The sequence below is a fragment of the Streptomyces sp. NPDC053076 genome (assembly GCF_044546845.1).
Classification (GTDB): domain Bacteria; phylum Actinomycetota; class Actinomycetes; order Streptomycetales; family Streptomycetaceae; genus Streptomyces.
Map to the genome: position 1 here is coordinate 343,331 of NZ_JBITZL010000004.1, position 56,865 is coordinate 400,195.

General features: G+C 71.2%; 53 protein-coding genes (2 of these 53 only partly in view). 27 read left to right on the forward strand and 26 right to left on the reverse strand.

The features are described from left to right. A protein-coding gene (glgB, locus tag ACIGYR_RS18965; RefSeq protein WP_399598655.1) for a 1,4-alpha-glucan branching enzyme crosses the window boundary here: on the forward strand, positions 1-1,403 show its 3' portion. Its footprint begins 823 nt before the window's first position; 1,403 of the gene's 2,226 nt are visible here — the last part of the coding sequence; its start codon lies beyond the left edge, outside the window; its stop codon occupies positions 1,401-1,403. 58 nt (positions 1,404-1,461) lie between these two features. On the opposite strand, the gene ACIGYR_RS18970 is transcribed toward glgB, so the two are convergent. The 5 genes from ACIGYR_RS18970 to ACIGYR_RS18990 all read right to left on the reverse strand — a co-directional run bounded on the left by ACIGYR_RS18970 (position 1,462) and on the right by ACIGYR_RS18990 (position 7,289). After that, positions 1,462-3,696 (reverse strand): HelD family protein, encoded by a 2,235-nt coding sequence (locus tag ACIGYR_RS18970; protein ID WP_399598652.1) that lies wholly within the window; start codon positions 3,694-3,696, stop codon positions 1,462-1,464. A 170-nt stretch (positions 3,697-3,866) separates the two neighbouring features. Then, positions 3,867-4,199: a thioredoxin gene (gene trxA / locus ACIGYR_RS18975; RefSeq protein WP_391840977.1), complete on the reverse strand. Its 333-nt coding sequence runs from the start codon at positions 4,197-4,199 to the stop codon at positions 3,867-3,869. Beyond that, entirely contained in the window at positions 4,196-4,624 is a 429-nt protein-coding gene (locus tag ACIGYR_RS18980) for a MerR family transcriptional regulator (RefSeq protein ID WP_391840976.1), read from the reverse strand. Before ACIGYR_RS18980 ends, trxA begins: the two co-directional genes overlap by 4 nt. A 118-nt stretch (positions 4,625-4,742) precedes the next feature. Further along, positions 4,743-5,507 carry a DUF2127 domain-containing protein gene (locus tag ACIGYR_RS18985; RefSeq protein ID WP_399598067.1) on the reverse strand — a complete coding sequence of 255 codons (765 nt, stop codon included), beginning with the start codon at positions 5,505-5,507 and terminating at the stop codon, positions 4,743-4,745. Between the two features lie 108 nt (positions 5,508-5,615). Next, positions 5,616-7,289 carry an MFS transporter gene (locus ACIGYR_RS18990; protein ID WP_399598064.1) on the reverse strand — a complete coding sequence of 558 codons (1,674 nt, stop codon included), beginning with the start codon at positions 7,287-7,289 and terminating at the stop codon, positions 5,616-5,618. A 129-nt stretch (positions 7,290-7,418) separates the two neighbouring features. On the opposite strand from ACIGYR_RS18990, the gene ACIGYR_RS18995 reads away from it, so the two are divergent. Beyond that, on the forward strand, positions 7,419-8,036 hold the full coding sequence (locus tag ACIGYR_RS18995) for a TetR/AcrR family transcriptional regulator (protein WP_399598061.1): 618 nt from the start codon (positions 7,419-7,421) through the stop codon (positions 8,034-8,036). Between the two features lie 253 nt (positions 8,037-8,289). On the opposite strand, the gene ACIGYR_RS19000 is transcribed toward ACIGYR_RS18995, so the two are convergent. Further along, positions 8,290-9,669, reverse strand: coding sequence for a cation:dicarboxylate symporter family transporter (locus ACIGYR_RS19000; protein ID WP_399598059.1), 1,380 nt, complete (start codon positions 9,667-9,669; stop codon positions 8,290-8,292). A gap of 154 nt (positions 9,670-9,823) precedes the next feature. Here ACIGYR_RS19000 and ACIGYR_RS19005 point away from each other — a divergent pair, with 154 nt between their 5' ends. Both ACIGYR_RS19005 and ACIGYR_RS19010 read left to right on the forward strand, forming a co-directional pair. Beyond that, on the forward strand, positions 9,824-11,614 hold the full coding sequence (locus ACIGYR_RS19005; RefSeq protein ID WP_399598056.1) for an ATP-binding protein: 1,791 nt from the start codon (positions 9,824-9,826) through the stop codon (positions 11,612-11,614). Next, positions 11,611-12,306 carry a response regulator gene (locus tag ACIGYR_RS19010; protein WP_391840964.1) on the forward strand — a complete coding sequence of 232 codons (696 nt, stop codon included), beginning with the start codon at positions 11,611-11,613 and terminating at the stop codon, positions 12,304-12,306. The genes ACIGYR_RS19005 and ACIGYR_RS19010 overlap by 4 nt, the downstream gene beginning before the upstream one ends. On the opposite strand, the gene ACIGYR_RS19015 is transcribed toward ACIGYR_RS19010, so the two are convergent. Together ACIGYR_RS19015 and ACIGYR_RS19020 are read right to left on the reverse strand one after the other, a co-directional pair. Continuing rightward, entirely contained in the window at positions 12,188-14,368 is a 2,181-nt protein-coding gene (locus tag ACIGYR_RS19015) for a tetratricopeptide repeat protein (RefSeq protein ID WP_399598053.1), read from the reverse strand. The genes ACIGYR_RS19010 and ACIGYR_RS19015 overlap by 119 nt on opposite strands. Beyond that, positions 14,365-14,922, reverse strand: coding sequence for a hypothetical protein (locus ACIGYR_RS19020; RefSeq protein ID WP_399598050.1), 558 nt, complete (start codon positions 14,920-14,922; stop codon positions 14,365-14,367). Before ACIGYR_RS19020 ends, ACIGYR_RS19015 begins: the two co-directional genes overlap by 4 nt. Positions 14,923-14,948: 26 nt before the next feature. Between ACIGYR_RS19020 and ACIGYR_RS19025 the strand changes: the two genes are divergently transcribed. From ACIGYR_RS19025 to ACIGYR_RS19050, 6 genes are all read left to right on the forward strand, one after another. After that, positions 14,949-15,791 carry a nucleosidase gene (locus tag ACIGYR_RS19025; RefSeq protein WP_399598048.1) on the forward strand — a complete coding sequence of 281 codons (843 nt, stop codon included), beginning with the start codon at positions 14,949-14,951 and terminating at the stop codon, positions 15,789-15,791. A 338-nt stretch (positions 15,792-16,129) separates the two neighbouring features. Next, positions 16,130-16,321, forward strand: a complete 192-nt coding sequence (locus tag ACIGYR_RS19030) for a hypothetical protein (protein ID WP_399598045.1) — start codon at positions 16,130-16,132, stop codon at positions 16,319-16,321. Between the two features lie 107 nt (positions 16,322-16,428). After that, the gene (locus ACIGYR_RS19035) at positions 16,429-17,802 is read left to right on the forward strand and encodes an extracellular solute-binding protein (protein WP_399598042.1); all 1,374 of its coding nucleotides are present in this window, start codon (positions 16,429-16,431) and stop codon (positions 17,800-17,802) included. Then, positions 17,799-18,662, forward strand: a complete 864-nt coding sequence (locus ACIGYR_RS19040) for a carbohydrate ABC transporter permease (RefSeq protein ID WP_391840946.1) — start codon at positions 17,799-17,801, stop codon at positions 18,660-18,662. The genes ACIGYR_RS19035 and ACIGYR_RS19040 overlap by 4 nt, the downstream gene beginning before the upstream one ends. After that, positions 18,662-19,489, forward strand: coding sequence for a carbohydrate ABC transporter permease (locus tag ACIGYR_RS19045; protein WP_399598038.1), 828 nt, complete (start codon positions 18,662-18,664; stop codon positions 19,487-19,489). Before ACIGYR_RS19040 ends, ACIGYR_RS19045 begins: the two co-directional genes overlap by 1 nt. A gap of 130 nt (positions 19,490-19,619) precedes the next feature. After that, the gene (locus tag ACIGYR_RS19050) at positions 19,620-20,333 is read left to right on the forward strand and encodes an XRE family transcriptional regulator (RefSeq protein ID WP_399598035.1); all 714 of its coding nucleotides are present in this window, start codon (positions 19,620-19,622) and stop codon (positions 20,331-20,333) included. Between the two features lie 34 nt (positions 20,334-20,367). On the opposite strand, the gene ACIGYR_RS19055 is transcribed toward ACIGYR_RS19050, so the two are convergent. Continuing rightward, positions 20,368-21,393 (reverse strand): ATP-dependent 6-phosphofructokinase, encoded by a 1,026-nt coding sequence (locus tag ACIGYR_RS19055; RefSeq protein ID WP_399598032.1) that lies wholly within the window; start codon positions 21,391-21,393, stop codon positions 20,368-20,370. 201 nt (positions 21,394-21,594) lie between these two features. Here ACIGYR_RS19055 and pta point away from each other — a divergent pair, with 201 nt between their 5' ends. The 3 genes from pta (at position 21,595) to pyk (ending at position 26,408) form a co-directional block, all read left to right on the forward strand. After that, a complete protein-coding gene (pta, locus tag ACIGYR_RS19060) occupies positions 21,595-23,685 on the forward strand; it encodes a phosphate acetyltransferase (protein WP_391840938.1) in 2,091 nt (696 codons plus the stop codon). Next, positions 23,682-24,893: an acetate kinase gene (locus ACIGYR_RS19065; protein WP_391840936.1), complete on the forward strand. Its 1,212-nt coding sequence runs from the start codon at positions 23,682-23,684 to the stop codon at positions 24,891-24,893. Before pta ends, ACIGYR_RS19065 begins: the two co-directional genes overlap by 4 nt. A gap of 87 nt (positions 24,894-24,980) precedes the next feature. After that, positions 24,981-26,408, forward strand: coding sequence for a pyruvate kinase (gene pyk / locus ACIGYR_RS19070; protein WP_391840934.1), 1,428 nt, complete (start codon positions 24,981-24,983; stop codon positions 26,406-26,408). Positions 26,409-26,506: 98 nt separating this feature from the next. Here pyk and ACIGYR_RS19075 read toward each other — a convergent pair whose 3' ends face one another. The 4 genes from ACIGYR_RS19075 to ACIGYR_RS19090 form a co-directional block, all read right to left on the reverse strand. Next, entirely contained in the window at positions 26,507-28,018 is a 1,512-nt protein-coding gene (locus tag ACIGYR_RS19075; protein ID WP_399598028.1) for a hypothetical protein, read from the reverse strand. Continuing rightward, positions 28,008-28,598: a DUF6114 domain-containing protein gene (locus ACIGYR_RS19080; protein WP_399598026.1), complete on the reverse strand. Its 591-nt coding sequence runs from the start codon at positions 28,596-28,598 to the stop codon at positions 28,008-28,010. Before ACIGYR_RS19080 ends, ACIGYR_RS19075 begins: the two co-directional genes overlap by 11 nt. Positions 28,599-28,715: 117 nt before the next feature. After that, positions 28,716-29,354: a DUF6230 family protein gene (locus tag ACIGYR_RS19085; RefSeq protein WP_399598023.1), complete on the reverse strand. Its 639-nt coding sequence runs from the start codon at positions 29,352-29,354 to the stop codon at positions 28,716-28,718. 620 nt (positions 29,355-29,974) lie between these two features. Continuing rightward, positions 29,975-30,946 (reverse strand): tetratricopeptide repeat protein, encoded by a 972-nt coding sequence (locus tag ACIGYR_RS19090; RefSeq protein WP_399598021.1) that lies wholly within the window; start codon positions 30,944-30,946, stop codon positions 29,975-29,977. 209 nt (positions 30,947-31,155) lie between these two features. Between ACIGYR_RS19090 and ACIGYR_RS19095 the strand changes: the two genes are divergently transcribed. Then, positions 31,156-31,779, forward strand: a complete 624-nt coding sequence (locus ACIGYR_RS19095) for a TetR/AcrR family transcriptional regulator (RefSeq protein ID WP_391840924.1) — start codon at positions 31,156-31,158, stop codon at positions 31,777-31,779. Positions 31,780-31,998: 219 nt separating this feature from the next. Here ACIGYR_RS19095 and ACIGYR_RS19100 read toward each other — a convergent pair whose 3' ends face one another. From ACIGYR_RS19100 to ACIGYR_RS19140, 9 genes are all read right to left on the reverse strand, one after another. Further along, a complete protein-coding gene (locus ACIGYR_RS19100) occupies positions 31,999-33,699 on the reverse strand; it encodes a methylmalonyl-CoA mutase (RefSeq protein ID WP_391840922.1) in 1,701 nt (566 codons plus the stop codon). Between the two features lie 75 nt (positions 33,700-33,774). Beyond that, on the reverse strand, positions 33,775-34,113 hold the full coding sequence (locus ACIGYR_RS19105; protein ID WP_391840920.1) for a DUF3817 domain-containing protein: 339 nt from the start codon (positions 34,111-34,113) through the stop codon (positions 33,775-33,777). A 43-nt stretch (positions 34,114-34,156) separates the two neighbouring features. Next, complete coding sequence (locus tag ACIGYR_RS19110; RefSeq protein ID WP_391840918.1) at positions 34,157-34,663, reverse strand: MarR family winged helix-turn-helix transcriptional regulator; 507 nt, start codon at positions 34,661-34,663, stop codon at positions 34,157-34,159. Between the two features lie 11 nt (positions 34,664-34,674). Further along, positions 34,675-35,010 carry a hypothetical protein gene (locus ACIGYR_RS19115; RefSeq protein ID WP_399598016.1) on the reverse strand — a complete coding sequence of 112 codons (336 nt, stop codon included), beginning with the start codon at positions 35,008-35,010 and terminating at the stop codon, positions 34,675-34,677. A 134-nt stretch (positions 35,011-35,144) separates the two neighbouring features. Beyond that, positions 35,145-35,807, reverse strand: a complete 663-nt coding sequence (locus ACIGYR_RS19120) for a TetR/AcrR family transcriptional regulator (protein WP_391840914.1) — start codon at positions 35,805-35,807, stop codon at positions 35,145-35,147. Then, the gene (locus ACIGYR_RS19125; RefSeq protein ID WP_399598014.1) at positions 35,804-36,484 is read right to left on the reverse strand and encodes a DUF4166 domain-containing protein; all 681 of its coding nucleotides are present in this window, start codon (positions 36,482-36,484) and stop codon (positions 35,804-35,806) included. Before ACIGYR_RS19125 ends, ACIGYR_RS19120 begins: the two co-directional genes overlap by 4 nt. Beyond that, positions 36,481-37,233, reverse strand: coding sequence for a hypothetical protein (locus ACIGYR_RS19130; RefSeq protein WP_399598011.1), 753 nt, complete (start codon positions 37,231-37,233; stop codon positions 36,481-36,483). Before ACIGYR_RS19130 ends, ACIGYR_RS19125 begins: the two co-directional genes overlap by 4 nt. A gap of 164 nt (positions 37,234-37,397) precedes the next feature. After that, positions 37,398-37,691 carry an MTH1187 family thiamine-binding protein gene (locus ACIGYR_RS19135; RefSeq protein ID WP_391840908.1) on the reverse strand — a complete coding sequence of 98 codons (294 nt, stop codon included), beginning with the start codon at positions 37,689-37,691 and terminating at the stop codon, positions 37,398-37,400. Next, the gene (locus ACIGYR_RS19140; protein ID WP_399598008.1) at positions 37,688-38,038 is read right to left on the reverse strand and encodes a DUF3817 domain-containing protein; all 351 of its coding nucleotides are present in this window, start codon (positions 38,036-38,038) and stop codon (positions 37,688-37,690) included. The genes ACIGYR_RS19135 and ACIGYR_RS19140 overlap by 4 nt, the downstream gene beginning before the upstream one ends. 182 nt (positions 38,039-38,220) lie before the next feature. Between ACIGYR_RS19140 and ACIGYR_RS19145 the strand changes: the two genes are divergently transcribed. From ACIGYR_RS19145 to ACIGYR_RS19160, 4 genes are all read left to right on the forward strand, one after another. Then, the gene (locus tag ACIGYR_RS19145; protein ID WP_391841046.1) at positions 38,221-38,853 is read left to right on the forward strand and encodes an AIM24 family protein; all 633 of its coding nucleotides are present in this window, start codon (positions 38,221-38,223) and stop codon (positions 38,851-38,853) included. A 1-nt stretch (position 38,854) separates the two neighbouring features. After that, positions 38,855-39,505: an AIM24 family protein gene (locus tag ACIGYR_RS19150; protein ID WP_399598007.1), complete on the forward strand. Its 651-nt coding sequence runs from the start codon at positions 38,855-38,857 to the stop codon at positions 39,503-39,505. Continuing rightward, a complete protein-coding gene (locus ACIGYR_RS19155; protein ID WP_399598005.1) occupies positions 39,502-40,311 on the forward strand; it encodes an AIM24 family protein in 810 nt (269 codons plus the stop codon). The genes ACIGYR_RS19150 and ACIGYR_RS19155 overlap by 4 nt, the downstream gene beginning before the upstream one ends. 92 nt (positions 40,312-40,403) lie before the next feature. Further along, complete coding sequence (locus ACIGYR_RS19160; RefSeq protein WP_391840900.1) at positions 40,404-40,880, forward strand: MarR family winged helix-turn-helix transcriptional regulator; 477 nt, start codon at positions 40,404-40,406, stop codon at positions 40,878-40,880. A 50-nt stretch (positions 40,881-40,930) separates the two neighbouring features. Here ACIGYR_RS19160 and ACIGYR_RS19165 read toward each other — a convergent pair whose 3' ends face one another. From ACIGYR_RS19165 to ACIGYR_RS19175, 3 genes are all read right to left on the reverse strand, one after another. After that, entirely contained in the window at positions 40,931-42,196 is a 1,266-nt protein-coding gene (locus ACIGYR_RS19165) for an MFS transporter (RefSeq protein WP_399598003.1), read from the reverse strand. Between the two features lie 146 nt (positions 42,197-42,342). After that, positions 42,343-43,299 carry a methylmalonyl Co-A mutase-associated GTPase MeaB gene (gene meaB / locus ACIGYR_RS19170; protein WP_399598000.1) on the reverse strand — a complete coding sequence of 319 codons (957 nt, stop codon included), beginning with the start codon at positions 43,297-43,299 and terminating at the stop codon, positions 42,343-42,345. Positions 43,300-43,350: 51 nt separating this feature from the next. After that, positions 43,351-44,550 (reverse strand): acetyl-CoA C-acetyltransferase, encoded by a 1,200-nt coding sequence (locus ACIGYR_RS19175; RefSeq protein ID WP_399597996.1) that lies wholly within the window; start codon positions 44,548-44,550, stop codon positions 43,351-43,353. 149 nt (positions 44,551-44,699) lie between these two features. Here ACIGYR_RS19175 and mce point away from each other — a divergent pair, with 149 nt between their 5' ends. The 8 genes from mce (at position 44,700) to ACIGYR_RS19215 (ending at position 55,310) form a co-directional block, all read left to right on the forward strand. Next, entirely contained in the window at positions 44,700-45,140 is a 441-nt protein-coding gene (mce, locus tag ACIGYR_RS19180; RefSeq protein ID WP_391840892.1) for a methylmalonyl-CoA epimerase, read from the forward strand. Positions 45,141-45,346: 206 nt separating this feature from the next. Then, positions 45,347-49,294 (forward strand): polarized growth protein Scy, encoded by a 3,948-nt coding sequence (gene scy, locus ACIGYR_RS19185; RefSeq protein ID WP_399597993.1) that lies wholly within the window; start codon positions 45,347-45,349, stop codon positions 49,292-49,294. Between the two features lie 182 nt (positions 49,295-49,476). Further along, positions 49,477-50,412, forward strand: coding sequence for a cellulose-binding protein (locus ACIGYR_RS19190; RefSeq protein WP_399597992.1), 936 nt, complete (start codon positions 49,477-49,479; stop codon positions 50,410-50,412). A 413-nt stretch (positions 50,413-50,825) separates the two neighbouring features. Then, positions 50,826-51,086 carry a DUF3253 domain-containing protein gene (locus tag ACIGYR_RS19195; RefSeq protein ID WP_391840886.1) on the forward strand — a complete coding sequence of 87 codons (261 nt, stop codon included), beginning with the start codon at positions 50,826-50,828 and terminating at the stop codon, positions 51,084-51,086. 74 nt (positions 51,087-51,160) lie between these two features. Then, positions 51,161-52,114 (forward strand): ABC transporter ATP-binding protein, encoded by a 954-nt coding sequence (locus tag ACIGYR_RS19200; protein WP_399597989.1) that lies wholly within the window; start codon positions 51,161-51,163, stop codon positions 52,112-52,114. A gap of 3 nt (positions 52,115-52,117) precedes the next feature. Continuing rightward, the gene (locus ACIGYR_RS19205; protein WP_391840883.1) at positions 52,118-52,891 is read left to right on the forward strand and encodes an ABC transporter permease subunit; all 774 of its coding nucleotides are present in this window, start codon (positions 52,118-52,120) and stop codon (positions 52,889-52,891) included. A 131-nt stretch (positions 52,892-53,022) separates the two neighbouring features. Continuing rightward, entirely contained in the window at positions 53,023-54,432 is a 1,410-nt protein-coding gene (locus tag ACIGYR_RS19210) for an ABC transporter ATP-binding protein (protein WP_399597987.1), read from the forward strand. Then, the gene (locus ACIGYR_RS19215) at positions 54,429-55,310 is read left to right on the forward strand and encodes an ABC transporter permease (protein ID WP_399597984.1); all 882 of its coding nucleotides are present in this window, start codon (positions 54,429-54,431) and stop codon (positions 55,308-55,310) included. Before ACIGYR_RS19210 ends, ACIGYR_RS19215 begins: the two co-directional genes overlap by 4 nt. 28 nt (positions 55,311-55,338) lie before the next feature. On the opposite strand, the gene ACIGYR_RS19220 is transcribed toward ACIGYR_RS19215, so the two are convergent. After that, positions 55,339-55,671 (reverse strand): ATP/GTP-binding protein, encoded by a 333-nt coding sequence (locus ACIGYR_RS19220; RefSeq protein ID WP_391840877.1) that lies wholly within the window; start codon positions 55,669-55,671, stop codon positions 55,339-55,341. Positions 55,672-55,893: 222 nt separating this feature from the next. On the opposite strand from ACIGYR_RS19220, the gene ACIGYR_RS19225 reads away from it, so the two are divergent. After that, positions 55,894-56,865, forward strand: the 5' portion of a protein-coding gene (locus ACIGYR_RS19225; protein WP_391840875.1) for an LLM class flavin-dependent oxidoreductase. The gene runs 57 nt beyond the window's last position; 972 of the gene's 1,029 nt are visible here — the first part of the coding sequence; it begins with the start codon at positions 55,894-55,896; its stop codon lies off the right edge, out of view.

Here is a 56,865-nt window from a genome sequence, read left to right on the forward strand (position 1 = left end):
AGCAACTCCCCGCGTACGTGAGCGAGATGGGCTTCACGCATGTCGAGTTGATGCCGGTCGCCGAGCATCCCTTCGGCGGCTCGTGGGGCTACCAGGTCACCGGCTTCTACGCCCCGACGGCCCGCCTCGGCACCCCCGACGACTTCAAGTACCTGGTGGACCGGCTGCACCAGGCCGGCATCGGGGTGCTGATGGACTGGGTGCCGGCGCACTTCCCGCGTGACGCGTGGGCGCTCGCGGAGTTCGACGGGCGCCCGCTGTACGAACACCACGACCCGCTGCGGGCCGCGCATCCCGACTGGGGCACGCTGGAGTTCGACTTCGGCCGGCGCGAGGTGCGCAACTTTCTGGTGGCGAACGCGGTGTACTGGTGCGAGGAGTTCCACATCGACGGGCTGCGCGTGGACGCGGTCGCCTCGATGCTCTACCTGGACTACTCGCGCGAGCCGGGCCAGTGGACGCCGAACGAGCACGGCGGCCGGGAGAACCTGGACGCGGTGGCCTTCCTCCAGGAGATGAACGCCACCGTGTACCGGCGCTGCCCGGGGGTGGTGACCATCGCCGAGGAGTCGACGGCCTGGGACGGCGTCACCCGCCCCACCCACCACAAGGGCCCGAGCGGCTTCGGCGGGCTCGGCTTCGGCCTGAAGTGGAACATGGGCTGGATGCACGACTCGCTCCAGTACATGAGCCACGAGCCCGTGCACCGCAAGTACCACCACGGGGAGATGACCTTCTCGATGGTGTACGCCTACAGCGAGAACTACGTCCTGCCCATCTCCCACGACGAGGTGGTCCACGGCAAGCGGTCCCTGGTGTCGAAGATGCCCGGCGACTGGTGGCAGCAGCGCGCGAACCACCGCGCCTACCTGGGCTTCATGTGGGCCCACCCCGGCAAGCAACTCCTGTTCATGGGCCAGGAGTTCGCGCAGGGCGCCGAGTGGTCCGAGGCGCACGGCCCCGACTGGTGGCTGCTGGACCCGGCGTACGGCGCCGAGGCGGACCACCGGGGCGTGCGGGACCTCGTACGGGACCTCAACGTGGTGTACCGCGCCACCCCGTCCCTGTGGCAGCGGGACACCGACCCGGCGGGCTTCCAGTGGATCACCGGCGACGCGGCGGACGACAACGTCTTCGCGTTCCTGCGCCTGGACGCCGACGGCACTCCGCTGCTCGCGGTCTGCCACCTGGCGCCGGTGGTCCGCCACGACTACCGGATCGGGGTACCGGAGGAGGTACCCGCCTGGGTGGAGGCCCTCAACACGGACGCCGCCCGTTACGGCGGCGGTGACGTGGTCCACTCCGAGCCGGTCAAGCCGGAGCCGCAGGGGGCGCACGGCCGTCCGGCGAGCATCCGGCTGACCCTGCCGCCCCTGGCGACGGTGTGGCTGCGACCGGCCTGAACGAGGGGGCTTCGGGCCATGGCCCGAAGCCCCCTTCACCGCCCGCCGAGTGCCCCGGTCACGCGGGGGACACGGCCAGCGCCTTCGGCGGCTGCCCCGTGTACAGGACCCCGAGCCGCTGGGTGGCGCGGGTCAGGGCGACGTACAGGTCGCTCGTGCCGTAGGCGCCCGGCTCGACCACCAGGACGGAGTCGAATTCGAGGCCCTTGGCCTGACGGGGGTCGAGCAGGACGACCGTCCGGGTGAGGTCCGGCTCGCCGCCCGCGGTGACGCCGTCCAGGCGCGCGGCCAGGGAGCGGTGCAGTGCGCGCGGGGCGATCACCGCCAGGCGGCCCTCGGCGGGGGTGAGTTCGGCGACCGCCTTGGCCACCGCGCCGGGCAGGTCGTCGGGCGCCTGGCGCACCCAGGGGCGTACACCGGTGGAGCGGACGGAACTCGGCGGTTCGAAGTCCGGTTTCTCGGCGCGGACCACGGCCGCCGCCAGGTCCATGATCTCGGCCGGGGTGCGGTAGTTGACGCCCAGGCGGGTGTGCTCCCAGCGGTCCTCGACATAGGGGGCGAGGATGTCCGCCCAGGAGCCGACGCCGGCCGCCTCCGCCGTCTGGGCGGGATCGCCGACCAGGGTCATCGAGCGGGTCGGGCTGCGGCGCATCAGCAACCGCCAGGCCATCGGCGACAGCTCCTGCGCCTCGTCCACGATGATGTGCCCGAACGCCCAGGTGCGGTCGGCGGCGGCCCGCTCGGCGGCGCTGCGGTGGTCCGCCTCCTCGTGCCGCTCGGCGAACCGTTCGGCGTCGATGATGTCGTGCGCCGACAGGACCTCGGAGGCGTCCGGGTCGTCGTCCTCCTTGTCCTCGAACTCGTAGGTGCGGGAGGCGTAGGAGACGTCGAGGACGCCTTGCGCGTAGGCGATCTGGGTCTCGCGCTCGCGGTCCGCGCGGGCCCGCGCCAGCCGTTCGTCCTCGCCGAGGAGTTCGGCCGCCTCGTCCAGCAGCGGCACGTCGGCGACGGTCCAGGCGCGGGTCACCGGGCGGCGGATGGCGTCGGCGTCCGCGGCCGGGAGGTATCCGTCCGGCTCGGCGAGGAAGTCGGCGAGCAGCCGCTGCGGGGTGATCCGGGGCCACAGCCGGTCGATGGCGTCCCAGACCTCGGGATTCTCGGCGAGTTCGTCCCTGATCTGGGTGATGTCGGAGGGGTCGAGCAGACTGCTGCCGTCGTAGGGGTCGGTGCCCACGCGCTCGGCGTACAGCTCGGTCAGCGTGTTGAGGATGTGCCCCTCGAAGTACTCGCGCGCGGCGTTGTGCGGCAGCTTGGCGGCGCGGGTGCGTTCCCGGGCGACGCTCACCAGGCCGTCGTCCAGCATCAGCACCTCGCGGTCGTGCCCGATCGCGATGACCGGGTCGGGCAGGGCCTGGCGGTCCCGTACGGCGGCGGCGAGCGCGTCGGCCATGTCCGAGCGGCCCTTCACCGCGGCGGCCTCCGGGGTGTCCGTGGCGGTCGCCTTCACGCCGGGGAACAGCTCGCCGACCGTGGCCAGCAGCACCCCGGTCTCACCGAGGGAGGGCAGCACCTCGCCGATGTAGCCGAGGAAGGCGGGGTTGGGGCCGACGATGAGGACCGCCCGGCGGGCCAGCAGTTCCCGGTACTCGTACAGCAGATAGGCGGCTCGGTGCAGGGCCACCGCGGTCTTGCCGGTGCCGGGGCCGCCCTCGACCACCAGTACGCCGCGGTGGGGCGCCCGGATGATCTCGTCCTGCTCGGCCTGGATGGTCTGCACGATGTCGCTCATCCGGCCGGTGCGCGCCGAGTTCAGCGCGGCCAGCAGGACGGCGTCGGCGTCGTGGTCCTCGTGGCCGGTGCGGGTGGCGTCGCCGAGGTCCAGGATCTCGTCGTGCAGGGAGGTGACGGTCCGGCCCTCGGTGGTGATGTGCCGGCGGCGGCGCAAGCCCATCGGGGTGTGGCCGGTGGCCAGGTAGAAGGGGCGGGCGACGTCGGCCCGCCAGTCGACGAGGACCGGCGTGCGCGCGGCGTCGTCCTCGCGCAGCCCGATCCGGCCGATGTGGTGCTTCGTGCCGTCGGCGAGGTCGATCCGGCCGAAGCACAGCGAGCCGTCCACGGCGTTCAGCGCGGCGAGCAGCCCCGAGCGCTCGGCGACCAGGATGTCCCGCTCCAGCCGGGCCTGCATGGGCTTGTCGCCCTGGGCGAGCGCGTCCGCGACCGAGCCTTCGGCCTCACCGCGCAGCACGTCCACGCGCGCGTACAGTCCGTCGATGAATTCCTGCTCCTGACGCAATTCATCGTCCGGAAATTCGGTGTTTGACAATTCCGCTCCCGCCCGGATATACTCTGCTCAGTGAACTTCTTCGCGGCCTGTCCAATCGAAGTCGCGAACCACTGAATATACGCACAGAAATCCCCCGAGCGCAATTGCTCAGGGGATTTTTTGCGGTCGGGACGGGTGCTCTACAGCAGGTCCGCCAGTTCCTCCAGCAGGCGCCGCTTGGGCCGCGCCCCCACCATCGACCGCACCGGCTCACCGTCCCGGAAGACCATGAGGGTCGGCGTCGACAGCACTCCATAGGCGATCGTTGTCTGTGGATTGTGGTCCACGTCCAGCTGGACGATCTTCAGCCGGTCGCCCTCCTCGAAGGCGATGTCCTTCAGGACCGGCGCCAGCTGCCGGCACGGCCCGCACCAGTCCGCCGTGAACTGCACCAGCACCGGAAGATCGGCGCCGAGCACCTCCGTCCCGAAGTCCGCGTCCGTCACCTCGGCCAGTCCGCTCGCTCTGCTCACCGCGTCAGCCCTCCCAGCTCGCACACGGGTTCCGGACCCCCCGGAACCAGCGCCTCGGCGGCCAGCCCGTCCCGCGCCTGCTCGGCCCGTTCCAGTTGCCCGGCGACTGTCTGCCGCACCGACCGGAGCTGCCCGATGAGCGCGTCCAGCTCGTCCAGCTTGCGGCGGTAGACCAGGAGCGAGGCCGGGCAGGAGTCGCCCTCCGGATGCCCGGCCCGCAGACACTCCACGAACGGCCGCGTCTCCTCCAGGTCGAACCCGAAGTCCTGCAGCGTGCGGATCTGCCGCAGCAGCCTGAGGTCGCCGTCGTCGTAGGTGCGGTGTCCCTTGTCGTCGCGCCGGGCGGGCAGCAGCCCCCGTGCCTCGTAGTAGCGCAGGGCGCGGGTGGTGGTCCCGGCCCGTGCGGCCAGCTCGCCGATTCGCATGGTGCCGACCGTAGGCGTTGACGTCGGCGTCAAGGCAAGTCCCGGCGGGCGAGGACTTCACCGGCCCGGTGAACGCCGCCTCCCACGGCCTGCCGACCGACGAGCCGGCGCGCTGTCCTCAGAGGGTCAGCCCGGCCGACTCCTCCACCTCCAGCAGGGAGGCGCTGTGCCGCTCCTCCTCGAATGCCTTGCGGCCGCCGCGCAGGCCGAACAGGCGCTTGGTGACGGCGATGTAGAGGACGGCGAGGATGTTGAGGACCAGGGTGGCGATCTTCAGGTAGCTGACCTTCTCGGTGAGCTCGTAGATCTCCAGCGGGAGGAAGGCGGCCGTCGCGACGACCGTCAGGTACTCGGCCCAGCGCTTGGCGTACCAGAGGCCGACCGCCTCGATCAGCTCGATCAGGGCGTAGGCGAGCAGGAGCGCCGCCACCAGCAGCAGCGTGTCGTGCTGGTAGCCGAAGGCCTTCTGGATGGAGCCGACGACCGGTGAGTGGTCGAGGTCGTAGTGGAAGTGCCGGAAGACCGGGCGGAAGACGTCCAGGTTCTCGTTGAAGAGCCGGCGCACCGCGTCCTGGCTGTTGCTGAACTTCCACACCGCCACCGCGACGAGCACGATGAACACACCGCGTATCGCGCGCTCGACGGCCAGGAAGCGGAGGATGAACAGGTCCCGGAGGACCTTGCCGCGCGGCACCAGCGGCGCGTCCGCGGCCGGGCCTGTGCCGTGCGGCTCGCCGAGCGCGAAGTCCCCGCAGCGCAGGCAGCGCCACACCTCGCCGAGCGCGGTGTCGGCGTGCAGCCGCAGCCGCAGCCGCGGGTCGTCCGGCGCGTAGGTCACATGGCCTTTGCGCGCGCAGGTCCGCCGGTCCCAGTCGATCGTCATCCCCCGTGCCTCCCTACCTGTACTGACATGCACATAATGACGCCACGCACGAACGTGCCGTTCCGGTTGATCCGGCACGGCACGTCGGTGGAGGCGGGTGCGAGGCGGTCAGTCGGCTGCGCCGTCCACCAGTACCTTCTCCTCTTCCCGCACTTCCGCCACGGCGGCCTCGCGGCGCGGCAGCAGGACGGCGACCAGGACCGTGCCGATACCGAGGATCACCGCGCCGACCAGGCTGGTGTGCGCGACCGCGTCGGAGAAGGCGGAGCCTACCGCGTCGGCCATCCGCCGGGCGCCGGAGGCGAGTTCGGCGGCCTGCTGCTTGAGCTGCGCGGCCTGCTGCGGGTCCTTGGCCTGCGCCGCCTGCGCGGCCACCCGGTGCGCCTTGTCGCCGATGCCCTGGGCGACGGCGTACCCGGCGCCGACCGAGTCCCGCGCGGTGTCCAGGGCGCTCGCGGGGAGCTTGCTGCCGGCGGTGGCGTCGGTGAGGTGGTTGCCGTACGACGTGGCGAGCAGCGAGCCGAGGATCGCGATGCCGAGGGAGCCGCCCAGCTCCAGCGACGTGTCGTTGACCGCGCCGCCGACGCCCAGCTCGGACTCCGGGAACGCGCCCATGATGGCGTCGGTGCAGGGCGAGAGGGCGAGGCCGATGGCGAGGCCCAGGATGATCAGCGGTGCCACGAAGTCGCCGTAGCCCGAGCCCGCGTCGACCCGGGTCAGCAGGGCGAGGGCGGTGGTGCCGCCGACCATGCCCGCGCTGACGGTCCACTTCATGCCGACGCGCGGGGTGAGCCAGCCGGTCAGGGCGGAGCCGACGAAGACGGCACCGGCCAGCGGCAGCATGCGTACGCCGGTCTCCAGGGCGTCGTAGCCGAGGACGAACTGCAGGTGCTGGGTGAGGTAGTAGAAGGCACCGAAGACGGCGAGGAAGAACAGGGTGACGGCGAGGTTGGAGCCCGCGAAGCGGCGGTGGGCGAAGCGGCGCACATCCAGGATGGGGCGCGGGTGGCGCAGCTCCCACAGGACGAAGGCGACCAGGGCGACACCGGCGACGACCGCGGCGGTGACGGCCTTGACGCCCCAGCCGAAGTGCGGGCCCTCGATGATCATGTAGACCAGCGAGCCGGTCCAGATCACGGAGAGCAGTCCGCCGACGTAGTCGATGCGGTCGTGGTGACCGGCCCGGGACGGCGGGATGAGGACGAAGGCCGCGACCACGGCGACCGCGGCGACGGGCACGTTGATCAGGAAGGTCGAGGACCAGCCGTGGTCGCGCAGCAGGGCGCCCGCGACCACCGGTCCGGCGGCGATGGCGAGGCCGGCGGTCGCCGTCCACAGCACGATGGCCTTGGCCCGCTCGGCACGCGGGAAGGTCGCCGCGAGCAGGGAGAGCGTGGCCGGCATGATCAGCGCCGCGCCGACGCCCATCACGGCACGGGCCGCGATGACGGTGGCCGCGCTGTCGGCGAGGTATCCGAAGACGGCACCGGCACCGAAGACGACGAGCCCGAGGACGAGCGCGCCGCGCCGGCTGTACTTGTCGCCGATCGCGCCGAGCAGCAGCATCAGCGCCGCGTAGGGGACGGTGTAGCCGTCGATCACCCACTGCAGGTCGGCGCTGGAGAGCCCGAGGTCCTTCGTCATGTCGGGCGCCGCGACCGTGAGGGCGGTGTTCGCCATCACGATGATCAGCAGGCTCAGGCAGAGCACGAGCAGTGCCCACCAGCGCCGGGCGTAGGGCCGGCCCATCCCTTCGACCGGTTCCGTCATGACGAGTCGCATGGCAGGGGTCACCTTCCTCGGTACGCGACGGGAACGTGCAGATGAGTTGCACATCGGCGTGCAATTGCACAACCATGTGCAATGTACGTCCGTTGCACAGCAGTGTGCAAGTCGAGTCGGGGAGGCAGAATGACGGCCATGACCACGGGTAACAGCAGCCGCGCCGACGCCAACCGGCGCCGCATCCTCGACGTCGCCCTCGCGGAACTGCTGCGCGATCCCGACGTCTCCATGGACCAGATCGCGCGCGCCGCGGGCGTCGTACGACGGACGGTGTACGGGCACTTCCCCAGCCGTGAGGCGCTGATCAGCACCCTCGTCGACGAGGCCGTGGCGGCCCTGGCGGACGCGGACGCGCGGGCCCGGGCCGGGGTGACGGACCCGGCGGAGTCGGTGGCCCGCTCGGTGCTCGCCGTCTGGGAGATCGCCGACCGCTACCGCCTGCTGGTGGCCCTGGCCCAGCGCACGGTCACCGTGCAGGGCATCCGCGAGCGTCTCGCCCCGTTGCGCGAGGCCAAGGTACGGGTGCTGCAGCGCGGCCTGGACGAGGGCGTGTTCACCTCCCCGCTGCCCGCGCCGGCGCTGGCGTACGTGCACGAGCAGATGCTGTTCGCGGTGACGGAGGCGGTGAACGACGGCCTGCTGACAGCGCACGAGGCGGGCCGCTCGGCCACGGTCACGGTGCTGACCGCGGCGGGCGTGCCCGCCTCGACGGCCGCCGCGCTGGTGGCCGAGGTGAGTGAGTAGACGAACGAACCGGGCGGCCAAGGTGAGTGAGCAGACGAACGAACCCGGGCGGCCAAGGTGAGTGAGCAGACGAACGAACCCGGGCGGCCGAGGTGAGTGAGCAGACGAACGAACCCGGGCGGCCGAAGCGAGCGCGTGGACGAACGAACCCGGGCGGCCGAGGCACGGGGGAGACTCAGCCGCCCGGGCAGCGGGCCCGGACGCCCGGCCCGGGTTCAGGCGGGGCCGGACGTCCGGAGTTCTGCTCCTCGGGTCAGGTCTTGACCAGCCCCGCATCCCGGGGCTCCGGAACCTCGGTCACCGTGCCCTGGTTCTCGTCCAGCAGCGTCGTCTCGTCGAACGGCAGCTCACCGGCCAGCACCTGCCGGACGCGGACCTTGTCGATCTCCTTGGTCCACGTGCCCACCAGCACCGTGGCGACCGCGTTCCCCGCGAAGTTCGTGAGCGCACGCGCCTCGCTCATGAACCGGTCGATGCCGACGATCAGCCCGACCCCGTCGACCAGCGCGGGCTTGTGCGACTGGAGCCCGCCGGCCAGGGTGGCGAGCCCCGCACCACTGACACCTGCCGCGCCCTTGGAGGCCAGCAGCAGGAACAGCAGCAGCGGGATCTGCTCGCCGACCGACATCGGCGTCCCCAGCGCGTCCGCGATGTACAGCGACGCCATGGTCATGTAGATCATCGTGCCGTCGAGGTTGAAGGAGTAGCCGGTCGGCACGGTGATGCCGACGACCGGCTTGCTGACGCCCAGGTGCTCCATCTTCGCGATCAGCCGCGGCAACGCGGACTCGGAGGAGGAGGTGGACAGGATCAGCAGGAACTCGCGGGCCAGGTACTTGCACAGCGAGAAGACGTTCAGGCCCGCGACGATCCGCAGGACCGCCCCGAGCACCACGAACACGAACAGGAAGCAGGTGACGTAGAAGCCCAGCATGAGGACGGCGAGGCTCTTCAGTGCGTCCAGGCCGGCCGAACCGACGACCGCCGCGATGGCGCCGAACGCACCGATCGGCGCGGCCCACATGACCATGGACAGGATGCGGAAGACGAGCCGCTGGATGTGCTCGATGCCGCGCAGCACCGGCTGCCCGGCCTGCCCCATGGCCTGCAGCGCGAACCCGGCGAGCAGGGCGACCAGCAGCGTCTGCAGGACCTGGCCCTCGGTGAAGGCGGAGACGAACGTGGTCGGGATGATCGACAGCACGAAGTCGACCGGCGGCAGCGCGTCGCTGGAGACCTGGGCGTGCCCGGTCTGCCGGAGCGCGTCGGTCAGGTGCAGCCCCGCGCCCGGGTGCAGCACGTTGCCGACGACCAGGCCGATGGCGAGCGCCACGAGCGACATCACGAGGAAGTAGCCGAGGGCGATACCGCCGACGGCCCCGACCTTGGCGGCCTTCCGCACGGACCCGATCCCGAGCACGATCGTGCAGAAGATGATCGGCGAGATCATCATCTTGATCAGGTTGACGAAGCCGGTCCCCAGCGGCTTGAGCTCGACCGCGGCATCGGGCCAGATGAGGCCCACGGCGATGCCGAGCGCGACCGCCACGATGACGGCGATGTACAGGTAATGGGTCCGGTCCCGCTTCCCGCGGGCTGCGGCAGGTGCCGTACCGGGAGTGCTGGCGGCCACGACTGCCCTCCTTGACGTCTTCGTCGGCGAACAACCGGCGTGCGGCTCACGTCCGGGCGTTGTAGGGGAATGCCGTGACTATCTCCCGCCCTGTGAGGGCGGTCACCCTTCCGTTCATTTAGTTCACGATTGAGCGGAGAGGCACACTGCTGACATGCGCCTACCCGCCCTCCCGAGGCCCCGCAGTCTGGCCGGCCAGCTGTTCGCCGTGCAGGCCGTGCTGATCGCGCTGGTCGTGGCCGGGTACGCGCTGTTCACCTACGTCAGCGACCAGCGGCAGGCCGAGGACGCCGCCGCCCGGCAGGCCACGGCGGTGGCCCGCTCGATCGCCGACTCCCCCTCGGTCCGTACGGCGATCCGCACCGCGGACCCCACGGCCCGGCTGGAGCCGTACGCCCTCCAGGTCACCCGGGACGCGAACGTCGACTTCGTCACGATCATGAACCCGTCCGGCATCCGCTGGACCCACCCCGACCGGAAGCAGATCGGCAGACGCTTCCTCGGCAACATCGGCGCCGCCCAGCACGGCCGCACCCTCACCGAGACCTACACCGGCACCCTCGGCCCGTCCGTCCGCGCGGTGACCCCCGTCAAGGACAACGGCCGGATCGTCGGTCTGGTGAGCGCCGGCATCACGGTGGAGACGATCAGCGCCCGGGTCCAGGACCAGGTCGCGGCCCTGCTCGGGGTGGCCGGCGGCACCCTGCTGCTGGGCGCGGTCGGCACGTATGTGATCAACGCCCGCCTCCGCCGCCACACCCACGGTATGAACGCCACCGAGCTGAGCCGGATGCACGACTACCACCAGGCGGCGCTGCACGCGGTCCGGGAAGGGCTGCTGATGCTGGACGGCCGGTACCGGGTGGCCCTGATCAACGACGGCGGCCGGGAACTGCTCGCGGTCGGCCCGGAGGAGGAGGTGGTGGGCCGTTCGGTGGCCGGCCTCGGCCTGCCGGCCCCGCTGACCGGCGCCCTGCTGTCCTCGGAGCCCCGGGTGGACGAGGTGCACCTGACGTCGTCCCGGGTGCTGGTGGTGAACACGTCCCCCGTCTCGGGCGGCGAACAGCGCGGAACGGTCGTCACCCTGCGCGATGTCACAGAACTCCAGTCCCTGATGGGTGAGCTGGACTCCGAGCGGGGCTTCACCCAGGCGTTGCGCTCGCAGGCGCACGAGGCGGCCAACCGCCTGCACACCGTCGTCTCGCTGATCGAGCTGGGCCGGGCCGAGGAGGCGGTGGACTTCGCCACGGCCGAGCTGGAACTGGCGCAGGCCCTCACCGACCAGGTGGTGGCGGCGGTGCGCGAACCGGTGCTGGCCGCTCTGCTGCTGGGCAAGACCGCCCAGGCGAACGAGCGGGGCGTGGAGCTGGTGATCTCGCCGGACAGCCGCTGGGACGACGGCCTGCTCCCGCCCGAACTGCCGGCGAGGGACCTGGTCACGATCCTCGGCAACCTGATCGACAACGCGGTCGACGCGGCGCAGGGGACGGCGGGGGCACGGGTGACCGTGACGGCGTACGCCTCGCCCGCCGAACTGGTACTGCGCGTGTCCGACACCGGCCCCGGTGTCGACCCCGCCCATGCGGACCTGGTATTCCAGCGGGGGTTCTCCACGAAGCCGGCCGGACCCGGCGGCCGGGGACTCGGGCTGGCCCTGGTGCGACAGGCGGTGACCCGCCACGAGGGCACGCTGACGGTGACGGAGACGGGCAAGGACGGCGAGGGCGGAGCGGTGTTCGAAGTGCGGTTGCCGCTGAGCGCGTCCGCGGGCGGAGGCACGTCCATGGGTGCCGGCACGTCCCACAACAGCGGCACGTCCGTGAGCGGTGGCACGTCCGTGAGCGGTGGCACGTCCGAGAAGGGCGGCACGGTCCCGGGTGGCGGCGGATACCCGGATGGCGACCCGTCCGTGAACGGTGGCACGTCCATGGGTGGCGGCAGATGACGGACGAGCAGCAGCCCATCCGCGTCCTCGTCGTCGAGGACGACCCCGTCGCCGCCGACGCGCACATGATGTACGTCGGCCGGGTGCCCGGTTTCGTCGCGGTCGGGAAGGCGCACACGGGCGCGGAGGCGCGGCGCATCCTGGACCGTACGGCGGTGGACCTGCTGTTGCTGGACCTGCACCTGCCGGACGTGCACGGCCTGCAACTGGCCCGGTCCCTGCGGGCCGCCGGATACCACGCCGACGTGATAGCGGTGACCTCGGCACGGGACCTGGCGGTGGTGCGGGAAGGGGTCTCCCTCGGTGTCGTCCAGTACGTCCTGAAGCCGTTCACGTTCGCGACGCTCCGGGACCGGCTGGTCCGCTATGCCGAGTTCCACGCGGCGGTGGGCGAGGCGAGCGGCCAGGACGAAGTGGACCGGGCCTTGGCGTCCCTGCGCGCGCCGTCGCCGGCCGCCCTGCCGAAGGGGTTGAGCGGGCCGACGCTGGAGCGGGTGACGGGGGCATTGCGGGAAGCGGCCTCGGAGGGGCTCACGGCGGCGGGGGTGGCCGAGGCGGTGGGCATCTCCCGGATCACCGCGCGTCGGTACCTGGAGCATCTGGTGGACGCGGGGCGGGCGGGGCGAAGTCCTCTGTACGGGCAGGTGGGGAGGCCGGAGCTGGTCTATCGGTGGGTTTCTCAGGCCCGGTGAGGGCGGCGGCTCGGGCGCGGGTCCGGGCGGCTTCTTTCGGTGCGTTGGCGCGTGTGTAGGCGTCGGCGGATTGGAGGTAGTAGGCACGGGCTTCGGCTGGACGGTGAATGCTCCGTTGAGCGATCGCCAGGTTTTCGAACGTTTTCCCGAGTCCGTACCAGTCCTCGAACTCCCTCAGGATGACGACGGCATGGTGGTACGCCTCCGTGACCACGTGCGTCTGCTCCCGCCGTGCCAGGGCGTTGCCGAGGTTGTTCCATGCCGACGCCTCGCTATGACGATCGCCCAGGGTCTGGTAGAGGTCACGCGAGCGAATATGGGCATCGATGGCCTCATCGACCCGGTCCGCCACCAGCAGGGCGGTGCCGAGGTTGTTCCACGCCCCCGCCTCACCCGCACGGTCACCGATGTCCTGGTGGAGGTCGAGTGAGTGAGTATGGGCATCGATGGCCTCATCGACCCGGTCCATGTCCAGTAGGGCGTTGCCGAGGTTGTTCCACACCCACGCCTCCCGAGGGCGGTCGCCGAGATCCTGGTGCAGATCCCGCGAGCGGAGGTGGGCGTCGACGGCCTCGTTCACTTGGCCTGATGCACGCAGGACAGTGCCGAGGTTGTGCCACGCCATGGCCTCACAGACGCGATCACCGATTCCGTGCGCAGCTTCCTGAGCTGTTGCGCAGACAGCGATCGCATCGTCCAACTGCCTACGCCACCGGAGATATCCGGTCAGGCACAGAGCCAGCCGCACCGCCGTATCCGCGTGCCGCTCCTCTCGCGCCCACTGCACCGCAGCCACCAGGCCCGCGCGCTCCCTGTCCAGCCAAGCCAGCGCCTCGGCCCGGTGTGCAAAGCGTGCCGACTCCGGCTTTCCGGGCCGCCAATGCAGCAGGTCATCCGCCTCATCCGCCCACCGGTAGTAGTGCGCCAGCACCCGCTCCCGCGCCGCATCCCGCGCCTCCGGATCCCCGGCCAGCCTGCCCGCCCCGAACGCCCGCACGAGGTCGTGCATCCGCCAGCACCGCTGGCCGTTCCCTCGCTCCACCAAGTGCGCCCTGGCCAGCGCCTTGAGCCCCGCCGTCGGCGGCGCTCCCCCGACCAGCACGCCGGCCACCTCCTCGCTCACCTCCGGCCCCGGCGCGAGGGCAAGCAGGCTCAGCAGCCGTGCCTGGTCGGCCGGAAGCCTGCGGTACGAGATGTCGAACGCGGCGCGCACGCTGCGGTCGCCGTCATCAAGAGCGGCCAGGCGGTCGTACGACGTCGCCAGTTCGTCCGCGAATTCGGCGATGGACTGGCCCGGATCCTCGGCCAGCAAGGCAGCGGCGATCTGCAAGGCCAGCGGGAGGTGCCCGCACAGTCCCGCCAGCCGTGCCGCCGCTTCCCCCTCCCCGGCCACCCGGTCGTCATCCGGGTCCGCGATCATCAGCGCCCGATCGAGGAGTTCGTACGCCGCCTCGGGCGTGAGCTGATCCAACGGCACCAGCCGGGCCCCCAGTTGTGCCAGCCGATCCCGCGAAGTGACCAGCACCCGGTGCCGCAGGCCCCCCGGCAGCACCGGCCGCACCTGCTCCGGCGACGACGCGTTGTCGGCCAGGATCAGCATCGCCGCCCGATCCGCCAGCACCGACCGGTACAGCCCCGCCCGCTCGTCCGCCGTGGCCGGGATGTGCTCGGGATCCACGCCCAGCGCCCGCAGCAGGGACTGCAACGCCTGGTCCGCCGTGACCGGAACCTCGTCGTACCCGTGCAGGTCCACGAACAGCACCCCGCCGGGGAACCACCCCGCCTCCCGCGCCGCGTACGCCGCCTGTACCGCCAGCGCCGTCTTCCCGATGCCGCCGAGCCCGGAGACGGCGGTGACGAGGACGGCCTGTTCACCACCGGAACCCGAGGGGTCGAGCGCGGCCCGCAGCCGCCCCAACTCCTGGTCCCGGCCGGTGAATCCGGCGGCCCTCGGCGGCAGCGCGTCCAGGGCCGTGGGCGCCGGTGCCTGCTGCTTGTACTCCGCCTTGCCGATGACCGGCCCGCGGAAGTCCCCGCCCCGGAAGTCGACGACATCGCTCACCCGCCCCCACCCCCTGCCCCGAACGGCACGGCGTACTGCACGACGTACACCCCCAGCCCCACGACCGCGACCGCCTCCAGCACGGACACGACGAGCAGCCCGGCCGAGACGTCGCCGCCCGCCCAGTACACGACGAGCGCACTCAGCGGCACGACGCAGAAGGCCAGTAGGTCCACCACGCACTGCACGATCTTCCGGGACACCCGCCGGGTGTCCGTGCGGTGGGCCACCTCCCAGCGGAACACCTCACCGCCCTCGGCCCGCGTCATGGCGGCCAGCCGGGGCCCCAACTCGCCCCGCACATACGCCCCGATCGCCGAGATCTTCTGGTCGTTGACGAGGTACGTCCAGCCGAGCACGACACACACCGGCGGCAGCGCGAGCAGCATCGCCGTCTGCTTGGCCTGGGCCGCGGCAGCGATCACGGCCGCCACGACGGTCAGGGTGACGTACAGCAGATTGTCCCGGAACCCGATCCGGGTCTTCTGCTCGTCCTTGACGGTCTGGTACTCGGTGAGCAGCAACTGCCCCACGGTGACGTCTCGTTCCGGCACTTCATCCCCTTCTCCGGCAGTACCTTATGAGTGTGCCGGAGACTCAAGCCACTGTTCTGGTCCTGACCGCACTGCCCTTGGAATACGCCGCTGTCCGGGCGTACATCCCGGAGCGGCAGGAACTCGTCCACGTCAAAGGGACCCGCGTCGAGACAGGCCGTCTGCCGGACAGTGCCTGGCGCCTGGCGATCAGCGAGCTGGGAGTGGGGGCCGAGCGTGCCGCCGCGCTCACGGCCCAGCTCATCGACTGGCTGCACCCCGAGGCCGTCCTCTTCGTGGGAGTCGCGGGGAGCCTGAAGGACGACATCGAGATCGGCGATGTCGTGGTGGGCACCCAGGTCTACGAGATCCACGGCGGCAAGCAGACCCACAACGGTTTCAAGGTCCGGCCGAGGGCCCTGCCCGGCTCGCACGCCCTGGAGCAGGCGGCGCGTTCCGCGGCGCGGGACCTGCCGGAGGTCCGGGTGCACTTCGCGCCGATCGCGACCGGTGACGTGGTACTGGCCGACTCCAGGTCCGACATCGCCCGGCACATCGAGGCCCACTACAACGACGCGGGCGCCATCGAGATGGAGGGCTCCGGAGCGGCCCAGGCGGCCCACCTGAGCGGACAGGTGGACGCCCTCGTCGTGCGGGGCGTCAGCGACCGCGCGGACCGGAACAAGCGCCGGGCCGACGCCGGCGGCTCGCAGCAGCGGGCGGCCGCACACGCGGCGACCGTGGCGGTCGAGCTGCTGCGCAAGCACCAGCCCCGCCGCACCGGGTCCGGCGACTCCGAGGAGGGACCCCAGGCGGCGGGCCACGGGGGCGATCACATCGACTTCCGCGGCGGGACCTTCTACGGACGCGTCACCGGCAAGCAGGTTTGAGGCCGGTAAGGAGCGGCAGTACGACTGCCTACCGCGCACTCCTCGCCGAACGCCGGGACCAACCCCACTTCACCCCACCCGCGCATACCCTCGAGCCCCCCGCCAAGGCACCACCGCCCACATCCGCGTCCCACCCCCGGGCTCCCGCGCCTCCCCGAACCCCCACTCCCCCTCACACGCCCGCACCACGCACCCGAGCACGCGCAGCGCCGCCCGCCTTCGCGTGTCGCAGGCCGACGCCAGCCGCTGGTGGCACACCCACGCGCTGAGCCCCGAGGACTCACGGGAACTCATCCACACCATCGCCCGCCGGCTCTGACCCCAGAGAGGAAACCACCATGGCCGACATCACTTGGGAAGAGCCCTTCTGCGCCGAAGGCGACAACTGCTTCCGCATAGGCACCGACCCCGAAGGCAACGCCTACATCGCCGTCTCCGGCCAGGAGGACCGCGCCCTCACCGACTCCCGCGAAGCCCTCCGCGCCCTCATCCGCGAGATCAAGGCCGGCAAGGCGGACCATCTCCTGTAGCCACCCAGGGCTCAATCCCGCGCACACGCATTGACCTGACTAGACCACTCCTCTTACCTTCACACGGCAGCAATCTCCGCGCCACCCCCACGTGTGCTCAGGAGGTCATGCCCGTGCGCCCCACCGCCGCCCTCCCTCTCCTCCTCACCGCCGCCCTCGCCGCCACCGCCCTCACCGCCTGTGGCAGCGGCTCCGGCAGCAGCCCGGACACGGTGAAGGTCTCGTACAAGCAGTCCACCGACAACTCCGTCAAGGTGATGGACACCTACCTCGCCGGGATCAAGAAGCAGTTCGAGCACGAACACCCCGGCAAAAAAGTGGAGTTCGTGCCGATCAAGGCGCCGGACGCCGAGTACTACACCAAGCTCCAGCAGATGCTGCGCTCGCCGCGGACCGCCCCGGACCTGGTGTACGAGGACACCTTCCTCATCAACTCCGACATCACCAGCGGGTACCTGAAGCCGCTCGACCCGTACCTCGCCAAGTGGCCGGACTGGGGCCAGTTCATCGACACCGCGAAGGCGGCTGCCAAGGGCGAGGACGGGAAGACGTACGGCGTTCCCGACGGGACCGACACCCGGGGGCTCTGGTTCGACAAGCGGGTCTTCCGGAAGGCGGGGCTGCCCACCGACTGGCAGCCGAAGACCTGGGACGACATCCTCGCCGCCGCCCGGACCATCAAGGAGAAGGTCCCCGGCGTCATCCCGATCAACGTCTACACCGGCAAGCCGACCGGCGAGCGGGCCACCATGCAGGGCTTCGAGATGCTCCTGTACGGCACCGGCGACGGCACACGGGATCCGCTGTACGACAGCGGCAGCAAGAAATGGATCACGGGGTCGCAAGCCTTCAAGGACTCCCTCGGCTTCGTGGAGACGGTCTACAAGGACAAGCTCGGCCCCGACGTCTCCGACGCCCTCGACCCGAACTTCAACACCACCGTCAACGGCGAGCTGCTCCCCCAGGGCAAACTGGGCATCGCCCTCGACGGCTCCTGGTTGCCGCAGGCATGGCTGCCGGGCAGCGGGCACGAGTGGCCGGACTGGTCGGAGCAGTTGGGACTCGCCGCCATGCCGACGCAAGCCGGGCAGGCGCCGGGCAGGGTGAGCATGTCCGGCGGCTGGACCTGGTCCATCCCGGCCAAGGCGGCCAACCCCGGCCTCGCCTTCGACTTCATCCGCACCTTGCAGACGAAGGACAACGCCCGGAAGTGGTACATCGCCAACTCCGGGATCGCCGTACGGAAGGACGTCGCGTCCGACCCCGCCTACGCGAAGGCCCAGCCCGGCCTCGCGTTCTTCACCGAGCTGGTGGCGAGCACGCACTACCGGCCCGCGTATCCGGCCTATCCGAAGGTGTCGACCGCCGTGCAGGAGGCCATGGAGGGAGTCACGACCGGGGACCTGTCCGTGGCGGAGGCGGCGAGTGGCTACGACGCCACGGTCAAGGACGTCACCGGCGGCCAAGTGGTCCAGAAGTGAGGCGCGGGAACCTGGCCGTCCGGGCCCTCCCCCTCGCCCCCGCCCTGGTCCTGCTGCTCCTCTTCCTCGCCGGGCCGATCGCCTACTGCGTCTGGATCGCCTTCACCGACCTCCAGCTGACCGGTCAGGCCCACTCCTCCTTCGTCGGCTTCGCCAACTTCCGCCGGGCCTTCCGGGACGAGGCGTTCCTGAACGCCGTATGGCTGACCCTGGTGTTCACCGTGCTGTCCTCGCTCATCGGGCAGAACACCCTGGGGCTCGCCCTGGCCGCGCTGATGAAACGTGCGTCGAAGCCCGTCCGTACCCTCGTCGGCGGGGTCGTCGTCACCGCGTGGGTGCTGCCGGAGGTCGTCGCCGGGTTTCTGCTCTACGCGTTCTTCCGCCGCGAGGGCACCTTGAACGCCATCCTCGACTGGCTGCATCTGCCCAGGCAGAACTGGCTGTTCACGCTGCCCATCCTCGCCGTGTCCTTCGCCAACGTGTGGCGCGGGACGGCGTTCTCGATGCTCGTGTACTCCGCCGCGCTGGACGAGATCCCCGCCGAGATCACGGAGGCCGCCGAAGTGGACGGGGCCGGCGGATGGCGGCGGCTGTGGCACATCACGCTGCCGATGATCCGCCGCTCCATCGGCACCAACCTCATGCTCAACACCCTCCAGACGCTCTCCGTCTTCGGGCTGATCTGGGTGATGACCCGGGGCGGACCCGGGGACCGGAGCCAGACGCTGCCGCTGTTCATGTACGAGCAGGCATTCCAGAACAGCATGATCGGGTACGGCACCGCGGTCGCCCTGCTCCTGCTGCTCGTCGGCTCCCTGTTCTCCGTCGTCCATCTGCGTCTGCTGCGGACGGAGGTCTGATGCCCCGCAAGCGCGCCTCGCGGCGACTCGCCGCCGACGTCTCGCTGCTGGCCCTGGCCGTCGCCTTCGCGCTGCCCCTCGCCTGGGTGCTGCTGTCCGCCGTGGACCCGCACGCCGGGCTGCGGGTCCGGGTCCCGGACGGGTTCACCCTGGACAACTTCGACGCGATCCTGACCCCGGACATCACGTACACCCCGCTGCTCAACAGCCTGATCCTGTGCGGCGGCGCGACCGCGCTGACCGTCGCCTGCGCCGCCCTCGCCGCGTATCCGCTGTCCCGGTTCCGGTCCCGGCTGAACCGGCCGTTCCTGCTGACGATCCTGTTCGCGACGAGCCTGCCCATCACGGCGATCATGGTGCCCGTGTACGCGCTGTTCGTCCGGGTGAATCTCATCGACACGCTCCAGGGCACGATCCTCTTCTTCACCGCCTCCCAGCTGCCCTTCGCGATCTGGCTGATGAAGAACTTCATGGACGGCGTGCCGAGGGAGCTGGAGGAGGCGGCCTGGACGGACGGGGCCTCGGCGCTCCAGTCCCTGGTCCGGATCGTGCTGCCGCTGACGGGGCCCGGGCTCGCCGTCGTGACCGTGTTCTCGTTCGTGATGATGTGGGGGAACTTCTTCGTCCCGTTCATGCTGCTGCTCACTCCGGACCGGATGCCGGCCTCGGTGAGCATCAACGATTTCTTCGGCAACCGGGGCATGGTGGCGTACGGCCAGCTCGCCGCGTTCTCCGTGATCTATTCGACTCCGGTGATCCTTTTGTATGTTCTGGTGGCACGACGACTGGGCGGCGGCTTCGCGCTGGGCGGAGCGGTGAAGGGGTGACTTGAGGTAACGCCAGGTCACAGCAGGTGACACCGAGTGCCAGCTCACTCTGCGCGATCAACCCGTACGTTCCTACGATCCGTGATCTCGGTGGAACCGACCGTAGTCAGCGCCTGCCCGCACCCCTACTTTGTGCCGAGTGCGCCACTCAGCCCAACCGAACCCCCCAGCTCCCCCGTTCAACGCCCCGGCCGCCCGCAGGCTCCGCGCCGCGCTGGGCATGGGGCCCGAGCACGTCGCCTACGGGATGCGTGCCTCGTACGGCATGCCGTACGTCACTCCCGATCTCGTGATCGCCTGGGAGCGCGGCACGGTCCTGCCGAGCAATCCCGAACTCACCGCGCTGGCGGGCGTGCTGTGGTGTTCGCCGGGCGAACTCATCGGCCGGCCGAGGACGCTGCGTGAGCACCGCATCGCCCGGGCCGTCGCGCCGGAGGACGTCGCCCGTGCCGTCGGTATGGAACTGCGCGCGTACCTGCGGACGGAGGAGAGCGGGCAGTGGCGGGGCAACGAGCGCCAGTCGGCCGCGCTCGCGCAGATCCTGGACCTCGCCCTGCCGGACTTCGTCGCCGTCACCGGCCGCGAGGCAAAGCTCGCCGATCTGCTGCACAGCGCGGTGACCACTCGCTGGCAGGCTTACGTGCGGCCGGTGATGAAGCTCGCCCCGCTGGAGAAGGGCGTCGTGGAGCACGTTCTGCAGGAGCTGCACCAGGACTACCAGGGGCACATGGCCGCCACCCTCAGCTGGGGCGGCGGCACCAAGAGCGCGAGCGAGTCGGGGACACAGTTCCTGGACGGCATCGTCGAGAACTTCTGGACGGCCGTCGAGCACGGGACGGACTGATCCGGCCCCACGCGGACGGCCGCGACCGGTACGGCTAGAAGACCGACTCGGCCTCGTCCATCCGGTCCTTCGGCACCGTCTTCAGCTCGGTGACCGCCTCCGCGAGCGGCACCATCACGATGTCGGTGCCGCGCAGCGCGGTCATCCGGCCGAACTGCCCGCGGTGCGCGGCCTCGACGGCGTGCCAGCCGAAGCGGGTGGCGAGGACGCGGTCGTAGGGGGTGGGTACGCCACCGCGCTGGACGTGGCCGAGGATGACCGGCTTGGCCTCCTTGCCGAGGCGCCGCTCCAGCTCGTAGGCCAGCGCGGTGCCGATGCCCTGGAAGCGCTCGTGGCCGTACTGGTCGATCTCGCCCTTGTCGTAGTCCATGGAGCCGTCGGCGGGGTGGGCGCCCTCGGCGACGCAGATGACGGCGAACTTCTTGCCGCGGGCGAAACGCTCCTCGACCATCTTGACCAGGTCGGCGGGGTGGAAGGGGCGCTCGGGCAGGCAGATGCCGTGGGCGCCGGCGGCCATGCCGGACTCCAGGGCGATCCAGCCGGCGTGCCGGCCCATGACCTCCACGACCATCACGCGCTGATGGGACTCGGCGGTGGTCTTCAGGCGGTCCATCGCCTCGGTGGCCACGCCGACGGCCGTGTCGAAGCCGAAGGTGCGGTCGGTGGAGGAGATGTCGTTGTCGATGGTCTTGGGGACACCGACGACCGGGAGGCCGGCGTCGGAGAGCATGCGGGCCGCGGTCAGGGTGCCCTCGCCGCCGATCGGGATCAGCGCGTCGATGCCGAACTCCTCGACCATGTCGGCGGCGCCCTCGCAGGCTTCGCGCAGCCGGTCGCGCTGCAGCCGGGAGGAGCCGAGGATGGTGCCGCCGCGGGCCAGGATGCCGCTGACCGCGTCCAGGTCGAGGGCGCGGTAGTGACGGTCCAGCAGACCCCGGTAGCCGTCCTCGAAGCCGATGACCTCGTCGCCGTACTGCGCCACCGCCCGGTGCACGACCGACCGGATCACGGCGTTCAGGCCGGGGCAGTCGCCGCCTGCGGTGAGCACTCCGATGCGCATCGTGCTGTGTCTCCTGCTCGCTGTCGGTGCCGGTGAGCCAGTGCCGATTCTTTCACGTCCGCCGGACCGGTGAAGTCCTGACGGGCGCCTTATCCGGCGGCGGGGGTATTGTCAAGAGGGTTCTGCTCACCTCGGTGAGCGATTTTTATGCCGAAGACGCGACAGAAGCCCCAGAAACGACATGAGGAACGGAGTGGACACGTGACGCGCAGCGTGTACGTGACCGGGATCGACCGCGGTGACGGCCGCCAGGTCGTGGAGCTGGGAGTCATGGAACTCCTGACCCGGCAGGTCGACCGGGTGGGCGTGTTCCGTCCGCTCGTCCACGACGGGCCCGATCGCCTGTTCGAGCTACTGCGGTCCCGGTACCGCCTCTCGCAGGACCCGGCGACCGTCTACGGCATGGACTACCACGAGGCGTCCGCGCTCCAGGCCGAGCAGGGCAGCGACGAGCTGGTCTCCACCCTCGTCGACCGCTTCCACCTGGTGGCCCGCGACTACGACGTCGTCCTGGTCCTCGGCACCGACTTCGCCGACACGCAGCTGCCGGACGAGCTGTCCCTGAACGCGCGGCTCGCCAACGAGTTCGGCGCGTCGGTGATCCCGGTGGTGGGCGGGCGCAAGCAGACCACCGAGTCGGTGCTGGCCGAGACCCGCAACGCCTACCGCGCCTACGACGGGCTCGGGTGCGACGTGCTGGCCATGGTCACCAACCGGGTGGCCCGCGAGGACCGCGACGAGATCGCCGAGCGGCTCGCCGACCGGCTGCCGGTGCCCTGCTACGTCGTACCGGACGAGCCCGCGCTGTCCGCGCCGACCGTCTCCCAGATCGCCCACACCCTCGACGCCAAGGTGCTGCTCGGCGACGACTCGGGCCTGGCCCGGGACGCGCTGGACTTCGTCTTCGGCGGCGCCATGCTGCCCAACCTGCTGGGCGCCCTGACCCCGGGCTGCCTGGTCGTGACCCCGGGCGACCGCGCCGACCTGGTCGTCGGCTCGCTGGCCGCGCACAGCGCCGGCACCCCGCCGATAGCCGGCGTACTGCTGACCCTCAACGAGGTGCCGCGCGACGAGGTCCTCACACTCGCCGCCCGCCTCGCCCCCGGCACCCCGGTGCTGTCCGTGGCCGGCAACAGCTTCCCCACCGCCGAGCAGCTGTTCTCCCTGGAGGGCAAGCTCAACGCGGCCACCCCGCGCAAGGCGGAGACCGCGCTCGGCCTGTTCGAGCGGTACGCCGACACCGCCGATCTGGCCCGCCGGGTCTCGGCGCCGAGCAGCGACCGGGTCACCCCGATGATGTTCGAGCACAAGCTGCTGGAGCAGGCCCGCTCCGACAAGCGGCGGGTCGTGCTCCCGGAGGGCACCGAGGAGCGGGTGCTGCACGCGGCCGAGGTGCTGCTGCGCCGGGGCGTGTGCGACCTGACCCTGCTCGGCCCCGAGGACCGGATCCGCAAGACGGCCGCCGACCTCGGCATCGACCTCGGCGACACCCAGCTGATCGACCCGGCCACCTCCGAGCTGCGCGACGCCTTCGCGGAGAAGTACGCGGCGCTGCGCGCCCACAAGGGCGTCACGGTCGAGCTGGCCTACGACGTCGTCTCGGACGTGAACTATTTCGGCACCCTGATGGTCCAGGAGGGCCTGGCCGACGGCATGGTGTCCGGCTCGGTGCACTCCACGGCCGCCACGATCCGGCCCGCCTTCGAGATCATCAAGACGCGGCCGGACTCCTCGATCGTGTCGTCGGTGTTCTTCATGTGCCTGGCGGACAAGGTGCTCGTCTACGGCGACTGCGCGGTCAATCCGGACCCGAACGCCGAGCAGTTGGCGGACATCGCCACCCAGTCGGCGGGCACGGCCGCGCAGTTCGGCGTGGAACCGCGGATCGCGATGCTGTCGTACTCCACCGGTACGTCCGGCTCGGGTGCCGACGTCGACAAGGTGCGCGAGGCGACCGAGCTGGCGCGCTCGCGCCGGCCCGACCTGAAGATCGAGGGCCCGATCCAGTACGACGCGGCCGTGGAGCCGTCCGTCGCGGCCACCAAGCTGCCCGGCTCCGAGGTCGCCGGGCAGGCCAGCGTGCTGATCTTCCCCGACCTCAACACCGGCAACAACACCTACAAGGCCGTGCAGCGCTCGGCCGGCGCGATCGCCGTCGGCCCGGTGCTCCAGGGCCTGCGCAAGCCGGTCAACGACCTGTCCCGGGGCGCGCTCGTCCAGGACATCGTCAACACCGTCGCCATCACGGCGATCCAGGCCCAGAACCCCAGCGAGAAGGCGTCCCAGCAGTGACCTCCCCCACCCGTGTCCTCGTCCTCAACTCCGGCTCCTCGTCGGTGAAGTACCAGCTCCTGGACATGCGGGACAGCAGCCGTCTCGCGATGGGCCTGGTCGAGCGCATCGGCGAGCAGACCTCCCGGCTGAAGCACACCTGCCGCACGTCCGGCGAGACCCGCGAGCACACCGGGCCGATCGCCGACCACGACGCCGCCCTCAAGGCGGTCGCCGAGGAGCTGAGCCGGGACGGCCTCGGGCTGGACTCCCCCGAGCTGGCCGCGATCGGGCACCGGGTGGTGCACGGCGGCATGTTCTTCACCGAGCCCACGGTGATCGACGAGGAGGTGCTCACCGAGATCGAGCGGCTGATCCCGGTCGCCCCGCTGCACAACCCGGCCAACCTCACCGGTATCCGCACCGCCCGGGCGCTCCGCCCCGACCTGCCCCAGGTCGCCGTCTTCGACACCGCGTTCCACACGACGATGCCGGAGTCCGCGGCGCGCTACGCGATCGACCCGAAGATCGCCGACCGTCACCGGATCCGCCGCTACGGCTTCCACGGCACCTCGCACGCCTACGTCTCCCGTCAGACCGCGCGGCTGCTGGGCAAGGACCCCTCCGAGGTCAACGTGATCGTGCTGCATCTGGGCAACGGCGCCTCCGCCTCCGCGGTCGAGAAGGGCCGGTGCGTGGACACCTCCATGGGGCTGACGCCTTTGGAGGGGCTCGTGATGGGTACGCGCTCCGGTGACCTGGACCCGGCCGTCATCTTCCATTTGGCGCGGGTTGGGGATATGTCCATGGACGAGATCGACACTCTTCTCAACAAGAGGAGCGGCCTGTTCGGTCTGTGCGGGGACAACGACATGCGGGAGATCCGCCGCAGGGTCGACGAGGGTGACGAACAGGCCGCGCTCGCCTTCGACATTTACATTCACCGGATCAAGAAGTACATCGGCGCCTATTACGCGGTGCTCGGCACGGTGGACGCGGTCGCCTTCACCGCCGGGGTCGGCGAGAACGCGGCACCGGTGCGGGAGGCGGCGATCGCGGGCCTGACGGGCCTGGGCCTGGCGGTCGACCCGGAGCGCAATGCCGTGCGCGGGGGCGAGCCGCGGCTGATTTCGCCCGAATCCGCCCGGGTGGCGGTCGCCGTGGTGCCGACGGATGAGGAACTGGAGATCGCGAACCAGACCTACGCACTGGTCGGAAAGAACAACTGAATTGCAGCACCTGAGCGGTGCGGCACTCATTTGTATCTTCCGCCAGACGGAATATTCCGTAGCGAAACAAACCGATAGGATCGCCCCATGCGCCGTTCGAAAATCGTCTGTACTCTCGGCCCCGCGGTCGACTCCCACGAGATGCTCGTCGCCATGATCGAGGCGGGCATGAACGTAGCCCGGTTCAACTTCAGCCACGGCACCCACACCGAGCACCAGGCGCGGTACGACCGCGTCCGGGCCGCGTCGAAGGAGACCGGCCGCCCCATCGGTGTCCTCGCCGACCTGCAGGGCCCGAAGATCCGCCTGGAGACCTTCGCCGAGGGCCCGGTCGAGCTGGAGCGCGGTGACGAGTTCGTCATCACGACCGAGGACGTGCCGGGCGACAAGCACATCTGCGGTACGACGTACAAGGGGCTGCCGGGCGACGTCTCGCGCGGCGACCAGATCCTGATCAACGACGGCAACGTCGAGCTGAAGGTCCTGGACGTCGAGGGCCCCCGGGTGAAGACCATCGTCATCGAGGGCGGTGTCGTCTCCGACCACAAGGGCATCAACCTGCCCGGCACGGCCGTCAACGTGCCCGCGCTGAGCGAGAAGGACGTCGAGGACCTGCGCTTCGCCCTCCGCATGGGCTGCGACATGGTCGCCCTGTCCTTCGTCCGCGACGCCAAGGACGTCCAGGACGTCCACCGCGTCATGGACGAGGAGGGCCGCCGGGTTCCCGTCATCGCCAAGGTGGAGAAGCCGCAGGCGGTGGAGAACATGGAGGACGTCGTCGCGGCGTTCGACGCGGTGATGGTCGCCCGTGGCGACCTCGCCGTCGAGTACCCGCTCGAGAAGGTCCCCATGGTGCAGAAGCGCCTGATCGAGCTGTGCCGGCGCAACGCCAAGCCGGTGATCGTGGCGACCCAGATGATGGAGTCGATGATCACCAACTCCCGTCCGACCCGCGCCGAGGCGTCCGACGTCGCCAACGCGATCCTGGACGGCGCCGACGCGGTCATGCTGTCCGCCGAGTCGAGCGTGGGTGCCTACCCGATCGAGACGGTCAAGACCATGTCGAAGATCGTCGTCGCGGCCGAGCAGGAGCTGCTCGCCAAGGGCCTGCAGCCCCTCGTCCCCGGCAAGAAGCCGCGCACCCAGGGTGGTTCGGTGGCCCGCGCCGCCGCCGAGATCGCCGACTTCCTCGGCGCCAAGGGGCTGGTCGCCTTCACCCAGTCCGGTGACACCGCGCGCCGGCTGTCCCGGTACCGCGCCTGCCAGCCGATCATCGCCTTCACCACGGACGAGTCCACCCGCAACCAGCTCACCCTCAGCTGGGGCGTGGAGTCGCACATCGTGCCGTTCGTGAACACCACCGACGAGATGGTCGACCTGGTGGACCAGGAGATCGCCCGGCTGGGCCGCTTCGACACGGGCGACACCGTCATCATCACCGCCGGCTCGCCCCCCGGGGTGCCCGGCACCACCAACATGCTGCGGGTCCACCACCTGGGCGGCCAGAACAACTGACCCGCCCCTGAAGGGCGTTGTACGGCACTGAGGGCGCCCCCTGCGAACAGGGGGCGCCCTCGGTGTGCCGCGGCTCCCGAACCGGCTTGTGTGACCGCTCAGTCGGTCGTGTACACGTGCATGCCGGGTACGTGCAGGTTGCCGCCGAACTGCGCCGCCTGGATCACCTTGACGTTGGTGAAGTAGATCAGCGGGATGTTCAGCGGGGGCGGGCTGTCGGGGCTGAACGTCACCGGGATCAGCCCGAAGAGGTTGCCCGAGATGCTCTCGGTGTACATCACCGTGTCGCCGCCGGTGATGGTGGACGTCGAGCCCTTGGACGCCTGCACGTGGTAGGTCTTGTTCGCCTGCTTGTCCTGCACCGTCTGGTGCAGGTCGCCGATGTCGGTGCCGCCGGAGATGACGTACTTCAGCACCTTCTTCCTGGTGCCGTCGGCCGTCTTCACCTCGACGATGCCCTGGTAGTCGGCGCCCTTGAGGAGCAGGGAGCTGGCGTTCAGGTGCCAGGGGTCGTCCGCCACCGGCACCTTGTTGTCGATGCCGCTCTCGTCGTCCGTGGCCACCGGGCAGGCCTCCGCGGAGGCGGACTCGCTCGCGGACGGGCTCGGCGTGGCCGACCCGGTCGCGTCCCCGGCCGCCTCGGTGGCGTCCCCGGCCGTCCTGGAGACGGTGTCGGTGGTGTCCTTGACCGTGTCCCCGGCCTTCTTGGCCGTGTCCGTGACCGTGTCCCCGGCCTTCTTCGCCGTGTCCTTGACGGTGTCGGAGACACCGCCACCGCCCGTGGAGGACGAGCCGGAGCCCGAGGAGCCGGACCCCGCGTCGGCCGACGAGCCCGAGCCGGACGAGTCCGAGGTGCCCGACGAGGACGACGGGGACGACGGGGACGCGGACGGCGTCGGGGTCGCGGACGGAGTGCCGGAGTCCGAGTCCTTGTGGCCGCCGGTGAGGATGTCACCGATCGTGTCGCCGATGGTGTCGAGGACACCACCGCCACCGCCCTGGGGCGTCGCCGGCGTCTGCGCGTCCGTGTCACCGCCCGCGTCCGAACCGGTGCCGGACGAACCGGACTCCGAGCCGGACGAACCGGACTCCGAGCCCGCGGAGCCCGAACCGGAGCCGGAGGTCGCGGTCGGCGCCGGCGTTGCCTTGTCGCCGGAACCTGAATCCGGCGAAGAGGTGCCGCCCGTGCCGTTCGTGTCCTCGGTGCCCGTGGTGTCCTTGGCGTCCTGCGTGTCCTTGCCGTCGTCGCTCGCCGAGGGCGTCGGCGTGGCCGAGTCCCCGGACGTGCTTTCCGACGCGGACGGCGACGGCGAGGCCGAGGGGTCCCCGGAGTCGTCCAGCGCCTTGACGCAGTCCTTGTACTCGTCGGCCGTCAGGCTCTTGGCCGAGGTCGACGGAGAGGGGCTGCCGTTGTTGTCGGCGAGGGCGAGCGAGGACGTGAAGCCCATGCCCACGAGTACCGCCGTGGGCATCGCCACGGAGGCTATGGCCTTGCCGGCCGGCATGTGGAACCTGGTGAAGAGCGGCTTCCTGGGGGCCGCGTGGCGGGGCCCGGTTCTCGCGCGGGACCCGTCCACGTCGGTCCCGCGGGTCACCTCGTCAGCCGGCACTGTGCCTCCCGTTCGCCCCGTTGGCCGGGCTCGTTCCTGACAGGTCGTTCTCCCACGGCGCCTTGTAGGGCCCGGAGGGGCGCACACCGCCCGTGGGGTCGGTGCCCTGGTGCGGCACCGGTGCCGTGTCGGGGGCGCCATCCTCGCCCGGGGCCGCCTCGGCAGGCGGCTGCTGCTGCGGAGGCGCGCCCGGCGCCCAGGCCACGGCCATCGACCCGCCGATCAGGGCGAGCAGGAAGCCCATGACGAAGCCGCCGAAGTTGGCCACCGGGATGGACACCAGCGCCAGCAGGATCGCCGCGACGCCCGCGAAGACGCGTACGTGCTTCTGGAACCAGAGGCTGATGCCCAGCACGATGAGCAGCACACCGATGATCAGGGACCCGGCTCCCGCGGTGGTCGCCATCGCCAGCGTCAGGTGCCCGAACTGGAGATGGGCGTACGGGAAGTACATGATCGGAAGGCCACCGAGCATGACGAGCAGACCGGCCCAGAACGGACGCGTGCCCCGCCAGGCGCGGAACTGCAGCCTCCGGCTGGTGAACTGACCGGATGCGGCGGCAGGAGTCTCGGCGCTCATGGAAAACAGCTCCCTGGTGCGGCGTTGCTGTGGTGGTGATGCGTGCCGCGCGTGAGGACGCGGCCGGAGAGTGGACGGGCGGGGGCGCCACCGGCTCCCCCGCCCGTCAGCGAGTGCCTAGAAGCACTCCTTGACACCCGTCGCCAGCGACATGTGAAGACCGCTGAGCTTGAAGGTGCCGGCGGTGGTCGCCCACGCCGTCTGCTTCACGCCGACCAGCGTGGCCTTGTCGGCCTGCTGCGCGAAGCCGAAGGGGTTGGCCTGCTCACCGCCGCCCTTCATGCCCGGACCCTTGGAGGCGTCCTTGGCGGCCACACCGATGTCGATGTTGTCGAACGTCGCGTCGGCGTTGAGGTCGGCGACGTCGATGTAGATGTTGTCGGCCTGGACCTTGTCGTGGCCCGCGCCGCCGGCGCGCAGGATGAGGCTGACGTTGCCGAAGATCGGCACGTCCGGCGTGACGACGGACTGGCACAGGTTGGTGATCTCGGCGTGCTTGAACGCCGAGACGGCCACCGGGTGAGCCGTCTTCTTGCCGTCCATCGTGTAGCCGCTGTCGATGGCACCGTACTGCTCGAAGCCGGTGCCGACGAGCTCGTCGGCGGACACCTTGAACGACTGGCCGGACACGCTGAACGAGGCAGCGAGAGCGCCCTGCGCGAGGGCGACACCTATACACGCCGTGGCGGCCACGCTGGGCACCATGACCACAGCGAACCGCTTCCATCTGGTCCCGCCACGCACCTGGGACTCCATATTTCCTCCTTCTCGGACGTACATCTCCTGGCTCGGACTCGCCGCAGCGGCGGCTCAGCCGGGCAGGGATGGGAGAAGTGCTACGTCCTCGGGAAGGGGAGCGCCCGAACTCGGAGGCGCGCATCGCGCCCGAATCACCGGCGATCACCCCCGAGCGACAACCACTGGTCGCGCCTGACACGCATCACGCACAACCTTGCTGGACAGGCTTCACCGAGCGGCGAAGACCCCCCTGCCCAAGGGCCGGCGCCACTGCCGACGGCCCTGCTCGGTGGGGACCCAGAGTCTCCCGTGACCCGACCGGATGCCGGGGTACGGGAATGGACCGAGCGTCGCCGATCGTGGTGCATTCTCGGCCTGGACACAAGGGGGTTCGTTACTGGCTAGTAACGGGGGGATAACCGGGGGACGACCGCCCGATCTCGGAGCGCGACGCTCGGTGGCAATCGAGGGCAGAGCAAAGCCGTTGATCCCTGGACGAATCCAGACAGACCAACGGCTTCGATTTACTCCGAGTAACAGGGGCCACGATTACCAAGATTTGGCAAAGCGCGGCCCCCATGACGCCTTGGCGGCGAATTTTTCACCCCGGCATCACATGCCAGGCGTTTAGCGACTGGTCAGAACAGGGCGCGCGCCAGCGCCCGCCGCGCCCCGATCACCCGCGGGTCCTCGGGGCCCACGACCTCGAACAGCTCCAGCAGCCGGAGCCGCACGGCGTCCCGGTCGTCACCCGCCGTGCGCTGCACGGTGTCGATCAGCCGGCCGAAGGCGTCCTCGACATGGCCGCCCACCAGGTCCAGGTCGGCGGCGGCGATCTGCGCGTCGACGTCCTTCGGCTTGTCGGCGGCCTCCTGGCGCACCTTCTGCGGGTCCATGTCCTGCACCCGCTGGAGCAACTCGGCCTGCGCCAGACCCAGCTTGGCCTCCGGGTGGCCCGGGTCGTCGGCCAGCACGTTCTGGTACGCCCGGACGGCACCGCCCAGGTCACCGGCGTCCAGCGCCTGCGCGGCCGCGTTCAGCGACGCCTCGTACGGGCCCTCCGCCGGCGCCGCCGCCGTCTCACCGCCCGGCTCGGCTTCCGGGTCGACGGTCAGACCGGTCAGCCCGAAGCGCTGCTCGGCGACCGTCACCAGCTGGTCCAGGGTCTGCCGGATCTGCTGCTCGTCGGCCGCGCCCTGGAACAGCGGCAACGCCTGGCCCGCCACGACGGCGAACACCGCCGGGATGCCCTGCACCCCGAACTGCTGCATCAACATCTGGTTGGCGTCGACATCGATCTTGGCGAGGAGGAAGCGCCCGCCGTACTCGACGGCCAGCCGCTCCAGGACCGGGCTCAGCTGCTTGCAGGGCTGACACCACTCGGCCCAGAAGTCGATGACGACGGGGACTTCGGCGGAGCGCTGCAGGACGTCCCGCTCGAACCCCGCCTCATCGACGTCGATGACGAGGTCGGCCGGAGAGACGGCCCCCGTCCCGCCCTGCCGGGCGGCTTCGGCGCGCGCCTGCTCGGCCTTGGCCTTGGCCTCTTGGGCCGCCTTCACCGCGGCGAGGTCGACGACACCGCTCATGGACATGTTCCGTGGCTGCATGCGTCTATCCTCCCCCGATCCCGCGCCTGAATGAAAAAAACCGTGTACGGCGCCGGGTCCCCACCCCACGCCTGGCGGTCGTCGCCCGTGTACGTCCCTCACGGGCTTTCGCTACGAGTCGTAGCGTAATGCCATGAGGGTACCGCGCGACACCACACCCCGGTGATCTCCCTCACGACCGCACAGTTTCCGCCGGTTATGGTCGGGGGATGCAGAACCGCACCCCCGCCGGCCGTACCGGACGCCCGCGCAGCGCCGCCGCGGACACCGCGATCCTGGCCGCGACCCGGGAGGCTCTGGTCGAACTCGGCTGGTCCAAGCTCACCCTGGGAGACGTGGCGACGCGGGCCGGGGTTGCGAAGACCACGCTCTACCGCCGCTGGTCGGGCAAGAACGAACTGGTCGTGGACGCCGTCGCGGAACTCTTCGACGAACTGGAACTGCCCGACCGGGGCAGCCTCGCCGCCGACATCGAGGGCGTGGTCCTCCAGTTCGCGGCCATCCTGGCCCGTCCCGAGGCCAAGAGCGGCCTGATGGCGGTGGTCGCCGAGTCCACCCGCGACGACGCCCTGCGCGAACGCATCCGCGCCTCCATCGTGGAACGCCAGATGTGCCTGGTCCTGGAGGGCCGCGCCCGGGCCCAGCGGCGGGGCGAACTCCCACCGGAGCCCGATCCGGAGGAATCCACCCGCACGGTGGACCTGATCTTCGACATGGTGGCGGGTGCGGTGGTCCACCGCACCCTGGTGAGCGGCAAGGCGGCGGACGAGGAATGGGTCCGCGATTTCACCCGCGTGCTGTTGCTGGGGCTGGCGGGAGCGTCGGCGGGCTGAGCCGGTCCCCCCCGGCCGACGGCGGCCGGGTCAGCGGCACGGCGCCGGCCGCCCGGTGCACGCGGACGTGGACCGGGACTCGGAAACTCGGACTCGGAGATCCGGAGACTCGGAGACGCGGACTCGGAGATCCGGAGACGCGGACTCGGAGACGCGGACTCGGTCCGGCTTCCTCAGCGGGACGCCAGGCGGAACCACTCGGCCATGCCCCGCCGGCTCTCAGAAACCGGCCGGTTCCGTGTACACCCCCCACTCGTCCCGCAGCACCCCGCAGATCTCGCCCAGTGTGGCCTCGGCGCGGACGGCGTCCAGCATCGGCTCGATCATGTTCGCGCCCGACCGGGCGGCGGCCAGCATCCCGTCCAGGGCGGCGCGCACGGCCGTCTCGTCCCGTCCGGACTTGCGGTCGGCGAGCATGCGCACCTGCTCCCGCTCCACCTCGTGACTGACCCGCAGGATCTCCAGGTCCCCGGTGACCGACCCGGTGGCGACGTTGACGCCGACGACCCTCTTCTCGCCCTTCTCCAGGGCCCGCTGGTAGCGGAACGCCGACTCGGCGATCTCGCCGGTGAACCAGCCGTCCTCGATCCCGCGCAGGATCCCGGAGGTGATCGGCCCGATGGGGTGCTGTCCGTCCGGGTGCGCCCTGAGGCCCCGCTCCTTGATCTGCTCGAAGATCTTCTCCGCGTCCGCCTCGATCCGGTCGGTCAGCTGCTCGACGTACCAGGAGCCGCCGAGCGGGTCGGCCACGTTGGCGACCCCGGTCTCCTCCATCAGCACCTGCTGCGTGCGCAGCGCGATCTCCGCGGCCTGCTCGCTCGGCAGCGCGAGGGTCTCGTCCAGGGCGTTGGTGTGCAGCGAGTTGGTCCCGCCGAGCACGGCGGCCAGCGCCTCCACGGCCGTACGCACCACGTTGTTGTACGGCTGCTGCGCGGTCAGCGAGACCCCGGCGGTCTGCGTGTGGAACCGCAGCCACTGCGCCTTCTCGCTCTTCGCCCCGTACACGTCCCGCATCCAGCGGGCCCAGATGCGCCGGGCCGCCCGGAACTTGGCGATCTCCTCGAAGAAGTCCACGTGGGCGTCGAAGAAGAAGGAGAGGCCGGGCGCGAACACGTCGACGTCCAGCCCGCGGCTGAGGCCCAGCTCGACGTACCCGAAGCCGTCCGCCAGCGTGTAGGCCAGCTCCTGCGCGGCCGTGGCCCCGGCCTCGCGGATGTGGTAGCCGGAGACGGACAGCGGCTTGTACGCGGGGATGCCCGCCGCGCAGTACTCCATCAGGTCGCCGATCAGCCGCAGATGGGGCTCCGGCTGGAAGAGCCACTCCTTCTGGGCGATGTACTCCTTGAAGATGTCGGTCTGGAGGGTCCCGTTGAGCACCCGCGGGTCGACACCCTGACGCTCGGCGGCGACCAGGTACATGCAGAAGACGGGCACGGCCGGCCCGCTGATGGTCATGGAGGTCGTCACATCCCCCAGCGGGATGTCCTTGAACAGCACCTCCATGTCGGCGGCCGAGTCGATGGCGACCCCGCAGTGCCCGACCTCGCCGAGCGAGCGCGCGTCGTCCGAGTCGCGCCCCATCAGCGTCGGCATGTCGAAGGCGACGGACAGACCCCCACCGCCGGCGGCGAGGATCATCTTGTACCGCTCATTGGTCTGCTCGGCGTTGCCGAACCCGGCGAACTGCCTGATCGTCCAGGTGCGCCCGCGGTAGCCGGTCGGATGGAGTCCGCGCGTGAAGGGGTACTCCCCGGGCCAGCCGATCCGCTCGAATCCCTCGTACGTGTCTCCGGGCCGGGGCCCGTACAGCGGCTCCACGGGATCGCCGGAGAGCGTGGTGAAGTCCGCGTCGCGCTTGCGCGCGGCGTCGTAGCGGGCCTGCCAGCGACGGCGGCCTTCCTCGATGGCGTGAGCGTCCATACCATCGAATTTACTTGGACGTCCTAGTAAATGTCGATGGCTGACCGCCGTACGGTGTCCGTACGGCGGTGTGCGCTACGCCTTGGCGACGGCCGGGGCCTGGTCGCCGGCCCCGGCGTCCAGCTCGCGGCTGACCTTCCGCTCGACGAAGAAGGCGGCCGTGGGGATGGTGCCCGCGAGCAGCACCCACAGCTGCTTGCCGACCGGCCACTTCGCCTTGGAGCCCAGGTCGAAGGCGAAGATCAGGTAGACGACGTACAGCCAGCCGTGGGCGATGGCGACGACCCGGGTGAAGTCGGCGGCACCGTCGACGTCCAGCCCGTACTTCGCGATCATGCCCAGGCACAGCAGCACCAGCAGGACGCCGGTGAGGTAGGCCATGACGCGGTAGCGGGTCAGCACGCTCTTTTTCATGGAGTCGAGCGTAACCACCCGTTCCGGGAGATCTTGTCCCGGGTCACTCCTCGAAGTCATGTGCCGCGATCCGCAGCGGGCGGAGCATCGCGAAGATCTCCCGGCATTCCTCCGCGTCGTACACCCCGAGCCCGAAGTCCATGGCCATCAGGTCGCCGGTGGCCGCGTCGACCACCTCGCGGCCCTTGTCGGTGATGACGGCGAGGGTGCCACGGCCGTCCTTGGGGTTGGGGCGCTTGGCCACCAGCCCGGACTTCACCAGCCGGTCCACGGTGTTCGTCACCGACGTGGGATGCACCATCAGCCGCTCACCGATCTTGGACATCGGCAGCTCGCCGGCCTTGGAGAAGTTGAGCAGCACCAGCGCCTCGTAGCGGGCGAACGTCAGCCCGTACGGCTTGACCACCGCGTCCACCTCGGCGAGCAGGATCTGCTGGGCGCGCATGATCGAGGTGATCGCGGCCATGGACGGCACACTTCCCCAGCGCTGCTTCCAGAGTTCGTCGGCGCGGGCGATGGGGTCGAACGGGAGGCTGAGAGGCTTCGGCACGTCACGAGACCCTACCGGCCGGTCACATGCCGGTCAGCTCTGTCTCGGGTTTCGGTCGCCGACCGGTCCGTCATGCCTCCGCCGCCGCCCGCAGGACCGGGGCGAGCCCGGATCCGTGGCACCGCCCGCACGCACCACTGGTCCAGGCCCAGGGTGTACGCCGAGCCGGCCCCGGACGCCGGCAGGAGCAGGAGGGACACGGCGAGCCCGGGGCGCAGGGCGTATCCGAGGTACGGCAGCAGGGACAGACAGAGCAGGGGAAGCGCGAGGCGTTCACGGGCCGGGGGCCGCAGCCGGGCGCCGGTGTACAGCTCACCGGCCACCGTGCCGACCGGCAGCGCGCACATGAGCACGCCGAGACCGGCGGATCCGCTGCCCAGGGTGTCGGCGTACGGCGCGGCCAGGGCCTCGGGGCCGGAACCGGGCCGCGGTGCTGGCCGCGCTGGACGAACCCGCGACCACCTCCGCCCGTCGCTCTCGCCTAGCGGGGGCGCCCCGCCCCGCCCCGTCGGCGCAGGTGATGCCGCACCGCTCGCTGGGCCACCGGCCCCAGGTCCTCGATCGCGGCGACCAGCGCACCGAGTTGTTCCAAGGCGTCCAGGGCCGCATGCGCACCGGCCTCGTCGGCCCCCTCGTACAGCTCGATCCCCACGAAGGACGCCGCGACCGCCCGCGCCAGCCCCGCCGGATCGGCGAACTCCCCGAACGGCGTCGCCGCCAGCACCCGCCTGAGCACCTGTTCGATCTCGTCGATCCAGAGCCGGAGCCCCGCAGCCGTGGCCGGTCCCAGCGCCGCGTGCGTGGACGCCCCGGCCAGCAGCTGACCCAGCAGCGCCACATGCCCGTCGGCCCGCTCGTGCTCATGGATCTCGCGGCCGAGGATCAGGAGTTCGGACAGCGTGCCCACCTCGGCGAGCCGGTCCCGGTACCTGGCCACCGCCTTCTCCGCCCCGTACCGGCACGCCGCGGCCAGCAGCTCGTCCACCGATCCGAAGTGGTAGAACACCAGCGCCTGGTTGACCCCGGCCGCCGCCGCCACCGTACGGGCGGAGGTCTTGGCGATCCCCTGCTCGGTGAGCGTCCGCAGCGCACCCTCCAGCAGCTTGTTCTTCGTCTCCAGGGACTTGGCGGTCTCCGGGCTCACGCGCGCGACTCCTCGCGGACGGGCCGCAACCCGGGCCGTACCCCGTGGCGGTGGATGTCGGTGTACGACGCCGTGAAGGATCCCTCGTAGCCGAAGAGCGGACCGAAGTACCGGTTCACCACCCGGACCCGGATGCGGAAGCGGCCGGCCGCGTCGTCGTAGGACTCGCGCACCTCGGCGGTGGCGCCGATGAGTTCGGGCACGCGGACGTCCACCGGTCCTTCCCGGAACCGGTGTTCGCCGGAACGGATGAGCAGGGAGCCGTCGGGCTCGGCGTGGAAGTGCAGCTCGCTGGCGAGGTGCTGGTGGGTGCCGAGGTAGTCGAGGATGCGGTCGCCCTTGGGGCTGAGCACCATCTGGGCGTCGAAGCGGCGGGAGCGGCCGGGGAGGTCGAAGGTGCGCACGAAGGTCACCGTCTCACGCCCGTAGGTGTCGGCGTAGGGCACGTTCTCGATCATGAACGGAACGTTCCGGCCGGCCTTCGGGACCAGGATGTTGCGGGTGGTGCCGAGGGAAAGGAACGGCTTCACGAATGCCGGCCCGTGCCAGACGCGCTCCATCACCCCCCGCCCGGTGCACGCCTCGCCGCCGGCCAGGCCGACCGAGAAGCGGCGCTGGAGCCGCGGGTGCAGACGGTCGAAGCCGGAGCCCATCACGGTGCGGAACATCGAGGTCACGACTGCCTCTCCAGGGTGCCGAGGAGGCGGGGGGCGTGGACTCGGGTCGGCGGGGTGCGCAGGCAGCGGCGGGCGGCGGGGGTCTGGGCGAGCGGGGCCTTGAACAGGGCCAGGGAGATGCCGACGACCAGCAGCAGCGGGCACACGTAGGCCAGGGTGTCCGCGGCGGGACCGGTCGGGCCGGGAAGCGAACCACGGCCGAGTCCGGTCAGGCACAGGGCGAGGACGAGCGCCCGGACCGTCAGCTCCGCGAGCCAGTTGTACCGGGCACGCTCGGGGGTGACGCCCCGCTCCAGCCAGAGCCGGAGCCGGTCGAAGGACCATGCCGTCGCCCAGCCCATGAGCGGGCGGAACAGCAGCCGGTCGGCCAGTGCGCCGAAGGCGCCCCAGCGGGGCCGGTAGTCGTAGCCGGTGAGGAAGCGGACGCCGTCGGCGACCGGGACGTAGCGCCAGTAGCCACTGCCCTCGGCCAGCAGCGAGAGCGGGTGCGGGGAGGCGAAGCGCAGGGCGGAGGTGCGGGTGCCGTCGGGGCGCTCCTTCTCCCCCGCCGAGACGCCGGTGCCGGCGACCGTGAGGAACGGCAGCACACGCGTGGCGTACCGGAACCGCTGCGGCTCGCCCTCCGCGCGCGGGAGGTGGTCGATCTCCGTGAAGCGCAGGTCCCAGCGCTGGTGCCGGGCGGGGTCCTGGGTGCGGTCCCACAACTCGTCGAGATCGGCGCGGATGTGCGCCTCTATGTAAAGCCCCATGTGTTCCCCCACGTCAGAAGCCTGCTGAAGCGCCCCGGCAACCTTTTGAGCGACTGCTCAAATCGCTTGGCGCAGAACGTACACCTTTTTGAGCGATCGCTCAAACGGGTGGGACGAGAAAGCCCCGGCCGCCGAGGGCCGGGGCTCGCGGTGCTCCGGAAAGGTCAGGCCGTGAGGTGCCGCTCGACCGTCTCCACCTTGGAGGTGAGCCCGTCGGTCACTCCGGGCCGGATGTCGGCCTTGAGGACGAGCGACACGCGCGGCGCACGCGCCTCCACGACGGCGACGGCCCGCCTGACGACGGCCATGACCTCGTCCCAGTCACCCTCGATCGAGGTGAACATCGCGTCGGTGCGGTTCGGCAGGCCCGACTCGCGGACCACCCGCACGGCGTCGGCGACGTACTCCCCCACGTCCTCACCGACGCCGAGGGGTGTCACGGAGAAGGCGACGATCATGCGTTGACGACTCCTTCCTTGCGGGCACGGGCGGCGATGACGGCGTCCTCGGCCTCGCGGCGCAGCACGCGCTCGATGACGAAGCCGCCGCCGGGGATGAACGAGTACGCGACGTAGAGAGCGGCCTTGCCCTTGTTCCACCGGGTGCGGTTCCAGGCGTCCGCCCAGAAGAGCACGTAGAGAACGAACAGCACGCCGTGGATCGGACCCAGCACGGGCGCGACGTCGAAGCCGGAGTCGACCGTGTACTTGATGACGGTGCAGGCCGCGAGAATGATCCAGGAGATGCCCTCCGGCACGGAGATCAGTCGCAGGCGGCGGATGGCGGAGGCTGTCTTGAGGTCCACGGGTCACCTTCGGTGGGAGAGTCGCTGACGGCGCGGTCGCTCGTGGGCCCCTCTTTGTGAACGGACGCACAAGCGCTTCCCCATTGTGGCAAACGGCGTCCCTAGGGGTCCGCTCAGGGTGGGTATCCACCCGTGGGCCCTGTTCCGCCCACCCACCCGGCCGCTACTTTCCCAGCGTGGCGATGTTCCGACTCCAAGGGAGCAAGGTGCTCGCCGTCGACATGACCGGGGACGCCGTGAAGGCGAAGAACGGCTCGATGGTCGCGTACGACGGGCAGATGGCCTTCAAGAAGCTGAGCGGTGGCGGCGAGGGGCTGCGCGGGATGGTGACCCGGCGGCTCACCGGCGAGCAGATGACGGTGATGGAGGTGAGAGGGCAGGGGACCTGCTGGTTCGCGGACCGGGCGTCCGAGATCAACCTGGTCGGCCTGCAGGGGGACAAGCTGTACGTCGAGGCGGGCAACCTGCTGGCGACGGACGCGGGACTGCGGACGGGGACGACGTTCACGGGACTGCGCGGAGCCTCGCAGGGCAACGGCCTGTTCACGACGACCGTGGAGGGTCACGGGCAGGCGGCGATCATCTCCGACGGCCCCGCGGTCGTCCTGCGGGTCACTCCGCAGTACCCGCTGATCGTCGACCCGGGCGCCTACGTCGCCCATCAGGGCGCCGTCCGGCAGTCCTTCCAGTCCGGTGTGACATTCCGCACGCTCCTCGGAGAGGGCGGCGGGGAAGCCTTCCAGATCCGCTTCGAGGGTGACGGGCTGGTGTACGTGCAGCCGAGCGAGCGGAACACGATCGCGGGGGATCTGTGAGATGACCTTCCGAGAGATCAACTCCAAGATGGTCGAGGCGACCGTGCTGCCGGGGCAGCGGCTGTTCAGCCAGCGCGGGGCGATGCTCGCCTACAAAGGGGACGTGTCCTTCACGCCCAACGTCCAGGGCGGCCAGGGCGGGCTGATGTCCATGCTCGGGCGCCGGGTGGCCGGCGAGACGACCCCGCTGATGACCGTGGAGGGCAGCGGCACGGTCTTCTTCGGGCACGGCGGCCATCACATCCACGTGATCACCCTGTCCGGCGACACCCTCTACGTCGAGGCCGACCGGCTGCTCGCCTTCGAGGGCACCCTGCGGCAGGGCACGATGTTCATGGGCTCGCAGGGCGGGGTCATGGGCATGGTGCGCGGCCAGGTCACCGGACAGGGCCTGTTCACGACGACCCTCCAGGGCCAGGGCGCGGTGGCCGTGATGGCGCACGGCGGGGTCTTCGAGATCCCGGTCACTCCCCAGCGCCCGGTCCACGTCGACCCGCAGGCGTACGTCGCCCACCACGGCGACGTCCGCAACAAGCTCTCCACCGCTCTCGGCTGGCGCGACATGGTGGGCCGCGGCTCCGGCGAGGCGTTCCAGCTGGAGCTGAGCGGCAACGGCACGGTGTACGTCCAGGCGTCGGAGGAGAAGCTGTGAGCACCTACGGAACCCCGGGCGCCGGACCGGTCGTGCACGACCCGATGACGCTGCCCGCCGACGACAACGTGAACGCGTACACGTTCTGCGTCGAGCTCAAGAGCGGGCAGTGGTTCCTGCAGAAGGGGAAGATGATCGCCTACTACGGGGCGATCGAGTTCAACGGCATCGGGCATGGCCGACTCGACCGACTTGTCCGTACGTCGTTCCATTCGCCACTGCACGCGAGCGACTGGGTTGTGGCGGAGGGCTCCGGCAAGATGCTGCTGGCCGACCGGGCCTTCGACGTCAACTCGTACGACCTGGACGACGGGAATTTGACCATTCGCGCGGGCAACCTGCTCGCTTTTCAGCCAAGTCTCGCGCTGAAGCAATCGATCGTGCCGGGATTTCTGACCCTTATCGGAACCGGGAAGTTTGTGGCCGCATCCAACGGGCCGGTGGTGTTCATGGAACCTCCCCTCCGGGTCGACCCCCAGGCGCTCGTCGGGTGGGCCGACTGCCCGTCCCCGTGCCATCACTACGACCATGGGTACATGGCGGGTGTACTGGGCGGTCTCCGTGCAATGACGGGCTTCGGCGGGGTCTCCGGGGAGGAGCACCAGTTCGAGTTCGCGGGCGCGGGGACGGTCCTGCTCCAGTCGACGGAGACCCTCATGGCCGAGGCGGCGACGGGGGCGGTTCCGCCCGAACCGGGGGTGCCCGGCGGTGGCGGAACGGCACCGGGTGGACACGGTCCGCAATCGTCGGGCGCACCGCGCCTTCCCGGACAGCTGGGAGACCTCCAGCGTCGCTTCGGGCTGTGAGCGGTAGTCTGCGGAGTGTGACGTCGAACGCGTGCGCGCTGTCACACCACCCGAAGTAGTTCGCCATTCAACTTCTTAGGTAGACTTCATTCATGGAGACCGAGACGGCCACGCGCTGGCTGACCGATGCGGAGCAGTGCGCCTGGCGTACCCACCTGGAGGTCAACAGGCTGTTGACGTACCAGCTCGAAAAAGATCTGCAGCCGTTCGGCCTGACGATGAACGACTACGAGATCCTCGTGAACCTGTCCGAGTCGGACGACGTGCGGATGCGGATGAGCGACCTCGCCTCCGCCACCCTGCAGTCCAAGAGCCGGCTCTCGCACCAGATCACGCGCATGGAGAACGCGAACCTGGTGCGCCGCGAGAACTGTGACACCGACCGGCGGGGGCTGTACGCCGTGCTCACGGACCACGGCATGGAGACCATGAAGAAGGTCGCGCCGCACCATGTGGCGTCGGTGCGGCGGCATTTCATCGACCTGCTGTCGCCGGACGCGCTGATGGAGCTGGACAAGTCGCTCAGGCCGATCGCCGAGCACCTGAGAGGACAGCGGGGGCGCCCCTGAGCCTCCCGAGAGGCTCAGGGTGCTGAAAGCCGGGGCAGGGGTGGGGCCGCTCAGCGGCGCCGGCAGGGTGCCGCCGCGGCCGCCCGTGCCGCCCCGGGAGCACGACCGCCCACGGCCGCCCCGGGAGCACGACCGCGCACGGCCACGCCGACCACGGCCGTCGCGGCGGCCATGAGGGCGGTCCCGCCCATCAGGGCGAAGCACAGCTCCAGCGGCAAGCGGCCGATCAGCAGCCCCGCCGCCATCGCGCCGCCCGAACTCCCCGCGTTGACCGCCATGTTCACCCACGCCCCGGCCTGCGTACGGGCGCCCTCGCCGGCCGTTTCGTCGGCCAGCAGGTACGCCGTCGTCAGGGCCGGGGCCAGGAAGGCGCCCGCAAGGGTCATCGCCCCGGCGAGGGTCCACAGGCCGGGTGCGAGGCCCGCCGCGGCGATCACCAGGCCCAGGCCCGCCGCCAACCGGTACAGCCGGGTGCGGGCGGGCACACGCCATCGCACCGCCCCGTTGGCCAGGCCGCCCAGCGCGCTGCCCGCCGACAGCGCACCCAGGATCCAGGGGACGAGGGCGGTGTCGTAGGAGCGTTCGGTGGCGAAGGCCATCACCAGCAGCTCCACACCGCTGACGGCCAGGCCGACGCCGAGGGCGACGCCGACCGGGGGCAGCAGACCGCGGACGGCGGACGGCTTCCGCCCGCCGGACGTGGGGCGGGGGCCCGGCAGGGCCGGGGACATGACGAAGAGGCGGGTGCCCGCCATGTTCAGGAACGCGCCGAGCAGGATTCCGGCGGCCGGCGGGGCAAAGGCCGTGAGGGCGCCGATCAGCGCCGGACCGGAGACGAACAGCAGTTCCTCGGCGACCCCGTCCAGGCTGTAGGCCCGCCGCAACAGGTCGGGGTCCGCGACCAGTTCGGACCACGCGGCGCGCATGGCCGGACCCAGCGGGGGCGCACAGCCACCCGCCAGGGCCGCGGAGACGGCGATCAGCGGTGCCGGGGCGCCGGGGCGCCAGGTGAGGGCGGCCAGGACGCACAGCAGGGTGCCGTGGAGCGCCGACATGGGCGGCAGCGCCCGGCGCGGTCCGTGACGGTCGATGAGGGATGCCCGCAACGGCATCAGGAAGACCGTCGTGGCGCCGAACAGGGACAGCACGGCGCCGGACACGGCGTAGGAGCCGGTGGCCCGGGTGACGGACAGCAGCACCGCCAGGGCGACCATGCCGTAGGACAGGCGGGCGGTCAGGGCGGTGGTGAAGGTGCGGCGCGCGTGCGGTACGCGCAGGACGGCGGCGTACGAGGGCCGCGAAGGGTGCGTGGACACGCGGATGTTCCTCTGCGAGAGGCGTGGAAGAGGGGCACCGAAGGGCGCGGTGGCCTGTCATCAGGCCCGCGAACCCGGGTGCGCTCTACGCCAGGAAGAGGAACATGCCGGTCAAGCTACCAGTGCGACCGCCGGGTCGACCACCCTCAGCCCTCCGTCAGGCCCGCGACCAGCTCGTCGGCCGCACGGTAGGGGTCCAGCTCGCCGCCGATGATCCGGTCGGCGAGGGCGCTGAGACGGCGGTCGCCGTGCAGGTCGCCGATGCGTGTCCGCAGCGCGGTGACGGCGATGGTCTCCACCTCGCGGGCCGCGCGGGCCCGGCGCCGCTCGGCGAGGACGCCCCGCTCCTCCATCCACGCCCGGTGTTTCTCCAGGGCTTCCACGACCTCGTCGACGCCCTCGGCACGGGCCGCGACGGTCTTCACGATCGGCGGGCGCCAGTCGCCCGGTCCGCGGGCCTCGCCCAGGCCCAGCATGTGGTTCAGCTCGCGGGCCGTGGCGTCGGCGCCGTCCCGGTCGGCCTTGTTGACCACGTAGACGTCACCGATCTCCAGGATTCCGGCCTTCGCCGCCTGGATGCCGTCGCCCATCCCCGGGGCCAGGAGGACGACCGACGTGTCGGCCTGGGAGGCGATCTCGACCTCCGACTGGCCGACGCCGACCGTCTCGACCAGGATCACGTCGCAGCCCGCCGCGTCCAGCACCCGGATGGCCTGCGGGGCCGCCCAGGCCAGGCCGCCCAGGTGGCCGCGGGTGGCCATCGAGCGGATGTAGACGCCGGGGTCAGAGGAGTGGTCCGACATCCGGACGCGGTCGCCGAGCAGGGCGCCCCCGGAGAACGGGGAGGAGGGGTCGACGGCCAGCACGCCGACCCGCCTGCCCTGCTTGCGGTACGCGGTGACGAGCGCGGAGGTGGAGGTCGACTTGCCGACGCCGGGCGAGCCGGTCAGGCCCACCACGTAGGCGTTGCCGGTCAGCGGGGCCAGAGCCGCCATGACCTCCCGCAACTGCGGGGACGCCCCCTCCACGAGGGAGATCAGCCGGGCCACGGCCCGCGGCCGGCCTTCCCTGGCCTGGGCCACCAGAGAGGAGACGTCCTGCATCAAACAGCTCCGTTCACTTCAGCGACGTACCTTCGGCTATGGACGGGGAACTCAGGGCCTCGGCACCCGCACGACGAGCGCGTCACCCTGGCCGCCACCACCGCACAGCGCGGCCGCGCCGACACCGCCGCCGCGGCGCTTGAGCTCGAGCGCCAAGTGGAGCACGAGACGGGCACCGGACATGCCGATCGGGTGACCCAGGGCGATCGCACCACCGTTCACGTTCACCATTTCGGTGGACACGCCGAGGTCCTTCATTGACTGCACGGCGACCGCGGCGAACGCCTCGTTGATCTCGATGAGGTCGAGGTCGGAGACCTCCAGGCCCTCCTTCTTCAGGGCGTGCAGGATGGCGTTGGACGGCTGCGACTGCAGGCTGTTGTCCGGTCCGGCCACATTGCCGTGCGCCCCGATCTCGGCGAGCCACTCCAGGCCCAGCTCCTCGGCCTTGGCCTTGCTCATCACGACCACGGCCGCCGCACCGTCCGAGATCTGCGAGGAGGTGCCGGCCGTGATCGTGCCGTCCTTGGTGAAGGCCGGGCGCAGCTTGGCCAGGGACTCCGCGGTGGTGTCACCGCGGATGCCCTCGTCCTTGCTGAACAGCACCGGGTCGCCCTTGCGCTGCGGGATCTCCACGGGGGTGATCTCGGCCTCGAACAGGCCGTTCTTCTGCGCGGCGGCGGCCCGCTGGTGGGACAGGGCGGCGACCTCGTCCTGCTCGGCGCGGCCGATGCCCAGTCGGGCGTTGTGCTTGTCGGTGGACTCGCCCATGGCGATGCCCTCGAAGGAGTCGGTCAGGCCGTCGTAGGCCATCGCGTCGAGCATCTGGACCGCGCCGTACTTGTAGCCCTCACGGGACTTGGGCAGCAGATGCGGGGCGTTGGTCATCGACTCCTGGCCGCCCGCCACGACGATGTCGAACTCGCCGGCGCGGATCAGCTGGTCGGCGAGGGCGATGGCGTCGAGGCCGGAGAGGCACACCTTGTTGATGGTGAGCGCCGGCACGTTCATCGGGATGCCGGCCTTGACCGCCGCCTGCCGGGCCGGGATCTGGCCGGCGCCGGCCTGCAGCACCTGGCCCATGATCACGTACTGCACCTGGTCGCCGCCGATCCCCGCACGGTCGAGGGCGGCCTTGATCGCGAAGCCGCCGAGGTCGGCTCCGGAGAAGGACTTCAGCGAGCCCAGCAGCCGCCCCATGGGCGTCCGGGCGCCCGCGACGATCACCGAGCTGGTCGTTCCAGAAGACATGAGGTGCGATCCCCTTCCAGCTGCGCGCAGCCGAGGAGTGAACGAGGGTTTACCTCGAATGTACTGAGCGGTCGAGCACGCCGTCATCGGCCCGCCGGTGTGATCGCGCGCACGTTGCGTAACCACCCGCGGAGCGCTGCACTGAATCCATGCTGACGCGAATCGACCACATCGGGATCGCCTGCCACGACCTCGACGCGACCGTCGAGTTCTACCGGGCCACGTACGGCTTCGAGGTGTTCCACACCGAGGTCAACGAGGAGCAGGGCGTACGGGAGGCCATGCTCAAGATCAACGAGACCTCCGACGGCGGCGCCTCCTACCTCCAGCTGCTGGAGCCGACCCGCGAGGACTCCGCGGTCGGCAAGTGGCTCGCCAAGAACGGCGAGGGCGTCCACCACATCGCCTTCGGTACGGCGGACGTGGACGCCGACTCCGAGGAGATCCGGGGCAAGGGCGTACGCGTGCTCTACGAGGAGCCACGACGCGGCTCCATGGGGTCGCGGATCACCTTCCTGCACCCCAAGGATTGCCATGGCGTTCTCACAGAACTGGTCACTTCGGCCCCTGTTGAGTCGCCCGAGCACTGACCCCCGTACATAAGGGCCGGTAGGGTTGGGGGCGGTCGTCCCGTCCACCGGGGCGACCGCATGCCGGGGTCCGGGTTTCGGGGGACGAGCGTCGGGGCAGCAGCCCGTGCTCCGCCGTTGATCTGACACCATTCCCCGGGGGCCCCGTCCGGCCGATGGACGGTGCTCGTTGGAGAAGCTCACCAGGGGACGGATGGGACCGCGCAGTGCGGGGCTACGAGAGCCAGGAGCGAGAGCCGGCGGCTGACGTCGACCACCTCTCTCGGTTCGAGGCCGAGATGAAGCGGCTGAAGACCGAGCGGGAAAAGGCGATCCAGCACGCCGAGGACCTCGGCTACCAGGTCGAGGTGCTGCGCGCCAAGCTGCACGAGGCGCGGCGCACCCTCATGACCCGGCCCGCCTACGACGGCGGTGACATCGGCTACCAGGCCGAGCAGTTGCTCCGCAATGCCCAGATGCAGGCCGAGCAGCTGCGCCAGGACGCCGAGCGGGAGCTGAGCCAGGCCCGCGCGCAGACCCAGCGCATCCTCCAGGAGCACGCCGAGCAGGCCGCCCGGCTCCAGGCGGAGCTGCACCAGGAGGCGGTGACCCGGCGCCAGCAGCTCGACCAGGAGCTGGCCGAGCGCCGCTCCACCGTCGAGTCGCACGTCAACGAGAACGTGGCCTGGGCGGAGCAGCTGCGCGCCCGCACCGAGCAGCAGGCACGCCGGCTGCTCGACGAGTCGCGCGCCGAGGCCGAGCAGGCCATGGCCGCCGCCCGCGCCGAGGCCGAGCGGCTGACCCGGGAGGCCCGCGAGCGGCTGCAGAGCGACGCCGAGGCCGCCCGGGCGGAGGCCGAGCAGATCCTGCGCCGGGCCCGCACGGACGCCGAGCGGCTGCTGAACGCGGCCTCCACGCAGGCGCAGGAGGCCACCGAGCACGCCGAGCGGCTGCGGACCGACGCGGTCGGCGAGTCCGACGCCGCCCGTCGGCAGGCCACCGAGCTGAGCCGGGCCGCCGAGGAGCGGATGACGGCGGCCGAGGAGGCGCTGCGCAAGGCGCAGACCGAGGCCGAGAAGGTGGTCACGGAGGCGAAGGAGGCCGCCGCCAAGGCCCTCGCGAGCGCCGAGGCCGCCAACGAGACGCGGACGCGCACCGCCAAGGAGCAGGTCGCCCGGCTGGTCGAGGAGGCCACCAAGGAGGCCGAGAGCACCAAGTCCGAGGCCGAGCATCTGGTCGCCGACGCCCGCGCCGAGGCCGAGAAGATCGTCGCCGAGGCCGCCGAGAAGGCCCGCTCGATCACCGCCGAGGAGACGGCCAGCCAGCTGTCCAAGGCGGCCCGCACCGCCGAGGACGTCCTGAACAAGGCGTCGGAGGACGCCCAGAAGACCACCAGGGCCGCCGCCGAGGAGGCCGAGCGGATCCGCACGGAGGCCGAGACCGAGGCGGACCGGCTGCGCGCCGAGGCGCACGACATCGCCGAGCAGCTCAAGGGCGCGGCGAAGGACGACACCAAGGAGTACCGCGCCAAGACGGTCGAGTTGCAGGAGGAGGCCCGCCGGCTGCGCGGTGAGGCCGAGCAGCTGCGCGCCGACGCGGTCGCCGAGGGCGAGTCGATCCGCGCCGAGGCCCGCCGCGAGGCCGTCGCGCAGATCGAGGAGGCGGCCAAGTCCGCCGAGGAACTGCTGGCCAAGGCCAAGGCGGACGCCGACGAGCTGCGGAAGACCGCGACCGCCGACAGCGAGAAGGTCCGCACCGAGGCCATCGAGCGCGCCACCGGTCTGCGCCGGCAGGCCGAGGAGACCCTGGAGCGCACCCGTAAGGAGGCCGAGCGGCTGCGCGCCGAGGCCGCCGAGCAGGCCGAGACGACCAGGTCGGACGCCGAGAAGGCCGCGCGGGAGCTGCGCGAGGAGACCGAGAGGGCCGTCGAGGCCCGCCGCGGCGAGGCCGCCGAGGAGCTGACCCGCCTCCAGACGGACGCGCAGGAGCGGCTGGCCTCGGCCGAGCAGGCGCTGGCCGACGCCCGCGAGGAGGCCGCCCGGATCCGCCGGGAGACCGCCGAGGAGGCCGAGCGGCTGCGCGCGGAGTCCGCCGAGCGGATCCGTACGCTCCGGCAGCAGGCCGAGACCGAGGCCGAACGGCTGCGCGACGAGGCGGCGTCCGACGCGTCCGTCTCCCGTGCCGAGGGCGAGGCCATCGCCGTACGGCTGCGCTCGGAGGCCGCGGCCGAGGCCGAGCGGCTGAAGGTGGAGGCCCAGGACACCGCCGACCGGGTCCGCGCGGAGGCGCAGGCCGCCGCCGAACGGCTGGGCACGGAGGCGTCCGAGACGCTGGCCGCCGCTCAGGAGGAGGCCGCACGGCGCCGCCGCGAGGCCGAGGAACTCCTCGGCGCCGCCCGTGAGGAGGCCGACCAGGAGCGGCAGCGGGCCCGCGAGCAGAGCGAGGATTTGCTGGCCTCCGCCCGCAAGCGGGTCGAGGACGCGCAGGCCGAGGCCACCCGCCTGGTGGAGGAGGCCGACCGGCGCGCCACCGAGATGGTCGCCGCCGCCGAGCAGCACGCCCAGCAGGTCCGGGACTCCGTCGCCGGGCTGCACGAGCAGGCACAGGAGGAGATCGCCGGGCTGCGCTCGGCCGCCGAGCACGCGGCGGACCGTACGAAGCGGGAGGCCGAGGAGGAGGCGGACCGGGTCCGCGCCGACGCCTATGCCGAGCGGGAGCGGGCGAGCGAGGACGCCTCCCGGGTCCGGCGCGCGGCGAACGAGGAGTCGGAGGCCGCCAAGGCGCTGGCCGAGCGGACGATGGCGGAGGCGATCGCCGAGGCCGAGCGGCTGCGCTCGGATGCCGGCGAGTACGCCCAGCGGGTGCGCACCGAGGCGTCGGACGCGCTCGCCGAGGCCGACCAGGCGGCCTCCCGTACCCGGGCGGACGCCCGGGAGGACGCCAACCGCATCCGTTCGGACGCGGCGACCCAGGCCGACACCCTCATCACCGAGGCCCGCAACGAGGCCGAGCGACTGCAGACGGAGACGGTCGCGGAGGCCGACCGGGTGCGCACCGAGGCCCTCACCGAGGCCGAGCGGCTCCAGACCGAGACCGCCGCCGAGGCCGAGCGGGTGCGCGCCGAGGCGCTCACCGAGGCGGACCGGGTCCGTGCGGAGGCGGTGGCGAACGCCGAGCAGCTCATCGGGGACGCCACCGGCGACGCCGAACGGCTGCGTGCCGAGGCCGCCGAGACCGTGGGCTCCGCGCAGGCGCACGCCGAGCGGGTGCGGGCGGACGCCGAGCGGCTCAAGGCGGAGGCGGAGGCCGAGGCCGAACGGCTCGTCAACTCCGCGCGCGAGGAGGCCGAACGGACCCTGGACGAGGTCCGCAAGGACGCCAACAAGCGGCGCTCCGAGGCGGCCGAGCAGGTCGACAAGCTCATCACGGAGACCACGGCCGAGGTCGACAAGCTGCTCGGCGAGGCGCAGGAGCAGGCGCTGAAGACCACCGCGGACGCCGAGTCGCAGGCCGACACGATGGTCGGCGCTGCCCGCAGCGAGGCCGACCGGATCGTCTCCGAGGCGACCATCGAGGGCAACGCGCGGGTGGAGAGGGCCCGTACGGACGCGGACGAGCTGTTGGTCGGCGCGCGCCGGGACGCCACCGCGATCAGGGAGCGCGCGGAGGAGCTGCGCGACCGCGTCACCGCCGAGATCGAGGAGCTGCACGAGCGGGCCCGCCGAGAGGCCGCCGAGACGATGAAGTCCACCGGCGACCGCTGCGACGCGCTCATCAAGGCCGCCGAGGAGCAGCTGGAGAAGGCCGAGGCGAAGGCCAAGGAGATGGTCTCGGAGGCGAGCTCCGAGGCGGGGAAGGTGCGCATCGCCGCGGTCAAGAAGGCGGAGGGGCTGCTCAAGGAGGCCGAGCAGAAGAAGGCCCGCCTGATCAAGGAGGCCGAGGAGCTGAAGGCGGAGGCCATCCGCGAGGCCCGGCGCACGGTCGAGGAGGGCAAGCGGGAGCTGGAGATCCTGGTGCGCCGGCGCGAGGACATCAACACCGAGATCTCCCGGGTCCAGGACGTCCTGGAGGCGTTGGAGTCCTTCGAGGCGCCCTCGGCCGGCAAGGACAGCGGAGTCAAGGCGGGCGCCACCGTGGGCGCCCCCCGATCGGGTGGCAAGTCGTCAGAGAGCTAGCGGGCGACGTACGTTCCGTTGTCTTCTGGGGGCTTTGCCCGACTCTTGGCAAGCCGTCCGACGGTCAGCCACTCAAAAGAGGTGCCATTCTCCAGATCAAAACCGTATCCGCTCGATGACACACCGCTTCGGCCCCTAGGATTCCCCTTATCACCTCACCGGTCTCATTCGACAGGAACCCCATGAGCGACACTTCCCCCTACGGCTTCGAGCTTGTGCGGCGTGGGTACGACCGCGCTCAGGTGGACGAACGTATCTCCAAGCTCGTCTCCGACCGTGACAGCGCTCTCGCCCGCATCACCGCCCTGGAGAAGCGCATCGAGGAGCTCCACCTCGAGACGCAGAACGCCCAGGCCCAGGTATCCGACGCAGAGCCGTCGTACGCGGGTCTCGGCGCGCGGGTCGAGAAGATCCTGCGCCTGGCCGAGGAAGAGGCCAAGGAGCTTCGTGAGGAGGCCCGGCGGGCGGCCGAACAGCACCGCGACCTCGCCGAGTCGGCGGCCCAGCAGGTCCGCAACGACGCCGAGTCCTACGCCGCGGAGCGCAAGGCCAAGGCCGAGGACGAGGGCGTCCGGATCGTCGAGAAGGCCAAGGCCGACGCGTCCCAGCTGCGCACCGAGGCGCAGAAGGACGCGCAGTCCAAGCGCGAGGAGGCGGACGCCCTCTTCGAGGAGACCCGCGCCAAGGCCGCGCAGGCCGCCGCCGACTTCGAGACCAACCTGGCCAAGCGCCGCGAACAGTCCGAGCGCGACCTGGCCTCGCGTCAGCAGAAGGCCGAGAAGCGCCTCGCCGAGATCGAGCACCGGGCCGAGCAGCTGCGCCTGGAGGCGGAGAAGCTGCGCACCGACGCCGAGCGCCGGGCCCGCCAGACGGTGGAGACCGCGCAGCGCCAGGCCGAGGACATCGTGGCCGACGCCAACGCCAAGGCCGACCGGATCCGTTCGGAATCCGAGCGGGAGCTGGCGGCGCTCACCAACCGCCGCGACAGCATCAACGCCCAGCTGACGAACGTCCGCGAGATGCTCGCCACGCTGACCGGCGCCGCGGTGGCCGCGGCCGGCACGCCGGCCGACGACGAGCCGATCTCCCGGGGCGTTCCGGCGCAGCAGTCCCGGTAGGTCCGGGTAGTCGTACGCACCCCGAGGGGGGCGGTGGGACCGGTCCCGCCGCCCCTCTCGCGTGCGCGGGCCCGGCGGCACGGCGAACGCCGGGGCCGCGCCCCCCCCGGGGGTACGGCGGACGTCGGTGGCCACGACCCCCGAGGCACGGCGAACGCCGGTGGCCACGACCCCCGGCGGTACGGCGGACGTCGGTGGCCACGACCCCCGAGGCACGGCGAACGGCGGGGCCGCGCCCCCCGCGCACGGCGAACGCCGGGGCCGCGCCCCCCGCCGCACGGCGGACGCCGGTGGCCGCGAGTTCCGTGTCCCGGGTGGGGCGGCGCGTAGCCTGAGGGAAGGAGTGCGGGGCCTCGGCGGCCGGACCGTACCGGTTCGGCGCGCGGCCCTCCCGCCGGGAAGGGGTGCCTCGTATGCCGAACGGCGGCCGGTCCCTCGAAGACGCCATCCTCGATCTGCTCGACCGGCGGGCGCCGGGGGCGTCGGTGTGTCCCTCGGACGTCGCCCGTGCGGTGCACCCTTCCGTGGACGAGGGCTGGCGCGCGCTGATGGAGCCCGTCCGCCGGGCCGCGGCCCGGCTCGCCGCCGAAGGTCAGGTGGAGATCACCCAGCACGGCGACCCCGTCGACCCCGCCCACGCCCGTGGGCCCATCCGGATCCGCCGTCCGAGCTGACCCGAGAGCCCGGCCCGCGGACGCCGCCGGCCGCTCAAGTGGCAGCCGTCCACAGCCCGTCTTAGCGTGGCCGCATGATCGAGCTGGCGGGACTGACCAAGCGGTACGGCGAGAAGGTGGCGGTCGACCACCTCACCTTCTCGGTCCGTCCGGGCATCGTGACGGGGTTTCTGGGACCCAACGGCGCCGGGAAGTCGACGACCATGCGGATGATCCTCGGGCTCGACCGCCCCACCGCCGGTGACGTCCGGATCGACGGCCGGCACTACGACCGGCTCAAGGACCCGTTGACGTACATCGGCGCCCTGCTGGACGCCAAGGCGATGCACGGCGGCCGGAGTGCCTACAACCATCTGCTGTGCCTCGCGCAGAGCAACGGGATCCCCAGGAGCCGGGTGGCGGAGGTACTGGAGACCGTCGGTCTCACCTCCGTGGCCCGGAAGAAGGCGAAGGGGTTCTCGCTGGGCATGGGGCAGCGGCTGGGTATCGCCGGGGCGCTGCTCGGGGATCCGCGGATCCTGATGTTCGACGAGCCGGTGAACGGACTCGACCCGGAGGGCATCCACTGGATCCGGAACCTGATGAAATCGATGGCCACGCAGGGGCGGACGGTGTTCGTGTCGAGCCATCTGATGAGCGAGATGGCGCTGACCGCCGATCACCTGGTGGTCATCGGGCAGGGGCGGCTGCTCGCGGACACCTCCATGGCCGACTTCATCCGGGCGAACTCGCGGTCGTATGTGCGGATCCGCTGCCCGCAGCGCGAGCGGCTGCTCGACGTACTGCACCAGGCCGGGATCACCGTCGTGGAGGCGGGCGGCGGGGCACTGGAGGTGGCGGGCGGCAAGGCCGAGCAGATCGGTGAGCTGGCCGCGCGGTACGGGCTCGTGCTGCACGAGCTGAGCCCGCAGCAGGCTTCACTGGAGGAGGCGTTCATGCAGTTGACGGCGGAATCGGTGGAGTACCACGCGCAGACCGGTCAGGGTCCCGCCCCGCAGGACTGGGGCACCGGCTGGAAGGGGGCCTGAACCATGGCGGCCGTCCAGGTCATCCGCTCGGAGTGGACCAAGATCAGGTCGGTGGCGTCCACTGTGTGGACACTGTCGCTGGCCCTGGTGGTCACCGTCGCCCTCGGGACGTTGATCTCCGCACTGACGAACAGTCAGTACCGCAACATGCCCGTGCGGGAGCGGCTCTCCTTCGACCCCACGGTCATCAGTTTCGCCGGCATGACCCTCGGCCAGCTCGCCATGATCGTGTTCGGGGTGCTGGTCGTCTCCAACGAGTACAGCACCGGCATGATCCGGGTCTCGCTGGCCGCCGTGCCGCGGCGCGAGATCTTCCTCGCCGGCAAGGTCGCGGTGGCCGCGGCGCTCGCTCTGGTCGTCGGCGTGGTCACCAGCTTCGCCGCGTTCTTCCTCGGCCAGGCGATGCTCGGCTCCCACCGGGCGGGCATCGGCGACGCGGGCGTGCTGCGCGCGGTGTTCGGCGGCGGGCTGTACATGACGCTGATCGCGATGTTCTCCATGGGGGTCGCCGCGATGCTGCGCTCACCCATGCTCTCCCTCGGCATCCTGATGCCGTTCTTCTTCCTGATCTCCAACATCCTCGGCAACGTGGACGCCACGAAGAAGATCGGCCGGTTCCTGCCGGACCAGGCGGGCAGCCGGATCATGCAGGTGGTGCCCCGGGTGGGGGACGACACTCCCTACGGGCCCTGGGCCGGACTCGGGATCATGGCGCTGTGGGTGATCGCCGCGCTGGCGGGCGGCTACGTCCTCCTCAGGCGCCGGGACGCCCAGTAGACGCGGCGGTCACCCGGCGTAGTGCTCGGGCTTTACCCTCTCTTGGGCGGAACCGTCAGCGCCTCGATATCCTCCTAACCCTTACGGGGGCGTGTGCCCCGCTGTCCTGAACCTTTCGATGGGTGCGGAGCATGATCGAGGCTGTCGGCCTGACCAAGCGCTACGGCGACAAGACCGCCGTGTACAACCTTTCCTTCCGGGTGCGGCCGGGAGCCGTCACCGGTTTTCTCGGGCCGAACGGCTCGGGCAAGTCCACGACGATGCGGATGATCCTCGGGCTGGACAACCCCACGTCCGGGTCGGTCACCATCGGCGGCCACCCGTACCGCAAACTGCCCAACGCCCCCCGGCAGGTCGGCGCGCTGCTCGACGCCAAGGCCGTGCACGGCGGCCGGACCGCCCGCAACCACCTGCTGAGCCTCGCCCAGCTGTCGGGCATCCCGGCCCGGCGCGTGGACGAGGTGCTCGGCGTCGTCGGCCTCCAGGGTGTGGCCAAGAAGCGCTCCAAGGGCTTCTCGCTCGGCATGGGCCAGCGCCTCGGCATCGCCGCCGCGCTGCTCGGCGACCCCCAGGTGCTGCTCTTCGACGAGCCGGTCAACGGCCTCGACCCCGAGGGCATCCTCTGGGTCCGCAACCTGATGAAGGCGCTCGCGGCCGAGGGCCGTACCGTCTTCGTCTCCTCCCATCTGATGAGCGAGATGGCGGTGACCGCCGACCACCTCATCGTGATCGGGCGCGGACAGCTGCTCGCCGACATGAGCGTGAAGGACTTCATCTCGGCCAACTCCGCGGACTTCGCGCGCGTGCGCACCCCGGACACCGACCCGCAGCTGCGCGAGAAGCTCTCCTCCGCGCTCACCGAGGCCGGCGGCCATGTCCTGCCGGAGCAGGACGGCGCGCTCCGGGTGACCGGACTGCCGCTCCCCCGCATCAGCGACCTCGCGCACGAGGCGGACGTCCGTCTGTGGGAGTTGTCGCCGCACCAGGCGTCGCTGGAGGAGGCGTACATGCGGATGACGCAGGGCGCCGTGGACTACCGCTCGACCGTCGACCAGAAGACCGGCCTGCAGCAGCCGCTGCCGCCCGGCGCGCACCCGCCGGTGCCGGTGCCCGGGCAGGGCCAGCCGGGCTGGTACGCCCCGCCGCCGCCCCAGCAGGGCGGGCAGCCCTTCACGATGCCGGCCCCGCCCGCGGGCCCGTACGGCGGCGCTCAGGCGGGCGGGTACGGCGCTCCCGGCACGGACGCGGCCAACCCGTACGCCCAGCCGGGCGCCCCGGTTCAGCCGAGCGCCCCGGTTCAGCAGCCCGCGCAGGCCCCGGCGGCCGCCCCCGCGCCGCAGGATCAGCCGCCGGCCCTGACCAAGGCGGCTCCCGCGGCCCCGGCCGCCACCCCGGCCGTCGCTCCGGCGGCCTCCGCCGCCCCGCCGGCTCCCGCCGCGACGCCCGCCCCGCAGCCGGCACCCGCCACGGCTCCCCCGGCGCCCGCCGCCGGTACCGCCACCGCCCCCGCTGACCCGACCCAGCCCGAGGACGCCCGATGAGCACCCACCAGCCCCCGATGCCGCAGGCCCCGGCCGCGCCCGACTGGCAAGCGGCGCCCGGTGGGCCGTACCCCGGCTACACCTCCCCCATCCCGGTCGTGCGCACCCACCTCGGCCACGCGCTGGCCTCGGAGTGGACGAAGATCAAGTCGGTGCGCTCCACGATGTGGACGCTCGGTGTGTTCGTGCTGCTCGTCGCCGGCGTCGGCCTGCTGGCCGGCTCGCTGGTCGCTTCCAACTCCGACTCCGAGAGTCTGACCGGCGAGAACCCGCTGTCGTTCGGCTTCTTCGGCCTGCTCCTCGGCAGCATCTGCATCATCACGCTCGGCGTGCTGACCACGGCCTCGGAGTACGGCACGGGCATGGTCCGTACGACGATGACCGCGTGCCCCAGCCGGGCCCGGGTGCTCGCGGCCAAGTCGATCGTGTTCTTCGGCGTCGCCTTCGTCGTCACCCTGGTCACGTCCGGCTTCGTGGCCATGGTCCAGGCGTCCATGCTGGAGAGCACCGCCGCCCGCACCCCCACCGGCGGGGACTGGTTCAAGGCCACCGTCGGCGTCAGCCTCTACCTCGCGCTGCTCGGGCTGCTCTCGCTGCTCATCGGCTCGGTCATCCGGCACTCCGCGGGCGCCATCACCATCATGATCGGCGTGCTGCTGGCGCCGCTGGTGCTCGCGCTGTTCATGGCGACGGAGTCGCTCAACAAGGTGCGCGAGTGGCTGTTCGAGTACTCGATCCCCAACCAGCTGAGCGTCTTCTACGCCAACTCCCTGAGCGAGTCCGGCCCGTCCGGCTGGGACCCGCTGTGGATCATCATCGGCCTGACGGCGGCGGTGTACGCGGGCGCGTACGCCCTGCTCCAGAGCCGGGACGTGTGACGCCCGCCGTTTCCGGGGCGCCGGCGCCCTAGAACCTGGGCGCGTTACGGGACCGCTGCACCCGCGTGGTGCGGCGGTCCTTCGCGTTCCAGCATGCCTTGTGCCAGTGCCGGCGGTCGTCGACGCCCGCGTGCTCCGGCCACGCCACCACGTGCGGGACGCCGGAGGCGATCAGCTGGTCGCAGCCGGGGCAGCGGTAGGTCTTGCCCTGCGCGCCGGCCCCGGCGACATGCCGTACGCTCCAGTCCTCGCCGTGCCAGCTCTCGGTGGACTGCCAGCCGCCGTACCGGCCGGTTCGGTCGTCCTCGGCGCTCCGGCCCGACGATCCGGCTGCCTTCGGTCGGTTACGACGCGGGGACACGGGGCACCTCTCGGGGCTATACAGGAAGCACGGGCTGCATCCAGCCTACGCGCCGCCGAGTGGGGTACGCGTACGGAACCAACCGGTACAAGTCCCCCTCAAGGGCGACTCATTCTGCAGACAATCCGCAAATCTCTCCGCCAAGCCGTGTCCTGCGCACGTGTCAGACGGTTATGCCCGGTGGGGGAGCTCCGAGTCGGAGCCAAGGAAGCAGGAAATGCGATGCGCGTTGGAAGTTTTGTGCTGGCCGCCCAGTTCCCGGGCCAGGGTCCGGGAGAGGCGCTGCACCGGGCGGTCCGCTCGGCGGAGGTCACCGAGCAGGCCGGCCTGGACGCGGTATGGCTGGCCGAGCACCACTTCGTGCCCTACGGCACATGCCCGTCCGCGGTCACGCTGGCCGCGCTGCTGCTGGGCCGCACCCGCCGCATCCGGGTCGGCACGGCGGTGAGCGTCCTGCCCACCGCCCACCCGGTCGCCCTCGGCGAGCAGGCGGCACTGCTGCACCTGACCAGCGGCGGACGGTTCACGCTGGGCGTCGGACGCGGCGGCCCCTGGGTGGACCTGGAGGTGTTCGGCACGGGCCTGGAGGCGTACGAACAGGGGTTCCCGGAGTCGCTCGATCTGCTGCTGCGCTGGCTGAGCGAACCGGCCGTGGCGGCCTCCGGCGAGCGGTTCTCCTTCCGCGAGGTACCGGTCGTACCCCGTCCCTCGGAGGCCCTGACGGACGCCCCCGGCCCCGAGGTCGTCCTCGCCTGCACCTCACCGGCGAGCGTCCGGCTGGCCGCCGAGCGCGGGCTGCCGATGCTGCTCGGCATGCACGTCGGGGACGAGGAGAAGGCCGAGATGGTCGCCCTGTGGCGGCGTTGCGCCCGCGCGGCGGGCCGGACGGCCGAGGAGATCGCGGGTGCCGCCCATGTCTCGGCCGGGGTCTGCCAGCTCGCCGACCGCCGCGCGGACGCGGCGGAGACGCTGCTGAAGGCGATGCCGGGCTGGCTGAGGCAGGGGCTCGCGGCCCATGTGACGGTGGACGGACGGGCGCGCGCGATGCGCGACCCGTACGCCTACACCGAACTCCTCTGCGGACTGCACCCCGTGGGTACCCCGCAGCTCGCCGCCGACCGGCTCGCGGCCACCTCGGAGCGCACCGGCATCTCCCGCTTCGCCCTCCTGGTGGAGGGTTCGGGCGATCTCGCG

Coding starts and splice junctions, on each gene's coding strand:
- ACIGYR_RS18980 (WP_391840976.1), bottom strand. CDS start 4,624: ATGCGAATCGGCGAGCTGGCCGCACGGGCCGGGACCACCACCCGCGCC.
- ACIGYR_RS18985 (WP_399598067.1), bottom strand. CDS start 5,507: ATGACGATCGACTGGGACCGGCGGACCTGCGCGCGCAAAGGCCATGTG.
- ACIGYR_RS18990 (WP_399598064.1), bottom strand. CDS start 7,289: ATGCGACTCGTCATGACGGAACCGGTCGAAGGGATGGGCCGGCCCTAC.
- ACIGYR_RS18995 (WP_399598061.1), top strand. CDS start 7,419: ATGACGGCCATGACCACGGGTAACAGCAGCCGCGCCGACGCCAACCGG.
- ACIGYR_RS19005 (WP_399598056.1), top strand. CDS start 9,824: ATGCGCCTACCCGCCCTCCCGAGGCCCCGCAGTCTGGCCGGCCAGCTG.
- ACIGYR_RS19010 (WP_391840964.1), top strand. CDS start 11,611: ATGACGGACGAGCAGCAGCCCATCCGCGTCCTCGTCGTCGAGGACGAC.
- ACIGYR_RS19025 (WP_399598048.1), top strand. CDS start 14,949: ATGAGTGTGCCGGAGACTCAAGCCACTGTTCTGGTCCTGACCGCACTG.
- ACIGYR_RS19030 (WP_399598045.1), top strand. CDS start 16,130: ATGGCCGACATCACTTGGGAAGAGCCCTTCTGCGCCGAAGGCGACAAC.
- ACIGYR_RS19035 (WP_399598042.1), top strand. CDS start 16,429: ATGCCCGTGCGCCCCACCGCCGCCCTCCCTCTCCTCCTCACCGCCGCC.
- ACIGYR_RS19045 (WP_399598038.1), top strand. CDS start 18,662: ATGCCCCGCAAGCGCGCCTCGCGGCGACTCGCCGCCGACGTCTCGCTG.
- ACIGYR_RS19055 (WP_399598032.1), bottom strand. CDS start 21,393: ATGCGCATCGGAGTGCTCACCGCAGGCGGCGACTGCCCCGGCCTGAAC.
- pyk (WP_391840934.1), top strand. CDS start 24,981: ATGCGCCGTTCGAAAATCGTCTGTACTCTCGGCCCCGCGGTCGACTCC.
- ACIGYR_RS19080 (WP_399598026.1), bottom strand. CDS start 28,598: ATGAGCGCCGAGACTCCTGCCGCCGCATCCGGTCAGTTCACCAGCCGG.
- ACIGYR_RS19085 (WP_399598023.1), bottom strand. CDS start 29,354: ATGGAGTCCCAGGTGCGTGGCGGGACCAGATGGAAGCGGTTCGCTGTG.
- ACIGYR_RS19090 (WP_399598021.1), bottom strand. CDS start 30,946: ATGCAGCCACGGAACATGTCCATGAGCGGTGTCGTCGACCTCGCCGCG.
- ACIGYR_RS19095 (WP_391840924.1), top strand. CDS start 31,156: ATGCAGAACCGCACCCCCGCCGGCCGTACCGGACGCCCGCGCAGCGCC.
- ACIGYR_RS19100 (WP_391840922.1), bottom strand. CDS start 33,699: ATGGACGCTCACGCCATCGAGGAAGGCCGCCGTCGCTGGCAGGCCCGC.
- ACIGYR_RS19105 (WP_391840920.1), bottom strand. CDS start 34,113: ATGAAAAAGAGCGTGCTGACCCGCTACCGCGTCATGGCCTACCTCACC.
- ACIGYR_RS19115 (WP_399598016.1), bottom strand. CDS start 35,010: ATGTGCGCGCTGCCGGTCGGCACGGTGGCCGGTGAGCTGTACACCGGC.
- ACIGYR_RS19130 (WP_399598011.1), bottom strand. CDS start 37,233: ATGGGGCTTTACATAGAGGCGCACATCCGCGCCGATCTCGACGAGTTG.
- ACIGYR_RS19135 (WP_391840908.1), bottom strand. CDS start 37,691: ATGATCGTCGCCTTCTCCGTGACACCCCTCGGCGTCGGTGAGGACGTG.
- ACIGYR_RS19145 (WP_391841046.1), top strand. CDS start 38,221: ATGTTCCGACTCCAAGGGAGCAAGGTGCTCGCCGTCGACATGACCGGG.
- ACIGYR_RS19150 (WP_399598007.1), top strand. CDS start 38,855: ATGACCTTCCGAGAGATCAACTCCAAGATGGTCGAGGCGACCGTGCTG.
- ACIGYR_RS19160 (WP_391840900.1), top strand. CDS start 40,404: ATGGAGACCGAGACGGCCACGCGCTGGCTGACCGATGCGGAGCAGTGC.
- meaB (WP_399598000.1), bottom strand. CDS start 43,299: ATGCAGGACGTCTCCTCTCTGGTGGCCCAGGCCAGGGAAGGCCGGCCG.
- ACIGYR_RS19175 (WP_399597996.1), bottom strand. CDS start 44,550: ATGTCTTCTGGAACGACCAGCTCGGTGATCGTCGCGGGCGCCCGGACG.
- mce (WP_391840892.1), top strand. CDS start 44,700: ATGCTGACGCGAATCGACCACATCGGGATCGCCTGCCACGACCTCGAC.
- ACIGYR_RS19190 (WP_399597992.1), top strand. CDS start 49,477: ATGAGCGACACTTCCCCCTACGGCTTCGAGCTTGTGCGGCGTGGGTAC.
- ACIGYR_RS19195 (WP_391840886.1), top strand. CDS start 50,826: ATGCCGAACGGCGGCCGGTCCCTCGAAGACGCCATCCTCGATCTGCTC.
- ACIGYR_RS19200 (WP_399597989.1), top strand. CDS start 51,161: ATGATCGAGCTGGCGGGACTGACCAAGCGGTACGGCGAGAAGGTGGCG.
- ACIGYR_RS19205 (WP_391840883.1), top strand. CDS start 52,118: ATGGCGGCCGTCCAGGTCATCCGCTCGGAGTGGACCAAGATCAGGTCG.
- ACIGYR_RS19210 (WP_399597987.1), top strand. CDS start 53,023: ATGATCGAGGCTGTCGGCCTGACCAAGCGCTACGGCGACAAGACCGCC.
- ACIGYR_RS19215 (WP_399597984.1), top strand. CDS start 54,429: ATGAGCACCCACCAGCCCCCGATGCCGCAGGCCCCGGCCGCGCCCGAC.